Origin of the sequence: Staphylococcus sp. HMSC036D05, assembly GCF_001836225.1 — a bacterium.
In the GTDB taxonomy this organism is placed as follows: domain Bacteria; phylum Bacillota; class Bacilli; order Staphylococcales; family Staphylococcaceae; genus Staphylococcus; species Staphylococcus caprae.
Genome location: NZ_KV827781.1, coordinates 617093 through 657544, shown reverse-complemented (window position 1 = coordinate 657544; position 40452 = coordinate 617093). Strand labels below are relative to the sequence as shown.

Here is a 40452-nt window from a genome sequence, read left to right as displayed (position 1 = left end):
TAACACATATACTTATTCTCTTGACGAAGGAAATAGAGTGACGGGAGATGCTGTTTTAAAAGATAAATATGATAAAAAACCGAAACATTATAAAAAAGAATATGAGTTAAAATAAATGCAAATAGCCGATGAGGTTGGGACTTCAAAAATAATTTTTGCTAAAATGTATTTTTGTCCTACGCTCATTGGCTTCTTTTTTATAGTTGGTCAAAGATTCTATGACAAAGAATATTAGATCTATTTTATTGACAATACAAAGTCATCTAAGTGAATCTCTTAATTTCAAATTCTCTAACATTTCAAAAATCTTTTAAACAAAATATTTCAAAGCAAAAATTTGAATTTATGTGTAATTTTAGGCATAATATTAAAAATATGATAATAGTGAAGTCATTGTTTTACATATAAAGAGTGATTGGAAATTGAGAGGATAGTAGGATGTTTCATAGTAAAGATGCACATTTTGTTAATGGTGTAACAATAAATATAAAAGATAAGCAAGTGATTAAGGCATTTTATGAAGAAGTTTTAGGATTTAATCTTGTTAACGAATCTATGACGACTGTTCAATATGAAGTTGGCCATGCGAATCAATATATTACATTTAATGAAATTCATAATGGAAGAGAACCTTTAATGTCTGAAGCTGGGCTGTTTCATATAGGAATCTTGTTACCAGAGCTATCTTCACTAGCTGATTTATTAGTACAATTAAGTGATTTTGAAATACCTGTAAATGGTGGGGAGCAAAGTGTAGGTACAGCATTGTTTATTGAAGATCCAGAGGGTAATTCATTAAAATTTTATGTTGATCATGATTTTGAATTTTGGAATTATGATGAAGACCACAGAGTGAAAATGGATATTATTCCTGTCAATGTGCCTAGATTATTAAAAGAAGTTTCTGACGAAGGATGGCAAGGTATACCAGATGAGGCCAAATTAGGCTCCTTGCATCTCAAGACGATTAGAATTTCAGAAATTAAATCATACTATCTTAATTATTTTGGTTTAGAGGAATCAGCATACATGGATGATTATTCTCTATTTTTAGCTTCAAATCATTACTATAATCACTTAGCAATGAATCAATGGTTATCTGGGACAAAACGCGTAGATAATGAGAATACTTACGGTTTGGCGATGATAGATTTCCATTATCCAGAAACTACACACAAGGATTTAAAAGGGCCAGATGGTTTATATTTCAGATTTAATCGCATCACAGAACAATGAATATAAGCACTGAAATCATAGGCTTCCCTGATAACTTTATCCATGAAAAGGTGGGACGACAAAATTAATTTTTCAGAATTATATTTCTGGCCCATTACCTTTTTTTATACCATTGAGTAGGATATAATATTAGGTGTTGTCAAAAAGGGACGTTGTATTGAATGGAGGCACATGAATGAAAAAGAAATATTATATTGGAATCTCACTTCTTATAGCAATTTTAATCATTATTTTTGACCAGGTTTCAAAATGGATCATAGCTACTTCAATGAAAATAGGTGATTCCTATGAAGTTATTCCTCATTTTTTAAATATTACTTCACATAGAAACAACGGAGCTGCTTGGGGAATCTTGAGTGGTAAAATGGGATTTTTTTACATTATCACTTTAGTTATTTTAGTCGTTCTCGTGCTGTTTTATATTAAAGAAGCTAAATATAATTTATTTATGCAAGTTGCAATTAGTTTATTATTTGCAGGTGCATTAGGTAACTTTATCGATCGCGTTTTTAATGGTGAGGTTGTCGATTTTATAGATACATATATTTTTGGATATGATTTTCCTATTTTTAATATAGCAGATTCTAGTTTAACGATAGGTGTGATTTTTGTCATTATTGCACTATTGAAAGATACTACTAAAAAGGGATAAGGAGGTTCACACTTGGAAACATATGAATTTAAGATTACCGATGAAAGTCAAGTCGGTCAACGTATAGATAAACTATTATCTGAAATGAATGATGAGTGGTCACGTAGTCAACTTCAAGATTGGATTAAAGAAGATTTAGTTAAAGTAAATGATAAAGTGATTAAATCCAATTATAAAGTTAAATTGAATGATCATATTATTGTCACGGAAAAGGAAGTCGTAGAAGCGGATATTCAACCAGAAGTTTTAAACTTAGATATCTATTATGAAGACGAAGACGTGGCGATTGTGTATAAACCTAAAGGTATGGTAGTTCATCCTTCACCAGGTCATTACACAGGTACATTGGTGAACGGTTTGATGTATCAAATTAAAGATTTATCAGGAATTAATGGTGAAATTCGTCCAGGTATTGTGCATCGAATTGATAAAGATACATCAGGTTTATTAATGGTTGCTAAGAATGATATTGCGCATCGTGGTTTAGTTGAGCAACTCATGGATAAAACTGTTAAACGTAAATATACAGCTTTAGTACATGGGAATATTCCGCATGACTATGGTACTGTAGATGCACCAATAGGTCGAAATAAAAATGATCGTCAAGCAATGTCTGTTGTAGACGATGGCAAAGATGCGGTCACACACTTTAATGTATTAGAACATTTTAAAGATTATACATTAATTGAATGTGAATTAGAAACTGGCCGTACACATCAAATTCGTGTGCACATGAAATATATAGGTTTCCCACTTGTTGGAGACCCTAAATATGGTCCTAAGAAAACATTAGATATTGGTGGACAAGCCTTACATGCAGGTGTAATTGGATTCGAACATCCAGTCACTCATGAATACATTGAAAGAAGTTCAGAATTACCAAAAGAATTTAAAGATTTATTAGAAGATATTCGACGAAGAGATGCATAAATGTAAATAAATGGTTTAAGATGGTTTCAAATTAGAAATTGTCTTAAGCCATTTTTATTTATCGTATACTTTCATTCACATGTATTCTTTTGCCATTAGAAACGCCATTGATACACATATTTAGATTTTGACGACAATTTATAAATTAATGTGCGCTTATTCTAATCGTTTTAGAGAATGTATTGACTTATTTCTTAAAAAGCTTTAAACTTATAACAGTTTAAATATAGAAAAGCGTAGTCTTTAATTGAAAGTCCAGAGAGGCTTCGAAGACATGATAATTAGGAATAAGTATACATTTAAAGGGATTTCGTTATAGAATGCAACCAACTGTATTCAATCTCAACGAAATTCTGTAACTATATATAAAGAAATTTCATTAACGATAAGTTATTTAATTTCTTTAAGTGTAACCTTAACCTCATGTCTTTATTAAAGATATGGGGTTTTTTCACATTTTAAAAGAGGTGAAACGATGTCACAACGAGTCATTTTAGATGAAGCTGCAATACAACGTACTATCACTCGAATCGCACATGAGATTTTAGAGTATAACAAGGGCACTGATAATTTAGTGCTTTTAGGTATAAAAACGCGAGGTGCATTTTTAGCAAATCGTATCCAAGATAAGATACATTCTATTGAGCAACAAGTTGTGCCAACTGGAACAATTGATATCACACATTTTCGTGACGATATCGACAATGTCTCTCAGCAATCAGACATCAAAGCTTTTGATATCGATATAGATATTACAGACAAAGTTGTGGTCATTGTTGATGATGTGTTATATACGGGTCGTACTGTGAGAGCTTCACTAGATGCTATACTCTTACATTCTCGGCCGGTCAAAATTGGACTTGCAACACTCGTCGATCGAGGGCATCGAGAACTACCTATTCGAGCAGATTTTGTAGGAAAGAATATACCAACTGCACGAGATGAATCCGTTTCAGTTTATTTAGATGAAATTGATGATCAAAATGCAGTCATAATTGAATAATATCCCTTTTAAAGCAGTACGAGAGACTGAAAAAGGTGAAGTTAATAAGTTAAGTAACGGTAAATAAATGATGTAAGCATCAACAAATGAAACGTTATTTAATACATGCTTAACGGAATACTTCATTAGAAATGTGGTGGGCGAATGAACAATTCGCTATATATCCATTTCGCTTTAGTCTCTTTGCATTCACTGATGTAAAGAGATTTTTTTATGAAAGGAAATGAAGAACATGGAAAATGAACAAATGTTTGAGCGTACCGTTAAACCGGTGCTTGATGTCAGAGACAAACCAAAACCAACACAATGGGCATTCTTAAGTTTACAACACTTATTTGCGATGTTTGGTTCAACCGTATTAGTACCATTCTTAACGCATCTACCTATATCAGCAGCATTACTTGCGTCAGGTATTGGGACGCTGATTTACATATTGATAACTAGAGCAAAGATACCCGCTTATTTAGGTTCAAGTTTTGCCTTTATCACACCTATTATTACAGGTTTAAGTACGCATAGTTTAGGTGACATGCTCGTAGCGTTATTTATGAGTGGATTGATGTACGTCATCATCGGATTATTTATTAGATTAAGTGGCACAGGTTGGTTAATGCATTTGTTACCACCTGTTGTAGTAGGACCAGTCATTATGGTTATCGGACTAAGTTTGGCACCGACAGCTGTCAATATGGCAATGTTTGAGAATTCTGCAGACATGAAAGGTTATAATTTAAGTTATTTACTTGTAGCAATGATTACGTTGATTGTCACAATCGTGGTACAAGGCTTCTTTAAAGGATTTTTATCACTCATACCTGTATTGATTGGAATCATTGTAGGTTATATCGTCTCTATATTTATGGGCTTAGTTAAATTCGCACCCATCGCTCAAGCTAAGTGGTTAGATTTTCCACATATTTATTTACCATTTAAAGATTATACGCCATCCTTCCATTTAGGATTGGTACTCGTCATGATTCCGGTGGTATTCGTTACAGTAAGTGAACATATCGGACATCAGATGGTGATTAATAAGATTGTTGGTCGTAACTTTTTCAAAGATCCTGGGTTAGATAAATCAATTATTGGTGATGGTATTTCAACTATGTTCGCAAGTATTATTGGTGGACCGCCAAGTACAACTTACGGTGAAAATATCGGCGTACTCGCCATCACTAAAATTTATAGCATCTATGTCATTGGTGGTGCAGCAGTTATCGCCATCGTGCTTGCATTCATAGGTAAATTTACAGCATTGATTTCATCCATTCCTACACCTGTCATGGGAGGTGTGTCAATCTTACTCTTTGGAATTATTGCAGCAAGTGGTTTACGAATGATAGTTGAAAGTAACGTTGATTTTTCAAATAACCGTAACTTAGTTATCGCTTCCGTAGTTCTTGTAGTAGGTATTGGAAATTTACTGATTAATTTAAAAGGAATCGGCGTTAATTTGCAAATTGAAGGTATGGCACTATCCGCACTTTCTGGAATTATTTTAAATTTAATTTTGCCAAAAGATAAAAAAGAAGAAAATTAAGATTTAATCCATTAGGAGGGCGCTTTATGAAAAATTTATTATCAATGGAACACCTATCAACAGAGGAAATTTATGATTTAATCACTACAGCTAGCAAATATAAATCAGGAGAAGAAGCATTACCTCAATTCAACGATAAGTACGTATCTAACTTATTCTTCGAGAATTCAACAAGAACAAAATGTAGTTTCGAGGTAGCTGAAAAAAAACTAGGATTAAACCTTATCAGATTCGAGACTAGTACCTCTTCTGTTAAAAAAGGAGAATCCTTATACGATACTTGTAAAACTTTAGAAAGTATTGGTGTGGATTTATTAGTCATTCGTCACTCACAAAATGCGTATTATGAGGAATTAGAAAATTTAAACATTCCAGTTGCAAATGGAGGAGACGGAAGCGGACAACATCCTACTCAAAGTTTGCTAGATATTATGACAATTTATGAAGAATATGGTTCTTTTGATAATTTAAATATTTTAATTTGTGGAGATATTAAGAATTCACGTGTCGCAAGAAGTAATTATCATAGTTTGAGAGCACTTGGTGCAAATGTGATGTTCTCTAGTCCTGAAGAATGGGTAGATGATACATTAGAGGCACCATACGTTAATATTGATGATGTGATTGAACAAGTGGACATTGTCATGTTACTTAGAGTTCAACATGAAAGACACGGTATTGCAGGTGAAGCAAATTTTGCTGCTGAAGAATATCATCAACAATATGGGTTAACTCAGGCAAGATATGATAAATTAAAAGAGGAAGCCATTGTTATGCATCCTGCTCCAGTGAATCGGGGAGTTGAAATAAAGAGTGATTTAGTAGAAGCTCCTAAATCTCGTATTTTTAAACAAATGGAAAATGGTATGTATTTAAGAATGGCAGTCATAAGCGCGCTTTTAAAATAGGAAGGGGTTATTTTTAATATGAAATTAATCAAAAATGGAAAGATCTTAAGAAATGGAATCTTAAAAGATACTGAGATTTTAATTGATGGTAAACGTATTAAAACAATTAGTAGTAAAATCAATTCATCATCACCAAATATTGAAGTGATTGATGCTAAAGGTAATTTAATCGCACCAGGATTTGTTGACGTGCATGTTCATTTACGTGAACCAGGTGGGGAACACAAAGAAACAATTGAAACTGGTACGAAAGCAGCAGCTAGAGGTGGGTTTACTACTATATGCCCAATGCCTAATACTAGACCAGTACCAGACTCAGTTGAGCATGTTAAAGAATTAAGAGAACGAATTTCTGAGACAGCTAAAGTGCGTGTGTTACCTTACGCGTCTATCACTAAAAGACAAGCAGGTAAAGAACTTGTAGACTTTAAAGAGTTAGCACTTGAAGGCGTCTTTGCATTTACTGACGATGGTGTAGGGGTTCAACAAGCTAGCATGATGTACGCGGCTATGAAACAAGCAGCTCGAGTTAAGAAACCAATTGTAGCCCATTGTGAAGATAATAGTTTAATTTATGGTGGAGCAATGCATAAAGGTAAACGTAGTGAAGAACTAGGCATCCCAGGCATTCCTAACATTGCGGAGTCAGTTCAAATTGCAAGAGATGTGTTATTAGCTGAAGCGACAGGTTGCCATTACCATGTATGTCATGTTTCAACTAAAGAAAGTGTGCGTGTGATTAGAGATGCTAAGAAAGCAGGCATCCATGTAACTGCCGAAGTCACTCCACATCACTTACTTTTAACTGAAAATGATGTACCAGGTGACGATGCGAATTATAAAATGAATCCACCTTTAAGAAGTAAAGAAGATAGAGAAGCATTATTAGAAGGTTTATTAGATGGCACAATTGATTGTATTGCTACTGACCATGCGCCTCACACAAAAGAAGAAAAAGATCAACCAATGACACAAGCGCCATTTGGTATTGTCGGAAGTGAAACAGCATTTCCATTACTTTACACTCATTTTGTAAGAAGAGGTAACTGGTCACTTCAACAATTAGTCGATTATTTCACAATTAAACCGGCGACAATTTTCAATTTAAATTACGGTAAATTGCATAAAGATAGCTATGCAGATTTAACAATTATTGACTTAAATAGCGAAAAAGAAATCAAAAGTGAAGATTTCTTATCTAAAGCTGATAATACGCCATTTATTGGTCGTAAAGTATTCGGTAATCCAATATTAACAATGGTTAAAGGTGAAGTAGTATTTGAGGAGGACAAATAGATGCTTGAAAAACGTTATCTTGTACTGGAAGACGGCTCTTATTATGAAGGATATCGCCTAGGTTCTGATGATTTAACAATAGGTGAAATCGTATTTAATACTGCAATGACGGGGTATCAGGAAACAATTTCTGACCCCTCATATACAGGTCAAATCATCACATTTACATATCCATTAATTGGAAACTACGGTATTAACCGTGATGATTTTGAATCTTTAACACCGACATTGAATGGTGTAGTAGTGAAAGAAGCAAGCACACATCCTAGCAATTTCAGACATCAAAAAACATTACACGAAGTACTTGTTCAATATCATATTCCTGGCATTTCTGGAGTGGATACAAGAAGTATCACACGTAAGATTCGCCAACATGGTGTGTTAAGAGCTGGATTTACAGACAATAAAGATGACATTCATGCACTTGTTGAACATTTAAAAACTGCTGAACTACCTAGAGATGAAGTTCAAACAGTATCAACGAAGACACCTTATGTTTCAACAGGTTCAGATTTAAGCGTTGTATTGCTCGACTTTGGTAAGAAACAAAACATTGTTCGTGAATTAAATATGCGTGGTTGTAACGTAACGGTTGTGCCTTATAATACGACTGCAGAAGAAATTTTAGGTATGTCTCCAGATGGCGTCATGTTATCAAATGGTCCTGGAGATCCCGATGAAGTTGAAGTCGCAATCGAAATGATTAATGGTATTTTAGGCAAAATTCCTTTCTTCGGTATTTGTTTAGGACATCAACTTTTCGCATTATCTCAAGGCGCCACTTCCTTCAAAATGAAGTTCGGACATCGTGGTGCCAATCATCCTGTTAAAGATTTACGAACAGGTAAAGTTGATATTACAAGTCAAAACCATGGCTACTCTATAGACCGTGATTCACTTAAAGATACTGATTTAGAAGTGACACACATTGCACTTAATGATGGAACTGTTGAAGGTTTAAGACATAAACAATTACCTGCATTTTCAGTTCAATATCACCCTGAAGCAAGACCGGGACCAAGTGATTCAAACTATTTATTCGATGAGTTTATAACAATGATGAATGAGTTCAAAGAAAAGGAGCGTCATTTAAATGCCTAAACGCGATGATATTCAAACAATTTTAGTAGTAGGTTCTGGACCGATTATTATTGGTCAAGCTGCAGAGTTTGACTATGCAGGTACACAAGCATGTCTTGCTTTAAAAGAAGAGGGATATCGAGTTATCTTAGTGAACTCCAACCCTGCAACCATTATGACTGATAAAGAAATCGCAGATAAAGTCTACATCGAACCATTAACACATGACTTTATCGCTCGAATCATTCGAAAAGAACAACCAGATGCATTGCTACCTACATTAGGTGGTCAAACTGGCTTAAATATGGCAATACAACTACATGATAGTGGCGTGCTCGCTGCTAATAATGTCAAACTTTTAGGAACAGAACTAGAATCAATTCAACAAGCGGAAGACCGTGAAATGTTCAGAACATTAATGAATGATTTAAATGTACCAGTACCTGAAAGTGATATTGTTAATACAGTAGAACAAGCCTTTGAATTTAAAGAACAAGTGGGATATCCATTAATCGTACGACCTGCGTTCACTATGGGTGGTACTGGTGGCGGTATCTGTTACAATGATGCTGACTTAAAGGAAGTAGTAAGTAACGGATTACATTATAGTCCAGCCACACAATGTTTAATTGAAAAATCTATCGCAGGATTTAAAGAAATTGAATATGAAGTGATGCGTGATAAAAATGATAACGCAATAGTCGTATGTAATATGGAAAATATTGACCCAGTTGGTATACATACAGGTGATTCGATTGTAGTTGCACCAAGCCAAACATTGTCAGATGTAGAATATCAAATGCTACGTGATGTATCGTTGAAAGTGATTCGTGCTTTAGGCATTGAAGGAGGATGTAACGTCCAACTTGCGTTAGATCCACATTCTTTAAATTATTATATTATTGAAGTAAACCCTCGTGTGTCACGTTCTTCAGCTTTAGCTTCTAAAGCCACAGGTTATCCTATTGCGAAATTAGCAGCTAAAATTGCTGTAGGTTTAACTTTAGATGAGATGTTGAACCCAATTACTGGTACATCATATGCAGCCTTTGAGCCGACATTAGATTATGTAATCTCTAAGATTCCACGTTTCCCATTCGATAAATTTGAAAAGGGTGAACGTGAGTTAGGTACGCAAATGAAAGCCACTGGTGAAGTTATGGCCATCGGACGTACATATGAAGAGTCATTATTAAAAGCGATTCGTTCTCTAGAGTATGGTGTTCATCACCTCGGTTTACCAAATGGAGAAAGCTTTGATTTAGATTACATTAAAGAACGTATTGGTCATCAAGATGATGAACGTTTATTCTTTATTGGCGAAGCCATTCGTAGAGGTACGACTTTAGAAGAAATTCATGAAATGACTAAAATCGATTACTTTTTCTTAAATAAATTCCAAAATATTATTAATATCGAACATGAATTAAAAGAACATCAAGGCGATTTAGAATATCTTAAATATGCGAAAGATTATGGCTTTAGTGATAGAGTCATCGCGCATCGTTGGGATATGAACGAAGAAGAGGTTTACCAATTACGTGTGAAAAATGACATTAAACCAGTGTATAAAATGGTCGACACATGTGCGGCAGAATTTGAATCTACAACACCTTATTATTACGGAACTTATGAAACTGAAAACGAATCAATCGTGACTGATAAAGAAAAAATACTTGTATTAGGTTCTGGACCAATTCGAATTGGACAAGGGGTAGAATTCGACTATGCCACTGTACATGCTGTATGGGCGATACAAGAGGCCGGCTACGAAGCTATTATTGTAAATAATAACCCTGAGACAGTTTCAACTGACTTTTCAATCTCAGATAAATTATACTTTGAACCATTAACTGAAGAAGATGTCATGAATATCATTAATTTAGAACAACCTAAGGGTGTCGTTGTGCAATTCGGCGGTCAAACAGCGATTAATTTAGCTGATAAACTTGCGAAACACGGCGTTCAAATCTTAGGAACATCATTAGAAGATTTAAATAGAGCTGAAGATAGAAAAGAATTTGAAGCGCTATTACGACAAATTGATGTTCCACAACCACAAGGTAAAACATCAACATCACCTAAAGAAGCACTTGAAAATGCACGTGAAATCGGTTATCCAGTCGTTGTTCGTCCATCATACGTATTAGGCGGACGTGCAATGGAAATCGTTGATAACGACCAAGAATTGGAAAATTATATGACGCAAGCGGTAAAAGCAAGCCCTGAACATCCAGTTCTCGTTGACCGTTATTTAACTGGTAAAGAAATTGAAGTAGACGCTATTTGCGATGGGGACACAGTCATCATCCCTGGTATCATGGAACATATTGAACGTGCAGGTGTGCATAGTGGTGACTCAATTGCCGTTTATCCACCACAAACACTGACACAAGAAGAAATCGATACACTTGAAGATTACACGATTAAATTAGCCAAAGGTTTAAACATTATTGGTTTAATTAACATCCAATTTGTTATCGCACATGATGGTGTATATGTGTTAGAGGTTAATCCTCGTTCGAGTCGTACAGTACCATTCTTAAGTAAGATTACTGACATTCAAATGGCACAACTTGCTATGCGTTCAATCATGGGTGAGAAACTTGACCAATTAGGCTATCAACAAGGTATCCAACCTTACTCAGAAGGTGTCTTTGTTAAGGCTCCGGTATTCAGTTTTAATAAGTTGAAGAATGTGGACATAACGCTTGGACCTGAAATGAAATCTACTGGTGAAGTGATGGGTAAAGACCTTACTCTTGAAAAGGCGCTATTCAAAGGGCTTACAGGTAGCGGTGTAGAAGTTAAAGATCATGGTACTGTATTGATGACAGTAAGTGACAAAGATAAAGATGAAATTGTGAAAATTGCACATCGCTTAAATGAAGTAGGTTATAAAATCTTAGCTACTAAAGGTACTGCAGACAAACTTAAATCAAATGATATTCCTGTTGAAGTTGTAGGAAAAATTGGTGGCGAGGATGACTTACTCACTCGAATACAAAATGGTGAAGTTCAAATTGTTATTAATACAATGACTAAAGGTAAAGAAGTTGAACGTGATGGTTTCCAAATTCGTCGTACGACTGTTGAAAATGGGGTGCCTTGTTTAACTTCATTAGATACTGCAAGTGCATTAACTAATGTGATTGAAAGTATGACGTTTACAATGAGAAACATGTAACGTTAAAGAATGAGCGATTGAAGGAGCAATTTAAATGAGAAATTTACCAATCATCGCGTTAGATTTTAAAACTGCTGAAGAAGTTAATACATTTTTAGATCAATTCGACGAAGCGTTATGTGTCAAAATTGGTATGGAATTGTTTTATCAAACTGGACCTGAATTTATCCAATCTCTTAAGAAGAGAGGGCATGATATTTTTCTAGATTTAAAATTGCATGATATTCCTAATACAGTCAGTAAAGCAATGGAAGGCTTGGCACGTTTAGATGTGGATTTGGTCAACGTCCATGCTGCTGGTGGATTGAAAATGATGGAAGAGGCTAAAAAAGGTTTGAGAAAATATAACCCTGACACTAAAATTATTGCAGTGACACAATTGACTTCAACAACAGAAGCGCAATTACGTGAGGAACAGAATATTCAAACTAGTATTGAAGAAGCAGTACTTCATTATGCACGCCTTACACATAAAGCTGGGTTGGATGGTGTCGTGTGCTCACCGCTTGAAGCAGAATTAATTTCACAGGAGTTAGGTCCTGAATTTATGAAAGTAACGCCCGGAATTAGACCTAAAGGTGCTGCGCAAAATGATCAACAACGTATCACAACCCCGGAAGATGCTAAAGTCTTAGGTTCTACACACATTGTGGTTGGCAGACCTATTACTCAAAGTGATGATCCAGTATCAAGCTATCAAAATATCAAAGAAAGTTGGTTAGGTTAAATGGCTAAAGAAATTGCAAAAGCTTTATTAGATATAGAAGCGGTCTCATTATCTCCTAATGATTTATATACATGGAGTTCTGGGATTAAATCCCCAATTTATTGTGATAATCGTATCACGTTAGGTTATCCTTTAGTTCGTAATGCGATTAGAGATGGATTAGCGCGCTTGATAGAGAAACATTTTTCTGAAGTGGAAATTGTCTCAGGAACAGCGACTGCAGGTATTCCTCATGCTGCGTATCTTTCTGAAAAAATGGAATTACCTATGAACTATGTACGTTCGAAAAGTAAAAGCCATGGTAAGCAAAACCAAATTGAAGGTGCAAAAAGTGAAGGTAAAAAAGTCGTTGTCATTGAGGATTTAATTTCCACAGGTGGTTCTTCAGTTACAGCTGTTGAAGCTTTAAAAGACGCAGGCGCTGATGTATTAGGTGTTGTAGCCATTTTCACATATGGATTGAAAAAGGCAGACGATGTATTTAAAGAAGCGGGTATACCTTTCTATACTTTAAGTAATTATAATGAATTGATTGAGGTTGCTAGAGAAGAAGGGAAAATTTCTGAAGAAGATATTCAGACTTTAGTTGATTGGAGAGACAATTTAGCATAATATATGTTTATATAAAGGGGGAAAGTAAATGGCTCATAACAATGATAATAATCACATGTACATCATTATGAAACATTGTAATGAATTTTTAGAGAGACAAGATGATTATAGAACCCCGAAAACTGTAAAAAGTGTGGATGAAAGCATCCAAAATTTCTCTGAATCTAAATCAATAGATGATGATGCTTTTACGCACTCAGGTGATATATTTAAACGTGCTAAAGAAAATTTACGTCATAAAGGTCAATTATAAAAGTAAATAGAAATTAAAAAGGAGGCTGAGACATAATTAAATGTTTCAGCCTTCTTTAACATATTGGCAGTAAATGCTTGAATTGAACGTGAATTTATATAAAGATTCTCTCGGTCCTAGCCATTCTTGGTGTCTGAGCGCTAGTATAGAGAATTATTTTAAGAAATTCTGCAGATAATACAAGTTGGATGCAGAACAATGAAAATAATTGAGATAAATAATATTTCTGTCCTACTCACAATTATCGGATAAAGACTTTAATCAGTAACCAACCAATGAGTAAGACGATTAATAAAATTAATAAAGGTAAACCATAGTGAATAATCATAGTAAATCATGCCTCCTTATGAAATGTTTCTATATTTAAATTTAATATGTGATGAAAGGAATAAATTAATTGATATAACTGTAGTGATTCTATTATAGATTTTAAAATTTGCGTTGTAGCTTTACGATATTCTACATTGTAAGAGTTATCATGTTAAAATAATATACGAGATACTTAAATTGGTAAAGTAATTAAAATATATAAACTAGGGGAGATACAAAGTGGAAATACCTAAAATTACTACATTTCTAATGTTTAATGATCAAGCTGAAGAAGCAATTCATCTATATACAAGTTTATTTGAAGATAGCGAAATATTAACTATGGTGAAATATGATGAAGATGGTCCAGGTACGCCTGGATCAGTTCAACATTCCATATTTACATTGAATGGACAAGTTTTCATGGCGATAGACGCTAATAATGGAGAAGAGTTACCTATGAATCCTGCGATGTCATTATATGTCACTGTTAAGGATGCGATGGAAATGGAACGCTTATTTAGTGGCTTGAAAAAGGAAGGCGCTATCTTAATGCCTAAAACAGAGATGCCACCATTTAGAGAATTTGCGTGGGTACAAGATAAATTTGGCGTAAGCTTCCAACTCGCATTACCAGAATAAATCAGCAATTTAAAAAATTCCGTATGGCACACTATGACAGAGCCATACGGAATTTATTTTTTTATGATTCTTTCATTTGTTGTATTTTGTCATAATCAGGCGTTGCGTATAACGTTTTTTGATTATCATATGTTACAAAGCCTGGTTTTGCACCTGAAGGTTTATGAACATTTCTAATTTCTGTATAGTCAACTGGTATTTGACCTGAATTTCCCGCTTTAGAAAAGTAACCCGCTATCATTGCGGCTTCTTTGATTGTCTCTTCGCTCGGATGATTATTTAATATGACAACGTGAGAACCTGGTATATCTTTAGTATGGAACCAAATGTGAGATTTTTGAGCTTTTTTATTAGTTAAATAATCATTTTGCTTATTATTTTTACCTACTAAAATTGTGTCGCCATCACTTGAACGATAAGTTTGTAATTTGATTTGAGCATTTTTCTTCTTTTTATGATTTTTACGTTGTTTCATAAAGCCTTGATCAGCTAATTCGTCACGAATATCATCTATGTCATCAACAGTAATATGATCTAGTTGTTGTTCAATATTAGAAAAATAATCAATGTTTTCTTTTGTTAATTGAATTTGATGATCAAGTTCGTGTTCACGTGTTTTAAGACGATTATATTGTTTGTAATAATACTGTGCGTTGACTGATGGTGATTTAGTTGGGTTAAGTGGAATTGTAACTTCTTCTCCCGTGTAGTAATTTAATGCTGTTACCGACTCATCGCCTTGTTTAATTCGATAAATATTCGCTGTAATGAGTTCGCCATAAAGTTGCTGGGTTTCTTTATCTTTAGCGCTTTCGTATTCGTCTATTAGTTTGCTTAATTTATTTTGCTGTTTCTGTAATTGCTGTTGCACAAATCTTACTAAATCATTGGCACGTTGTTTGACACGTTCGCGCTCTCCTCGAGCATCATAATAACGATCGAGTAAATCATTAAGAGAGTCATACTGTACTATATCATCGTAAAATTGATTGAGTTTCATAAAATAGAAATCTTCTTTACCTGTTTCATGATTCTTATGGAAAAGGGGAACTGGCGCTAATAGCGTTTCTGCCATCACTTCATCATAAGCTTCAGGCAATGTGTCTTGTGTCATAAATTGTCGACGACTGACTATTTCATTTGTTATAAGCGGACTAAAACCTTCAAATGTATTTAATAATTGTTTTGAAATTTTACCTGAATTAAAATCAATATATTTTAATGCTTCTTGACCTGAAACCTCATATGGATTTAATTTATTTTGGCTTGGTGGAGCTTCATATTCAAAACCGGGCATTACAGTACGATATTGATTTGTATTTGGTGTGAGATGTTTAAAACCTTCTATGATTTTGCGATTTTCATCCACTAGTATAAGATTACTGTGTTTGCCCATGATTTCTAAAATAATTGTTCGATACATTGTATCGCCAATTTCGTCCTTACTTTGAACGTCTATTTCTACGCGACGGTCATTACCGACTTGTCGTATATTTTGTATAAAGCCACCTTCAAGATGTTTACGAAATACACGTGCAAACATAGGTGGGTCAAATGGGTTGTCATATTTTTTATTAGTAATTTGTAATCTTGAAAAGCTTGGATGTATAGATAAAAGTAACTGATGATTTTTACGATTTTGTCGTACTACAATAATTATTGTATCGTTTTCTGGTTGATTAATTTTATGAATGCGACCTGAAACTAAATCTTGTAGTGATTCGATCATCTTTTTAGTAAATAAGCCATCGTATGCCATAACTATCTGCCACCTTAAAATTTTTCATTCATCATATTGTAACATGCGTAAACAGTATGGTCATTGTTAAAGTATTGATATAAGTATGCTGTTTTTAAAAATAAAAGGATCACATTAACTAAAGTTAATGCATTAAGGAGTACTAATTATCTTTCAGAAAATAAAAAGGATTACATTAACTGGAGTTAATGCATTAAGAGTCACTAAATGATTAACATCATTAAGTGACTCTATACATTCATTAGTTTGGTATGATATTATATTTAAATAATAGAAGAATAGCTTAGAGAGGTCGTAAGGCATGGATAATGAAAAAGGATTGCTAATTGTTCTTTCAGGTCCTTCTGGTGTTGGTAAAGGAACTGTAAGAAAAAAGATTTTTGATGATCCCACTACTTCATATAAGTATTCTATATCAATGACAACTCGTAACATGCGCGAAGGTGAAGTTGATGGTGTAGATTACTTTTTCAAAACGAAAGAAGAATTTGAAGCGTTAATTAAGGACGATCAATTTATTGAATTTGCGGAGTACGTTGGAAACTATTATGGTACACCAGTTCAATATGTGAAAGATACTATGGATCAAGGTCATGATGTGTTCCTAGAAATTGAAGTTGAAGGCGCAAAGCAAGTTAGAAAGAAATTCCCTGATGCACTGTTCATCTTCCTTGCTCCGCCAAGTCTTGACGACTTAAGAGAGCGCTTAGTTGGAAGAGGTACTGAATCAGATGAGAAGATTCAAAGCCGTGTTAATGAAGCGCGCAAAGAAGTAGAAATGATGAATCTATACGATTACGTAGTAGTCAACGATGAAGTTGAACTTGCAAAGAATCGAATTCAGTCTATCGTAGAAGCTGAACACTTGAAAAGAGAACGTATCGAAGCTAAATATAGAAAAATGTTATTGGAGGCAAAAAAATAATGTTAAATCCACCGTTAAATCAACTTACTGCTAAAATTAATTCTAAATATCTTATTGCGACAACTGCTGCTAAAAGAGCACGTGAATTAGATGAAAAACACGAAACAGCACTTTTAGAAAACTATCATTCAGCTAAACCTGTAGGTAGAGCTTTAGAAGAAATCGCTGACGGTAAAATCGTTCCTGTTATACCTGAAGAGTATTTAGGTTAAGATTGATATTTTCAACTTATTATTTTGACACACCTTATTGAGGACACATGTTTTAGATATGTGATCCATAAATTGAATAAGGTGTGTTTTTTAATAATGAAACGCATTTGTGTATAATTAAATTAAATTTAAAGTACGTTATTACGCACTAAATGAACAAGAATTTTAAATTCTAAGTAGTGAAATGTATGTTTTTAAGTATAGTATCAAGGGAGATTTAAACATGAAACATATTTTATTAGCTGTAACCGGGGGTATCGCAGCCTACAAAGCAATTGATTTAACAAGTAAGCTCACTCAAGCTGGTTACGAAGTAAGAGTCATGCTTTCTGATAATGCACAAGAATTTGTAACACCACTTGCTTTCCAAGCAATTAGTAGAAATCCTGTTTATACAAATACGTTCAAGGAAGAAACACCTCAAGAGATTCAACATGTCTCATTAGGAGACTGGGCAGATGCAATCATTATTGCACCTGCAACTGCAAATACTATTGCTAAATTAAGTGTCGGCATCGCTGATGATATGATTACCTCTACTTTATTAGCTACAGAAACTCCTAAATTTGTAGCACCAGCAATGAACGTTCATATGTATGAGAATCCTCGTACTCAAAATAACATTGCTGTTTTAAAAGGAGATGGCTATCACTTTATAGAACCTGGAGATGGTTATTTAGCATGTGGTTATGTAGCTAAAGGCAGAATGGAAGAGCCTTTGCAAATTGTGTCTGTGATTCATCAGTTTTTTGATAATAAAGAGGTGAAATCTAAGAGTTCATTTTCAGGAAAGAAAGCACTAGTGACAGCTGGACCAACGGTTGAAGTTATTGATCCGGTACGATATGTGTCAAATCGTTCTTCAGGGAAAATGGGCTTTGCAATTGCTGAAGCCTTAAGAGATAAAGGTGCGGATGTAATCTTAATTACTGGACCTACTCAATTGTCAGATCCTAGTGGCATGCAAGTGATACACGTTCAAAGCGCTGAAGATATGTTTAACGCTGTTAAGGAAAGATATGCAGAACAGGATATCGTCTTTAAAGCAGCAGCTGTTTCAGATTATACTCCTACAGATGTGCTTCAACATAAGATGAAAAAGCAAGAAGGAGAATTATCTGTCACATTCAAACGTACAGAGGATATTTTAAAATATTTAGGTGACAATAAGCGACATCAATACTTGGTCGGTTTCGCCGCTGAGACACAAAACATTGAAGCCTATGCACAAGATAAATTGGCACGTAAAAATGCAGATGTCATTATTTCAAATAATGTAGGAGACCAGTCTATCGGATTTAGTTCTGATGACAATGAATTAACAATGCATTTTAAAAATAAAGATATGGTAAATATTAAGAAAGGTAAAAAAGTAGAATTAGCGAAACAAATATTAGAAGAATTAGAAACTAGGTGGCAATAATGATTGCAAAAGTAATTGTTGATATACCATCCAAAAGTGTTGATTTCAAATTCGATTATATTGTACCGCAACGCTTAGAAGATGGAATACAAATCGGTGTACGAGTGATAGTTCCATTTGGACCTCGGACAATTCAAGGTTATGTCATGGACATTCAAAATGAGCCAGACCAAGGTGTTGAAATCACAAAACTTAAAGAGATTAAAGAAGTTCAGGACATTCAGCCTGAACTTACAGCTGAATTAATAAAGTTGAGTGAGTGGATGAGCCACTATCACGTTACTAAACGTATTTCTGTGTTAGAAGCGATGTTGCCGAGTGCAATTAAAGCAAAGTATAGTAAAGCATTTGAAGTGATAAATGGTAGTGATATATCCGAATCCATATTAAAAAAGTTTAATAAAGATGGTCGCTATTTATATAAAGATGCACAACAAAATGATGATTTAAATGATATGTTTACGCTAATGAAAGAAAATCTTGTTCAAGAAGTAACGATATTATCTCAAAATATTAAAAAGAAAACGCAAAGAGCTGTAGCGGTTATAGAGGATTATAATGGTGATGATGTATTAAGTTTACTTGAGAAATATGCAAAACAGTATGATTTATATGCGTTTTTATTAGAAGAATCTCATCGTACGGTGTTTCTGAAAGAGATAGAAGAGATGGGTTTTTCTAAATCAAGTTTAGATGCCCTGATTAAAAAAGGATATATAGAAAAATATGATGCTGAAGTCCATCGTGATCCTTTTGCAAATCGTATATTTGAAAAAGAAGAAAAAAGAGATTTAACTCAAGATCAACAACAAGCGTATGATGCAGTAAAAAATAAAATCGATAATGAAGAAGCGAGAACATTTTTACTACATGGGGTGACAGGTTCAGGTAAAACTGAAATCTATTTACAAACGATTGAAACAGTTTTGAATAAAGGTAAAGAAGCAATGATGTTAGTACCAGAAATTGCTTTAACCCCTCAAATGGTATTAAGGTTTAAACGCCGATTTGGAGATGATGTCGCCGTACTTCACTCAGGTTTGTCAAACGGGGAACGTTATGATGAATGGCAGAAAATTCGAGATGGTCGTGCTCGTGTGAGTGTTGGTGCGCGTTCAAGTGTGTTTGCGCCTTTTAAAAATTTAGGAATCATCATTATTGATGAAGAACACGAATCTACATATAAACAAGAAGACTATCCAAGATATCATGCGAGAGATATAGCCAAGTGGCGAAGTCAATATCATCAATGTCCGGTAATACTTGGAAGTGCAACGCCTAGCTTAGAATCTTATGCTAGAGCAGAGAAAGATGTTTATGAATTATTATCTTTACCAAATCGGGTGAATAATCAAGCGTTACCACACATTGATATAGTAGATATGCGTGAAGAGTTAAGTGAAGGAAATCGCTCTATGTTCTCTAATGAACTTAGAAATGCAATTCAAGATCGTTTAGACAAACAAGAACAAATTGTTTTGTTTCTTAATCGAAGAGGTTATGCTTCCTTTATGTTATGTAGGGATTGTGGTTATGTACCGCAATGCCCGAACTGTGATATTTCTTTGACTTATCATAAAACGACGGATCAACTAAAATGCCATTATTGTGGATACCAAGAAACACCTCCGAATATTTGCCCTAACTGTGAAGGTGACCACATAAGACAAGTTGGGACAGGTACGCAACGTGTCGAGGAATTATTGCAACAAGAATTTCCAGAATCAAGAATTATACGTATGGATGTTGATACAACGTCTAGAAAAGGTGCACATGAGAAATTATTAAATGAATTTGAAGCGGGAAACGGAGATATTTTATTAGGGACACAAATGATTGCAAAAGGTTTAGATTATCCTAACATCACACTTGTAGGTGTATTAAATGCAGACACAATGCTTAATTTACCTGATTTTAGAGCTAGCGAGCGGACTTATCAACTTTTAACACAAGTTTCAGGTCGAGCTGGACGTCATGAGAAAGAAGGGCAGGTAATTATACAAACTTATAATCCTGATCATTATGCGATTGAAGATGTTAAATTAAATGATTACCTTACTTTTTATCAAAAAGAAATGAATTATCGTAAATTAGGTAAATACCCACCATATTATTTCTTAATTAATTTTACAATTTCTCATAAAGAAATGAAAAAAGTGATGGAAGCTTCCAAACATATACATCAGATTTTATTACAACATTTGACTGATAAAGCTTTAGTTCTAGGGCCTTCACCTGCGGCATTAGCACGTATTAATAACGAATATCGTTTTCAAATTTTAGTGAAGTATAAAAGAGAACCACAGTTACATCATGCACTACAATATTTAGATGATTATTATCATGAACAATACGTAAAAGAGAAATTATCTTTAAAAATCGATATTAATCCTCAGATGATGATGTAAGATGGTAATCAAGCCTGCTCTTAATTGAGTAGGTTTTTTATATAAACAAAAAAATATACTATTATAAATTTTTACAACGTGGTATAATTTGAATATTAATAGGGTGTAATTTCACCAAAACACTATGTTTAATATTCCCTTAATAAAATAAATAGTTACTCAAGCATCAAGTCATCAGCATCTAAAATTTTATTAATGGAGGTAAATACCATGCAAAAAACACAAATTTTGCCAAATCCTTATGAAGAGTTTAAAGAATATCTAAATAGTAGATTTGAAAATGTAAATCTGAAAGTTAAAAATGTTGATCAACGATTAATGAAATTCGAAAATAGAATAGATAATCAATTATTCATAAATGTTGATCAAAGATTTAATCAAGTTGATCAAAGATTTAAGGAAATGAATAACCACATAACATTTCGCTTTGATAGGCTTAATAAAGAGATGAACAATAAGTTTATGTTTATGAATCAAAATATAGATAACAAACTTGAAAAATTGGAGAATAAATTCACGTATCTAGACCGAAAAATGGACAAAAGGTTTGAAGTTGTGGATTACAATTTCGGGTTGACACATAAAGACCTAAATCGAAAGTTTGAAATTAATAATAGAAAGTTCACATTGATGGATCAAAAAATGGACAAAAAGTTTGAAGGCGTGGACCTGAAGTTGGCTTCGCTGAATCAAAAAATGGACAAAAAGTTTGAAGGTGTAGACCAGAAATTCACAATGATGGACCAAAAAATGGATAAAAAGTTTGAAGGTGTGGACCAGAAGTTCACAATGATGGACCAAAAAATGGACCAGAAGTTCACATCACTGCGTCAGGAAATGAATCAAAAGTTTGAGGTTGGAAATAAAAAGTTTGAACAATTAACACTTACTACAAAAGAATTAAAAAAAGAAATAGAAAACCAATCTGTAAATATTGATTTTAAGATTGAAAATGCGCTTCATTTATTTAAACAAGAAATTGAGCAAAATAAAATCAAAACATCAAGGTTTTTATTAGGTCTAACTATACCATCTGTATTAAGCTTAATCACTTTAATCTTACAATTTTTAAAATAATTTCATAATAATATAAAAGTGACGTACCAACTTTAAAAATTGATACGCCACTTTGTTTAATATTCTTACATTGTTACATTACCATTTTCATCTGCTGGTCTAAATAGTGTTAAAATTGCACTAATTATAGCTAAGATATGAGGGATAGCTGTCCAACAGAATAAAATGTGCATAATTCCTTGGAATGATTTGCCAGCGTAAAATTTATGAATACCAAAGCTACCTAAAAATACTGCTAATAAAATATAAATCACTTTATTTACTTCCATTATATTCACCTCTGTTTGCTATGTTTAGTAACTTGTTTCCTTACTTAATATTCTATTATTTACAAAATTAAAATCAATTAATTCACTTTCACAATAATAAATTTCAGTCTAAAGTTGCATAATTTAAAATATCTATAAAGACACTCCTAAGAAAGGTCGCAATTTCAATACAAGTAAGTTATAATGATATGATGAATTTTAATGAGGAGCCATAATCATGACAAGAAAGAAATTGGTTAAATCATCACATCCAATATTAAAAAAAGAAATAGCACCTGTTACCGAATTTGATGAAAACTTAAGCCTGTTACTAAAGGATTTAGAGGATACATTGTATGCGGAAGAAGCAGCCGCTATATGTGCGCCTCAAATTAATGTTAATCAACGTGTGGCATTAATTGATATGGAGATGGATGGTCTTCTTCAATTGATAAATCCTGTAGTCCAAAGTCAGTCAGATGAAATGATTACTGATTTAGAAGGTTCAATTACGTTACCAAATACGTTTGGTGAAGTTAATAGAAGTAAAATGATTGTGATACAAAGTTCTGATGTTAATGGCAATCAAGTAGAACTGACTGCTTACGATGATGTGGCTCGTATGATTCTACATATGATAGATCATTTGAATGGTATCCTTTTTACTGAGAAAGCAAATCGTTTATTAAATGAAGATGAAGTGGAGGCATATTTTGAAAATGAGTAAGATTATCTTTATGGGAACACCTGACTTTTCAACTAAAGTATTAGAAATGTTAATTGCTGAACATGAGGTCATTGCAGTAGTGACGCAACCTGACCGCCCAGTAGGACGTAAAAAATTACTAACACCACCCCCTGTAAAAAAGGTGGCTGTTGAACATAATATTCCAGTTTATCAACCTGAAAAATTAAAAGGGTCTTCAGAACTTGATGAATTATTAAATCTTGAGTCTGATTTAATTGTCACAGCTGCATTTGGCCAATTACTTCCCGAATCGCTTCTTGAATCACCACGTTTGGGAGCAATCAATGTCCACGCCTCACTTCTTCCTAAATATCGTGGCGGGGCGCCTATTCATCAGGCTATTATTGACGGTGAAAAAGAAACAGGTATCACAATTATGTATATGGTAAAAAAACTCGACGCGGGTAATATTATTTCTCAAAAAGCTATAAGTATTGAAGAAGAAGATAACGTTGGAACAATGCATGATAAATTAAGCTTTCTTGGTGCCGATTTACTTAAAGATACGCTTCCTTCTATTATCAATGGTAAAAATGAAAGCATCCCTCAAGACGGAACTCAAGCAACATTTGCATCAAATATAAGTAGGGAAGATGAGCGAATTGATTGGAATCAAAGTGCACAAGCCATCCACAATCATATTCGTGGATTATCACCATGGCCAGTGGCTTATACGACGATGGACGATAAAAATCTTAAACTTTATGCAGCTCACGTAATAAAAAATAAAAAAGGGACACCTGGAACTATTATTGAAACAACAAAGAAAGCAATGATTATTGGAACAGGAACAGATGACGCGATTGCTTTGACAGAAATTCAACTTGCTGGTAAAAAACGTATGCCTGTTGCTAACTATTTAAGTGGTGTTCAAGAGTCCTTAGTAGGGAAGCAACTGATATGATGAATACAGTAAGAGGATATGCCTTTGATACCATTCAACAGGTTCTCAATGATGGCGCATATAGTAATTTAAAAATTAACGAAGTCCTTTCTTCGAATGAGATTTCAACAGTGGATAGGAATTTATATACAGAACTTGTTTATGGAACTATTAAAAGAAAGTATACATTAGATTATATCTTGAAACCTTTTGTCAAAACTAAAATTAAAGGTTGGATGCGACAACTATTATGGATGAGTATATATCAATATGTTTATTTGGATAAAGTTCCTAATCATGCCATTATCAATGAAGCAGTAGATATTGCAAAACATAGAGGTGGCTTTCACAACGGCAATGTTGTTAATGGGATATTACGTTCAATCATGAGAAATGAACTACCTCAATTTGATGAAATTAAAGACGACAAGAAACGTATTGCTATTGAATATAGCATTCCTAAATGGATAGTTGATCATTGGGTAACACACCATGGTATTGAAACAACAGAAGCGATTGCGCAATCATTTTTAGAACCAGTAAAGACAACTGTTAGAGTGAATATTTCTCGAGGTTCAGTTGATTCAATTGTTGCTGAATTAGAAAAAGAAGGATTTAATGTAGAGAAAGATGAAATATTACCGTTCTGTCTTCATATCACTGGTCAACCTATTATCAATTCAAGAGCATTTAAAGATGGCTATGTCTCTATTCAAGATAAAAGTTCTATGATGGTTGCTCATATCATGAATTTAGGTAGAAATGATGTTGTTTTAGATGCATGCAGTGCGCCCGGTGGTAAGGCGTGTCATATGGCGGAAATATTATCACCTGAAGGTCATGTTGATGCTACAGATATCCACACTCATAAAATCGATTTAATTAACTTTAATATTAAAAAATTAAAATTAGATAATATTAGCGCATTTCAACATGATGCAACTGAACCGTATACTCGGACATATGACAAGATACTTGTTGATGCACCATGTAGTGGTTTAGGTGTATTAAGACATAAACCTGAAATAAAATATACACAATCGAAAGAAAGTATCCAATCACTTGTTGAATTGCAGTTACAAATATTAGAGAATATTAAACGTAATATCAAACCTGGTGGAACAATTGTGTATTCTACGTGTACAATAGAACAAATGGAAAATGAAAATGTAATTTATACATTTCTAAAGCAAAATGAAGAGTTTGAATTTGAACCTTTCCAACACCCTGTTACCGGAAAGGAAGTCAATACACTACAAATACTCCCTCAAGATTTTGACTCAGATGGATTCTTTATAACTCAAATTAGAAGAAAGGAAAGTTAAGAATGATTACTGCAGAAAAAAAGAAAAAGAACAAGTTCTTACCTGATTTCGAAAAGCAATCAATCTATTCTTTGCGTTATGATGAAATGCAGCAATGGCTCATTGACCATGGTCAGCAAAAATTTAGAGCGAAACAAATTTTTGAGTGGTTATACCAGAAACGCGTAAATAGTATTGATGAAATGACAAATCTATCAAAGGATTTGCGTCAAGTATTAAAAGATAATTTCGCAATGACGACACTAACTACAGTTGTAAAACAAGAAAGTAAGGATGGCACAATCAAGTTTTTATTTGAGTTACAAGATGGTTATACAATCGAAACAGTGTTGATGAGACATGAATATGGCAATTCTGTTTGCGTTACGACGCAAGTTGGTTGTCGTATCGGATGTACATTTTGTGCTTCAACATTAGGTGGTTTAAAACGTAACCTAGAAGCTGGTGAGATAGTATCTCAAGTGTTAACCGTACAAAAAGCTTTAGATGAAACAGAGGAACGTGTATCTCAAATTGTTATAATGGGTATTGGTGAACCATTTGAAAATTATGATGAAATGATGGATTTCTTAAGAATTGTCAACGATGATAACAGTTTAAATATTGGAGCACGTCATATTACTGTTTCAACTTCAGGTATCATTCCTCGTATTTATGATTTCGCGGAAGAAGATATTCAAATTAATTTTGCAGTAAGCCTTCATGGTGCTAAGGACGAAATCCGCTCAAGATTAATGCCGATTAATCGTGCTTATAATGTTGAAAAGTTAATGGAAGCTATTCAATATTACCAAGAAAAAACAAATCGACGTGTCACATTTGAATATGGGTTATTTGGTGGCGTTAATGATCAACTGGAACATGCCAGAGAATTAGCACATCTAATTAAAGATCTTAACTGTCATGTGAATTTAATCCCTGTGAACCATGTACCAGAGCGTAATTACGTTAAAACACCGAGAGAAGATATTTTCAAGTTTGAAAAAGAATTAAAGAGATTAGGAATCAATGCTACAATTAGACGTGAACAAGGATCAGATATTGATGCAGCGTGTGGCCAATTAAGGGCAAAGGAACGACAAGTAGAAACGAGGTAAAGACATATGTTAAACGCACAATTTTTCACTGATACTGGACAACATCGAGAAAAAAATGAAGACGCTGGCGGTATATTTTATAATCAAACACATCAACAATTGTTGGTATTATGCGATGGTATGGGTGGTCATAAAGCAGGTGAAGTTGCGAGTCAATTCGTTACAAATGAACTTCAAAAACGTTTTGAAGAAGAAAACCTTATCGAAATCCATCAAGCTGAATCATGGTTGCGTTCAAACATTAAAGATATCAATTTTCAATTGTATAACTACGCTCAAGAGCATCCTGCATATAATGGCATGGGAACAACGCTAGTATGTGCGATTGTTTATGATAAAAAGGTAGTTGTAGCTAACGTTGGAGATTCTCGTGCATATGTCGTTAATCAAAGACAAATTGAACAAATTACAAGTGATCATTCATTTGTAAATCATCTTCTTATTACTGGCCAAATCACAGAAGATGAAGCATTCAATCATCCTCAAAGGAACATTATTACTAAAGTCATGGGTACAGATAAACGTGTATCACCTGATTTATTTGTAAAGCGAACACATTTTTATGATTTTCTTTTACTTAATTCTGATGGTCTAACGGACTATGTAAGAGATTATGAAATTCAAGAAGAACTCAATCAGGAAGGATCAATTGATGACCATGGTGAGAGGCTAATGCAACTCGCTATGTCTCATGATTCAAAAGATAATGTCAGCTTTATACTTTCTGCTATGGAAGGTGATAAAGTATGATTGGAAAGATGATTAGCGATCGTTATAAAGTGATTGACAAACTTGGTGGCGGCGGAATGAGTATTGTATATTTAGCTGAGGATACAATACTTAATCGAAAAGTCGCAATTAAAGCGATTTCTATCCCGCCTCGTGAAAAAGAGGAAACTTTAAAACGATTCGAAAGGGAAGTACATAATTCATCTTTACTTTCGCATGACAATATTGTAAGTATGATTGATGTTGATGAAGAAGATGAATGTTTCTATTTAGTAATGGAGTACATTGAAGGACCAACGCTAGCTGAATATATTCATAATCATGGTCCACTGTCTGTAGAAACAGCTATTAAATTTACAGAGCAAATCTTAAGCGGTATTAAACATGCCCATGACATGAGGATTGTGCATCGTGACATTAAACCTCAAAATATTTTAATAGATAAAAATAAAACACTTAAAATTTTCGATTTTGGTATCGCAAAGGCACTCAGTGAGACATCACTTACACAAACGAATCATGTTTTAGGTACTGTTCAATATCTTTCGCCTGAACAAGCGAAAGGTGAGTCTACAGATGAAGGTACAGATATCTACTCTATTGGTATTGTGTTATATGAAATGCTTGTGGGCGAGCCTCCTTTCAATGGGGAAACTGCTGTAAGCATTGCTATTAAGCATATCCAAGATTCTATTCCTAATATTACGACGGATAAACGGGGAGAAGTACCACAATCTCTCAGTAATGTTATTTTACGTGCTACTGAAAAGGATAAACATAATCGTTATCATACAATACAAGAAATGCATGATGATTTATCAAGCGCGTTGCACGAAAATCGTGTGAATGAAAGTAAATATGAACTAGATAAAACGAAAACGGTTCCTTTAACCAGAGATGAATTAAACAAGAAAATGAAAAGCTCGGAAAGAGAGCATGATTTAAACCAAACAATGCAAATTCCAATTGTGAATGAGCCAGCACGTCAACAAGAATTCCAATCACCAGAAGAACGCTATTATCCTTCTCACAATAAAAAGAAACGTTCGAAAGTGAAAATTATTGTGCTTTCTTTAATTTTTGTATTGTTACTTGCTAGTCTAATTGGATTTATAGGAATGGGTTTATTTGGTAATAAATATCAAGAAATGCCAGATTTATCAGGAAAAACTGAAAAAGAAGCGGAACAAATTCTAAAAGATCATCATTTATCTTTAGGGGACATATCAAGAAGTTATAGTGATAAATACCCTGAAAACCAAATCATCAAATCTGATCCAAATAGTGGTGAACGTGTAGAAGAAGGAGATACCATTGATATCGTTTTATCTAAAGGACCTAAAAAAGTAAAAATGCCTAATCTTGTTGGTTTGCCAAAAGAGAAAGCACTCAGTAAATTAAAAGATTTAGGATTAAAAGATATTGATGTTGAACAAGCTTACAGTCGTTCTGTTGAAAAAGGACTGATTTCAGAACAAAATATCTCTGCTAACAGTGAAGTTGCATTAAACGATCATCATATTAAGATTTATGAATCATTAGGTGTACGACAAGTCTACGTCAGTGATTATGAAAACAAGGACTACTCAACTGCTAAGAAAGAACTCGAATCTAAAGGATTTAGAGTACAAGCAACTCAAGAATATGATGATAAAGTTAAGAAAGGTAAAGTTATTTCACAATCACCTAAAAATAAGTCTATCGATGAAGGATCTGTTATCCGTCTAACTGTATCAAAAGGTGAACAAGAAGACGATGGTGATGATGCAGATGTTAAAACAACTAACGAAACCGTAAAAGTACCATATTCAGGTAGTAAAGGTAAGAGTCAAACAGTAGAAGTATACATTAGAGATAAAGATCATAGCGGTAGTTCTGTATCTCAAACTTATAAAATTAATAAAGATAAGACAATTAGCATACCTTTAAAAATTCAAAAAGGTAAAACAGCAGGCTATACAGTGCGCGTAGACGATAAAATTGTCGCAGACAAAGATGTCGACTATGATGACTAAAAATAAAAGCATCCCTTTGTATGTAATTTTAAAAATTAACGTATAAAGGGATGCTTTTTATTATAATTTAAATAATTTTTATTTCACTTTGGTCTGTTCAATTGTAGTCTGGCTACCTGCCTTTGTACCGAATACTAATATAAGTAAGGATGCAATTAATAAAACGCAGAGTGAAAGTGTCCATTGGTGCGTCCAATCGTGAAAAATTCCGAATAAGAAAGGACCGATTGCTGCAAGTAGATAGCCAACTGATTGCGCCATACCTGATAGTTTAGCAGCCGTTTGACCACTTTCGGTTCTTACTACAAATAATGTATTGGCTAATCCAAATGCTAAACCGCTTGCTACACCAATGAGTATAATACCAACCAAGACGAACTTGTAATCAACAAATATGAAGCATAATACACCAATCGTAAAGAGTATGCTTGTTAATAAAGTTAAAGGTACTTGGGATTTCATTTTCGTAGCAACAATTGGCGTTACAAAAGTTAGAGGTATAATTGCGATTTGCAATAATGAAACATAGATACCTGATGTTTGTAATGAAATGCCATGATCTGTAAGTAATTCTGGTAACCAGTTAATGATTGTATAAAAAACGAGTGACTGTGCGCCCATGAATACTGTTACTCTCCATGCAAGTAATGACTTCCATACATTGATTTGACTATGTACGTTACTAACAGCTTCGGGAGGTTGTTGTTTCAACTGAAATGCCCAAATCGTTATAGTAACTGCGGTGATGATTGCAATAATTCCTAAAGCAATAGAATAATTAAAATGTGTTGTTAATGGGCTAACAATTGAAGAACTTAAACTACCGACAACATTCATAACGACAGTGTATAAGCCCATCATCGTCCCCATATATACTGGAAAGCGAGTTTTAATAATTGCTGGGGCAAGGACGTTACCAAATGCGATACCCACACCAATGAAAATTGTTCCTACATATAACCAACTTAGTCCAACGATAGATCTTATAATAATTCCAATAAATATAAATAGTAAAGCAACAAAGATGGTTCTTTCTAAACCGAAAGCATTTCCAATTTTAGACGCGAAAAAAGAGACAATGCCGAATGCAATGAGAGGAACAACAGTCATAAAGCTAAGTGCGCTATTTGTTGTATGTAATGTGTCTTTAATTGATGGCAAAGCTACGCCCACAGATGTTATTGGCGCTCGCAAATTTGCTGCAACTAGCATAATGCCAATAAATAATATTATATTAATGTGCCTATTTGTTTTGTAATAAGGCATGATTGACGCTCCTTTTTGACAGATGTACAAATCTTAGCACTTGAAATGAATAGTGACAAGATATATTTTCGAATTTTTACTATAGGAAGAATCAAGGTAACTAAGGTTTTACATATTATATTCATAGCGATTTTGATATAATATTGAGAGTAAAATAAATGAGAGAGGTGTCAACTTGAAGACTGGACGTATCGTTAAATTAATAAGTGGTGTTTATCAAGTAGATGTAGAAGGTGTTCGTTTTGACACTAAACCACGTGGCTTATTTCGAAAGAAGAAGTTTTCTCCAATAGTAGGAGATATCGTAGATTTTGAAGTTCAGAATCAACAAGAAGGTTATATCCATCATGTACATGACAGGGAAAATGAACTTAAGCGACCGCCTGTTAGTAACATTGATGAACTTGTCATAGTGATGAGTGCTGTAGAACCTCAATTTTCAACACAATTACTTGATCGTTTCTTAGTTATTGCTCATTCATATCATCTAGAACCAAGAATACTCATTACTAAGAGAGATTTGGCTTCATCTGATGAAATAGAATACATTGAAGATATGTTGAAGATATATGAAGATATAGGTTATTCTACGCAATTTATTGGAAAAAAAGATGATAAAATAAAAATTGTGGAAAAATGGCGTAAAGGTTTAATCGTATTAAGTGGTCAATCCGGTGTCGGTAAAACAACTTTTCTTAATCACTATCAACCTGAGTTAAACCTTGAAACAAATGATATTTCAAAGTCTCTCAATAGAGGTAAACATACGACAAGACATGTCGAATTATATGAAAGAAGTCATGGATTTATTGCCGATACACCTGGATTTAGTGCTCTCGACTTTAATCATATAGAGAAAGATGATTTAAAGAATTATTTTGTGGATATTAAAGAATCAGGACAAAGTTGTAAATTTAGAAATTGTAATCATATTAAGGAACCAAAATGCAATGTGAAAAATCAAGTAGAAGAGGGAAACATTGCGCAGTTTAGATATGATCATTATTTACAGTTATTTAATGAAATCTCTAATAGAAAGGTACGATATTAAATGGTTAAAGTTTTACCTTCACTTTTATCAGTTGATTTTTTAAATTTAAAAGAAGAATTAGACCAATTAGAAAAAGCGAATGTTGATGGGTTACATTTTGATGTGATGGATGGCCAATTTGTTCCTAATATTTCTATAGGTATACCACTTTTAGATGCTGTCAAAAGCTATTCGAATTTACCTATAGATGTTCACTTAATGATTGAACAACCTGAAAAATATATAAAGCTGTTTGCAGAACATGGTGCTGATATGATTTCGGTACATGTTGAAGCTACGCCACATATTCATAGTGCAATTGAAGAAATTAAACAATTGAATAAAAAAGCAGGTGTAGTGATTAACCCTGGCACGCCAGTTGAAACAATTTTACCAGTATTAAGTAATGTGGACTATGTTTTGGTTATGACTGTTAATCCAGGATTTGGGGGACAGTCTTTCATCGAACAATGTATTAATAAAATTGAACAACTTAATCAACTTAAACATGAGAATAATTTAACTTTTGATATTGAAGTTGACGGTGGTATCAACGATCAAACGAGCAAAGTTTGTATTGAACAGGGTGCTACAATGTTAGTAACTGGGTCATATTTCTTTAAACAAGACAATTATGCACAAGTAACTGAAACATTGAAAGGTTGATGTTATGGAAATCAATTTACTATGTTCTCAGCGACTATTGCCTCAATCTCTTTTTAAAATGAAAAAGAGTGCAAAGTGGGCAGGTGTCGATAGAGGTGCGCTTGTACTCATTGAAAATGGTATTGAACCTGTATTCTCAGTAGGTGACTTCGATTCTGTAAATGATGAGGAACGTCAAATATTAAAGAATCAATTGAATATCCATCCTGTTAAAGCAGAAAAAGATGATACCGATTTAGCTTTATGCGTAGAAAAAGCAGTTGAACAAGGGTATTCTGAGATTAATATATACGGAGCAACTGGTGGAAGATTAGATCATTTCATGGGCGTGCTTCAAATTTTACAGAAATCACAATATCTCGAACGACACATTCAACTTAGAGTGATTGATAAACAAAATGATATAACACTCATAGATGTAGGGGAGCATCGAATCAAGAGAGATACTTCTTATCCATATATTTCATTCATTCCATTAAATGGTGAGGTCATATTATCATTAGATGGGTTTAAGTATAATCTTAATCATGAACAGTTAGAAGTTGGTTCGACATTAACCATTTCAAATGAAATTGTAGATAATGTTGCTACAGTTCGTGTTGAAAAAGGTCAAGTTATACAGATGCGTAGTACAGATTGAAGTTTTAATGGAAAAGTTAATATAAACTAAAAAAGACCTTAGAGGCTGAGCGCCTTTAAGGTCTTAAAAATGTGATCCTCCACATAAGGTCATTTTTTTGTGCATTATATTTATTAAACCAGACTGTAGACAAACTCTTTCACTCATCGTCGTCTTATGCATGCCTAGCTCATTTACTAATAGTAAAATCCCGTCGTTATGCATTTCGACTCCTCGATTGAGAAGGGTTTTCTATAAGTCTGCTTAATCATTTTTACTTTGTCGACAAGCTATTAAACTCTAGTAACTTTACCAGATTTTAAAGCACGTGCAGAAACCCAAACTTTTTTAGGTTTTCCGTCTACAAGGATTCTAACTTTTTGAAGGTTAGCGTTCCATCTGCGTTTGTTCGCATTTAAAGCGTGTGAACGATTATTACCAGTCGAAGCTTTACGACCTGTTACGTAACATTGTTTACCCATGAAAGTACCTCCTTTAATAAATATAAATACACATTACTACTTATATACTTTAATAAGATAACACATATACGTCTTTAGAGCAATATTTAGTTAAAATAAATACAAATCACAACGTTATTCAACCATTATTTATGGTATAATTGTAAGCTGTGGAGTTATATAGTATGATATTGTAAAGATATAGTTAAATTTAGACAATGAATTTATAAATAGTAATTAATGATATCGTAATTAAAACAAGTTCAATGATATTTTGAACATTGGCAATTTTTTAATTTTCAAGAATTTTAATTGAAATCATATGTGAAAGACCTAAATTGAAATTTAAATACCTTTAACATATAACATAAACCTTGTAATTTTCAGGAGGAAATGAAAATGACATTAGAAATCTCAAACGACTACGGTAAAATTGATATTTCAAATGAAGTGATAGCATCAGTGGTAGGTGGAAAGGCCGTTGAAAGTTATGGCATAGTTGGTATGGCTTCTAGACAGCAAGTAAGGGATGGTATTGCTGAAATTCTAGGTCATGAAAATTATGCTAAAGGTATCAAAGTAAGAGAAGAAAATGGAACAATAGATGTCGATATGTACATTATTGTGAGTTATGGTGTGAAAATATCAGAAGTAGCTAGCAATCTGCAATCGACAGTTAAATATACCTTAGAAAAGACACTAAACGTAAAAGTAAATTCTATTAATATTTTCGTACAAGGTGTACGTGTAAACGATACAGGCAAAAAGCTTTAGGAGGACAACGTGAAATGATTAGCAAAATAAATGGTAAATTATTTGCCGATATGATTATACAAGGGGCTCAAAATTTATCAAATAATGCAGATTTAGTAGATTCATTAAACGTGTATCCTGTTCCAGACGGAGATACAGGGACGAATATGAATTTAACCATTACTTCAGGACGAGAAGAAGTTGAAAATAATTTATCTCAAAATATCGGAGAATTAGGAAAAACGTTTTCTAAAGGACTACTTATGGGTGCACGCGGTAATTCAGGCGTCATTCTCTCTCAATTATTTAGAGGTTTTTGTAAAAATATTGAAAATGAAAAGGAAATTAACGCGCAACAACTCGCTGACAGTTTTCAAGAGGGCGTAGAAACTGCATATAAGGCAGTCATGAAACCTGTTGAAGGCACAATTTTAACAGTAGCTAAAGACGCTGCACAAGCAGCAGTTGAAAAAGCTCAAGATACTGAAGATTGTGTTGAATTAATGGAACATACGATTAGTGCTGCAAAAGAATCTTTAGATAATACACCTAATTTATTAGCTGTTCTAAAAGAAGTAGGCGTCGTTGATAGTGGTGGTAAAGGATTATTATGCGTTTATGAAGGTTTCTTAAAAGGTCTAAAAGGAGAAAAAGTTGAAGCTAAAACTCCAAAATTAGATACTGAAACACTTGTAAATGATGATCATGATTTTCACGGTGTAATTAATACTGAAGATATTGTTTATGGTTACTGTACGGAAATGATGGTACGTTTCGGTAAAAATAAAAAACCATTTGAAGAACAAGAATTTCGTAATGATATGAGCGAATTCGGAGATTCATTACTTGTTATTAACGATGATGAAATAGTTAAAGTCCATGTTCATACTGAACATCCTGGAGATGTTTTTAATTATGGCCAACAATACGGTGAATTAATTAAACTTAAAGTTGAGAATATGAGAGAACAGCATAGAGAAGTTATTCGAAAAGAACAAAACGGTCAAGATCGTAAAGATCAAGATGCACCTCAAACTGTGGAAACGGCAGTTATTACTATTTCTATGGGCGAAGGGATCTCTGAATTATTCAAATCAATGGGAGCAACACACATTATAAGTGGCGGTCAAACCATGAATCCTTCAACTGAAGACATTGTTAAAGTAATAGAACAGTCGAAATGTAAACGTGCGATTATTTTACCGAATAATAAAAATATCTTAATGGCTAGTGAACAAGCTGCAAGTATCGTAGATGCAGAAACAGTTGTTATTCCTACTAAATCTATACCACAGGGTATCACAGCTTTATTCCAGTATGATGAAGCTTCATCTCTTGATGAAAATAAAAATCATATGGAAACAGCTTTAGAAACAGTACAATCTGGTTCAGTAACTTTCGCTGTGAGAGACACTAAAATTGATGGAATTGAAATTAAAAAAGACGAATTTATGGGTCTTGCAGAAGATAAAATTGTGACAAGTGATGCGGATCAATTTACGGCAGTTAAAGGATTACTTGAAAAACTTTTATCTGAAGATAGTGAAATTTTAACTATGATTATTGGAGAAGATTCTAATCAAAGTGTAACTGATCAACTGATTGAATGGATTGAGTCTACGTATCCAGATGTTGAAATTGAACAACATGAGGGCGGACAACCGATTTATCAATATTTCTTTGCAGTCGAGTAGTTAATTATTTGGTATTTAAAATAAAATTGAATGATTAATATTTAACGGTAATTTCTATTTTTAAATGAAATAGAAGTTACCGTTTTTAATTTTGAACAATAACATTTATATTGATTTTAAAATTTTCTTATAATTCTTAATATAACTAATATTGTGTGTGTTTTAAATTGAGATTAATCGCGAGATCTCAGGGTAGAGAATTGATGGATATTAATTATAAGAGAGGGGTATTCTTAATGATTTTTGAAACAATGGAGCAAAAAGATTACGAACAAATCGTCTTTTGCCAAGATAAAGCTACAGGACTAAAAGCAATAATTTGTATTCATGATACAACGCTTGGTCCGGCATTAGGTGGTTGTCGTGTTAGAAATGACTATGCATCAGAACAAGAAGCCATTGAAGATGCTATGAATTTAGCTAGAGGAATGACTTATAAGAATGCTGCTGCTGGCTTAGACCTAGGCGGAGGTAAGACAGTAGTGATGGGAGCTCCTGATAAGGAAAATGAAGAAGCATTTTATAGAGCTTTAGGACGTTATGTTAATACATTAAATGGTCGTTATTATACAGCTGAAGATGTTGGTACTTCAGAACATGTAATGAACTTAATTTATAAAGAAACACCATATGTTTGTGGTACAAGTAAATCATTTGGTTCTGCAGGTAACCCAAGTCCAATGACTGCGTATGGTATTTATATTGCTATGAAACGTACAGCGAAAGAAAAATTTGATAATGAATCATTAGAAGGTAAAACTGTTGCCGTGCAAGGAGTTGGCCATGTTTCATATGAGTTATGTCGTCTATTAAATGAAGATGGTGTGAATTTAATTGTCACTGATATTAATAAAGATAATGCACAACGTGCTGTAGATGATTTCAATGCTCAATTTGTAGAACCTGATGATATATTCTCAGTTGATGCAGATATATTTGCCCCTTGTGCACTTGGCGGTATCTTAAATGATGATACGATTCCACAATTAAAAGTGAAGGCAGTTTGTGGCTCTGCGAATAACCAATTAAAAGATGAAGATGCACATAGTAAAATGTTAGAAGATAAAGGTATTTTATATGCGCCAGACTATATTGTTAATAGTGGTGGGGTTATCAATACTGCGGATGAATTAAATGGCTACAATGAAGACCGTGCAAAAGAAAGTATTGAAGGTATAGATCAAATATTAAAACACATCTTTGATATTTCTAAAGAACAAAACGAAACACCACTTGAAGCGTCACAACATTTTGCAGAAAAAAGAATGGAACAAATGTCTCATATTCATGACATTAGAAAATAAATTGAATAAAAACATAAATAAATACAAGGCGTAACACTTATATAAAAGCTCTTAAAATGAATTTTTAACGTAATTCATTTTAAGAGCTTATTTAATTTTATATCTCGAAATTTAAGATATAGTACTATATTTTTAAATTCACTATAGAAAATAAAAAATCAAAATACATATATAGTGTCGCATTTAAGTTCTAAATACTTTTTTTACAAAAATATACACTAGTTATGATTAAAATGTTATAAAATGAATGTATATTACAAATAATAGAGGTGTAAAATGGAAAAGATAATTTTTTTATTGTTACTTTTAACTTTGTGTTCTGTAGTTATTTCTGTTCAAAAGTATGTCACTCGAAAGTATAATTTAAAATCTACTCACTTTTTCTCACTTATTCTTATATTCACTATTCTGTTATCTACGTTAGGTCAATCTTTAAATCTCAACCAAGCACAAGCAGCAAATGGATTACATAAAGAGAAAGCTACATTAGTAAAAGTGGTTGATGGCGATACAGTAAAGTTGAATTATAAAGGTAAAGTGGCAACATTTAGATTATTACTTATTGACACACCAGAGACGAAAGACCCAAGAAAACCAGTTCAAAAATATGGTCCTGAGGCAAGTGCGTTTACTACTAAAATGATGACGAACGCCAAAAAAATTGAAGTAGAATTTGACAAAGGTCAAAAAACTGATAAATACGGAAGATATTTGGCTTATGTCTATGCTGACGGCGTAATGGTAAACAATGCACTTGTAAGAGATGGTCTTGCTAGGGTTAAATACGTTTACCCACCAAACAATACTTATGAAAAAAAGATCAGAGAAAGTGAAGCAAAAGCGAAGACTGAAAAATTAAATATTTGGAGCGAAGAAAACGCAGTCAACACGTCTTTAACTTCAGCGAAAAATATTAAAACAGCTAAGCACACTGCTACTACCAAAAAATCAATAACGCATTATTCTTCTAAAAAATCAAAAAAATCTTCAAGAGCTAAAGCTAAAAAAGAATATTTTAAAAATTGTACTGCTTTAAGAAAAAAATATCCTCATGGTGTTAGAAAAGGACATCCAGCATATCAACCAAAACTAGATAGAGATAAAGATAATTATGCATGTGAAGTAAGATAATCATTTCAAATTTATCAAATCAGTGATGGTGTCACTGAAGATAATATTTCCATTATGAAAGCGCCCAAAAAGTTGGCTCAAAATTCTAACTTTTCGGGCGCCTTTTTATATTCCAAGTGAGTGAAGAAAAATATAATACGTGTCAATCAAATTATTACGATGAACATGATAGAATATAATTTAAGTACTAATGAAAACGACAAAAAGTATTAGGTGATGGATCATGACAAAAGTGCATTTAATCGAGAGTCCTTACACTCTAGATAAAATTAAGGGCATCGGTCCCAAACGATTAACACTATTAGAAGAATTAAATATACATACCGTCGAAGATCTTGTATTGTATTTACCTACTCGTTACGAGGACAATACAGTCATTGATTTAAATCAAGCTGAAGATCAATCCACTGTTACAGTACAAGGTGAAGTCTATTCAACGCCTGCTGTAGCTTTTTTTGGTAGAAATAAATCCAAATTAACTGTTCACATCATGGTAAACAATATTGCTGTGAAGTGTGTCTTTTTCAATCAACCCTATTTAAAAAAGAAAATCGAATTACATGGTACTGTTACCGTCAAAGGTAAGTGGAATCGTGCTAAGCAAGAAATCAACGGAAATCGCATGTTCTTCAATGAACAAACGACTCAAGATGACGTTCAATTAGAACCTGTGTATCGTATTAAAGAAGGAATTAAGCAGAAACAAATTCGAGATAATATCAGACAAGCGTTAGAAGACGTATCGATACATGAATGGTTATCAGATGATTTAAGAGAAAAATACAAATTAGAAACATTAGAATATACCCTCCGCACATTACATCATCCTAAAGATAAACAAAGTTTATTAAGAGCAAGACGTACATATGCTTTTACGGAACTCTTTATGTTTGAATTGCGTATGCAATGGTTGAATCGCTTGGAGAAAACTTCAGACGAGGCAATTGAAATTGATTATGATATCAATAAAGTTAAGGAATTCATAGACCGTTTACCTTTCGAGTTAACAGACGCTCAAAAGGCGAGTGTTAATGAAATATTTAGAGATTTAAAGGCGCCAATTCGAATGCATCGTTTACTTCAAGGTGACGTCGGCTCTGGTAAAACAGTCGTAGCAGCCATTTGTATGTATGCCTTAAAGACAGCTGGTTATCAATCCGCATTAATGGTGCCAACTGAAATTTTGGCTGAGCAACACGCGGAAAGTTTAATAGAGTTATTTGGAGATACGATGAATGTTGCACTTTTAACTGGTTCGGTTAAGGGCAAGAAGCGTCGTATTCTTTTAGAGCAGTTGGAGAACGGCTCAATTGATTGTTTAATAGGTACACATGCGCTTATTCAAGACGATGTTATTTTCGAAAATGTAGGCCTAGTTATTACGGATGAGCAACATCGATTTGGTGTGAATCAACGTCAATCATTAAGAGAAAAAGGCGCGATGACCAATGTACTCTTCATGACAGCAACGCCAATACCACGTACTTTGGCGATTTCTGTTTTCGGAGAAATGGATGTTTCTTCAATTAAACAATTGCCTAAAGGGCGAAAGCCTATTATCACAAGTTGGGCTAAACATGAACAATATGATCAAGTGCTATCACAAATGACAAGTGAATTACGAAAGGGTAGACAAGCCTATGTGATATGTCCATTGATTGAGAGCTCAGAACATTTAGAAGATGTTCAGAATGTGGTGGCGCTGTACGAATCGTTGCAACAATATTATGGAACTGAAAAAGTTGGATTGTTACACGGAAAATTAACTGCTGAAGAAAAAGATGACGTGATGCAGAGGTTCAGTAATCATGAAATCGATATTTTAGTTTCAACTACTGTTGTAGAAGTGGGTGTTAACGTACCTAACGCAACATTTATGATGATTTACGATGCTGATCGCTTTGGATTATCAACACTTCATCAATTACGTGGACGTGTGGGTAGAAGTGAACACCAAAGTTATTGTGTGCTCATTGCCTCTCCTAAAACTGAAACGGGTATCGAGAGAATGACGATTATGACTCAAACTACAGATGGATTTGAACTAAGTGAACGAGATTTAGAAATGCGTGGGCCAGGAGACTTCTTTGGTGTAAAACAAAGCGGACTTCCAGATTTCCTTGTAGCCAACATCGTTGAAGACTACCGCATGCTCGAAGTCGCTAGAGATGAAGCAGCCCAACTCATACAAACCGGCCAATTCTTCCAAAATAACCACACACAACTCAGAAACTTCATCCAAAACAACCTCCTAGATACAAACTTTGACTAGCGGGGCCCCAGCAAAGAGGCTTTCGTAAGCGA

36 protein-coding genes and 1 pseudogene are annotated in these 40452 nt (G+C 33.7%); 33 read left to right on the top strand and 4 right to left on the bottom strand.

The window, feature by feature from the left end; all coding sequences use genetic code 11:
- Positions 1-438: 438 nt before the first annotated feature.
- From HMPREF2580_RS07680 to HMPREF2580_RS07620, 13 genes are all read left to right on the top strand, one after another.
- Positions 439-1236 (top strand): VOC family protein, encoded by a 798-nt coding sequence (locus HMPREF2580_RS07680; RefSeq protein ID WP_002442444.1) that lies wholly within the window; start codon positions 439-441, stop codon positions 1234-1236.
- A 175-nt stretch (positions 1237-1411) separates the two neighbouring features.
- Positions 1412-1888, top strand: coding sequence for a signal peptidase II (gene lspA / locus HMPREF2580_RS07675; RefSeq protein WP_002442446.1), 477 nt, complete (start codon positions 1412-1414; stop codon positions 1886-1888).
- 12 nt (positions 1889-1900) lie between these two features.
- The gene (locus HMPREF2580_RS07670) at positions 1901-2818 is read left to right on the top strand and encodes an RluA family pseudouridine synthase (RefSeq protein ID WP_070831706.1); all 918 of its coding nucleotides are present in this window, start codon (positions 1901-1903) and stop codon (positions 2816-2818) included.
- A gap of 475 nt (positions 2819-3293) precedes the next feature.
- Entirely contained in the window at positions 3294-3821 is a 528-nt protein-coding gene (pyrR, locus tag HMPREF2580_RS07665; protein WP_002442450.1) for a bifunctional pyr operon transcriptional regulator/uracil phosphoribosyltransferase PyrR, read from the top strand.
- 232 nt (positions 3822-4053) lie between these two features.
- The gene (locus tag HMPREF2580_RS07660; protein WP_002442452.1) at positions 4054-5361 is read left to right on the top strand and encodes a uracil-xanthine permease family protein; all 1308 of its coding nucleotides are present in this window, start codon (positions 4054-4056) and stop codon (positions 5359-5361) included.
- 26 nt (positions 5362-5387) lie between these two features.
- Complete coding sequence (locus HMPREF2580_RS07655) at positions 5388-6269, top strand: aspartate carbamoyltransferase catalytic subunit (RefSeq protein WP_070831703.1); 882 nt, start codon at positions 5388-5390, stop codon at positions 6267-6269.
- 18 nt (positions 6270-6287) lie between these two features.
- On the top strand, positions 6288-7565 hold the full coding sequence (locus HMPREF2580_RS07650; protein WP_070831700.1) for a dihydroorotase: 1278 nt from the start codon (positions 6288-6290) through the stop codon (positions 7563-7565).
- Positions 7566-8666 carry a carbamoyl phosphate synthase small subunit gene (locus tag HMPREF2580_RS07645; protein ID WP_002442458.1) on the top strand — a complete coding sequence of 367 codons (1101 nt, stop codon included), beginning with the start codon at positions 7566-7568 and terminating at the stop codon, positions 8664-8666.
- Positions 8659-11832, top strand: coding sequence for a carbamoyl-phosphate synthase large subunit (carB, locus tag HMPREF2580_RS07640; protein ID WP_070831698.1), 3174 nt, complete (start codon positions 8659-8661; stop codon positions 11830-11832). Before HMPREF2580_RS07645 ends, carB begins: the two co-directional genes overlap by 8 nt.
- A gap of 34 nt (positions 11833-11866) precedes the next feature.
- Positions 11867-12559: an orotidine-5'-phosphate decarboxylase gene (gene pyrF / locus HMPREF2580_RS07635; RefSeq protein ID WP_070831695.1), complete on the top strand. Its 693-nt coding sequence runs from the start codon at positions 11867-11869 to the stop codon at positions 12557-12559.
- On the top strand, positions 12560-13171 hold the full coding sequence (gene pyrE, locus HMPREF2580_RS07630; protein WP_070831692.1) for an orotate phosphoribosyltransferase: 612 nt from the start codon (positions 12560-12562) through the stop codon (positions 13169-13171).
- 28 nt (positions 13172-13199) lie between these two features.
- Entirely contained in the window at positions 13200-13424 is a 225-nt protein-coding gene (locus tag HMPREF2580_RS07625; protein WP_044466288.1) for a hypothetical protein, read from the top strand.
- 549 nt (positions 13425-13973) lie between these two features.
- Entirely contained in the window at positions 13974-14375 is a 402-nt protein-coding gene (locus HMPREF2580_RS07620; protein WP_070831690.1) for a VOC family protein, read from the top strand.
- A 61-nt stretch (positions 14376-14436) separates the two neighbouring features.
- Here the strand turns inward: HMPREF2580_RS07620 and HMPREF2580_RS07615 are convergent, their stop codons facing one another.
- Positions 14437-16134 (bottom strand): Rqc2 family fibronectin-binding protein, encoded by a 1698-nt coding sequence (locus tag HMPREF2580_RS07615; protein WP_002442469.1) that lies wholly within the window; start codon positions 16132-16134, stop codon positions 14437-14439.
- 301 nt (positions 16135-16435) lie between these two features.
- On the opposite strand from HMPREF2580_RS07615, the gene gmk reads away from it, so the two are divergent.
- The 5 genes from gmk to HMPREF2580_RS07590 all read left to right on the top strand — a co-directional run bounded on the left by gmk (position 16436) and on the right by HMPREF2580_RS07590 (position 22179).
- Positions 16436-17059, top strand: coding sequence for a guanylate kinase (gmk, locus tag HMPREF2580_RS07610; protein WP_002442471.1), 624 nt, complete (start codon positions 16436-16438; stop codon positions 17057-17059).
- A complete protein-coding gene (gene rpoZ / locus HMPREF2580_RS07605; protein ID WP_002442473.1) occupies positions 17059-17271 on the top strand; it encodes a DNA-directed RNA polymerase subunit omega in 213 nt (70 codons plus the stop codon). The genes gmk and rpoZ overlap by 1 nt, the downstream gene beginning before the upstream one ends.
- Before the next feature lie 223 nt (positions 17272-17494).
- Entirely contained in the window at positions 17495-18694 is a 1200-nt protein-coding gene (coaBC, locus tag HMPREF2580_RS07600; RefSeq protein WP_070831687.1) for a bifunctional phosphopantothenoylcysteine decarboxylase/phosphopantothenate--cysteine ligase CoaBC, read from the top strand.
- A complete protein-coding gene (gene priA, locus HMPREF2580_RS07595) occupies positions 18694-21102 on the top strand; it encodes a primosomal protein N' (RefSeq protein WP_070831684.1) in 2409 nt (802 codons plus the stop codon). The genes coaBC and priA overlap by 1 nt, the downstream gene beginning before the upstream one ends.
- Before the next feature lie 210 nt (positions 21103-21312).
- Positions 21313-22179: a hypothetical protein gene (locus HMPREF2580_RS07590; RefSeq protein WP_070831681.1), complete on the top strand. Its 867-nt coding sequence runs from the start codon at positions 21313-21315 to the stop codon at positions 22177-22179.
- A gap of 65 nt (positions 22180-22244) precedes the next feature.
- On the opposite strand, the gene HMPREF2580_RS07585 is transcribed toward HMPREF2580_RS07590, so the two are convergent.
- Complete coding sequence (locus HMPREF2580_RS07585; protein ID WP_002442481.1) at positions 22245-22448, bottom strand: TM2 domain-containing protein; 204 nt, start codon at positions 22446-22448, stop codon at positions 22245-22247.
- A 217-nt stretch (positions 22449-22665) separates the two neighbouring features.
- Between HMPREF2580_RS07585 and HMPREF2580_RS07580 the strand changes: the two genes are divergently transcribed.
- From HMPREF2580_RS07580 to pknB, 6 genes are read left to right on the top strand one after another with little or no spacing between them, the layout of a single operon-like run.
- A complete protein-coding gene (locus HMPREF2580_RS07580) occupies positions 22666-23154 on the top strand; it encodes a peptide deformylase (protein WP_002442482.1) in 489 nt (162 codons plus the stop codon).
- Positions 23147-24079, top strand: coding sequence for a methionyl-tRNA formyltransferase (fmt, locus tag HMPREF2580_RS07575; RefSeq protein WP_070832602.1), 933 nt, complete (start codon positions 23147-23149; stop codon positions 24077-24079). Before HMPREF2580_RS07580 ends, fmt begins: the two co-directional genes overlap by 8 nt.
- A complete protein-coding gene (gene rsmB / locus HMPREF2580_RS07570) occupies positions 24076-25383 on the top strand; it encodes a 16S rRNA (cytosine(967)-C(5))-methyltransferase RsmB (protein ID WP_070831678.1) in 1308 nt (435 codons plus the stop codon). Before fmt ends, rsmB begins: the two co-directional genes overlap by 4 nt.
- A 2-nt stretch (positions 25384-25385) precedes the next feature.
- Entirely contained in the window at positions 25386-26480 is a 1095-nt protein-coding gene (rlmN, locus tag HMPREF2580_RS07565; protein WP_070831676.1) for a dual-specificity RNA methyltransferase RlmN, read from the top strand.
- 6 nt (positions 26481-26486) lie between these two features.
- Complete coding sequence (locus HMPREF2580_RS07560) at positions 26487-27230, top strand: Stp1/IreP family PP2C-type Ser/Thr phosphatase (protein ID WP_070831674.1); 744 nt, start codon at positions 26487-26489, stop codon at positions 27228-27230.
- Positions 27227-29224 carry a Stk1 family PASTA domain-containing Ser/Thr kinase gene (pknB, locus tag HMPREF2580_RS07555; protein ID WP_070831672.1) on the top strand — a complete coding sequence of 666 codons (1998 nt, stop codon included), beginning with the start codon at positions 27227-27229 and terminating at the stop codon, positions 29222-29224. The genes HMPREF2580_RS07560 and pknB overlap by 4 nt, the downstream gene beginning before the upstream one ends.
- 78 nt (positions 29225-29302) lie before the next feature.
- Here the strand turns inward: pknB and HMPREF2580_RS07550 are convergent, their stop codons facing one another.
- Positions 29303-30490, bottom strand: a complete 1188-nt coding sequence (locus tag HMPREF2580_RS07550; protein WP_070831670.1) for a CynX/NimT family MFS transporter — start codon at positions 30488-30490, stop codon at positions 29303-29305.
- A gap of 175 nt (positions 30491-30665) precedes the next feature.
- Between HMPREF2580_RS07550 and rsgA the strand changes: the two genes are divergently transcribed.
- The 3 genes from rsgA to HMPREF2580_RS07535 are packed head-to-tail and all read left to right on the top strand — an operon-like array spanning position 30666 to position 32826.
- Positions 30666-31541: a ribosome small subunit-dependent GTPase A gene (rsgA, locus tag HMPREF2580_RS07545; protein ID WP_070831668.1), complete on the top strand. Its 876-nt coding sequence runs from the start codon at positions 30666-30668 to the stop codon at positions 31539-31541.
- Positions 31542-32186, top strand: a complete 645-nt coding sequence (gene rpe / locus HMPREF2580_RS07540; RefSeq protein ID WP_002442490.1) for a ribulose-phosphate 3-epimerase — start codon at positions 31542-31544, stop codon at positions 32184-32186.
- Between the two features lie 4 nt (positions 32187-32190).
- Positions 32191-32826, top strand: coding sequence for a thiamine diphosphokinase (locus tag HMPREF2580_RS07535; protein ID WP_070831665.1), 636 nt, complete (start codon positions 32191-32193; stop codon positions 32824-32826).
- 272 nt (positions 32827-33098) lie between these two features.
- Here the strand turns inward: HMPREF2580_RS07535 and rpmB are convergent, their stop codons facing one another.
- Complete coding sequence (gene rpmB / locus HMPREF2580_RS07530) at positions 33099-33287, bottom strand: 50S ribosomal protein L28 (protein WP_002435210.1); 189 nt, start codon at positions 33285-33287, stop codon at positions 33099-33101.
- A gap of 378 nt (positions 33288-33665) precedes the next feature.
- Here rpmB and HMPREF2580_RS07525 point away from each other — a divergent pair, with 378 nt between their 5' ends.
- The 6 genes and pseudogenes from HMPREF2580_RS07525 to recG all read left to right on the top strand — a co-directional run bounded on the left by HMPREF2580_RS07525 (position 33666) and on the right by recG (position 40420).
- Positions 33666-34040, top strand: coding sequence for an Asp23/Gls24 family envelope stress response protein (locus tag HMPREF2580_RS07525; protein ID WP_037541388.1), 375 nt, complete (start codon positions 33666-33668; stop codon positions 34038-34040).
- 14 nt (positions 34041-34054) lie between these two features.
- Positions 34055-35713, top strand: a complete 1659-nt coding sequence (fakA, locus tag HMPREF2580_RS07520; RefSeq protein WP_070831662.1) for a fatty acid kinase catalytic subunit FakA — start codon at positions 34055-34057, stop codon at positions 35711-35713.
- 236 nt (positions 35714-35949) lie between these two features.
- On the top strand, positions 35950-37017 hold the full coding sequence (locus HMPREF2580_RS07515; RefSeq protein WP_070831659.1) for a Leu/Phe/Val dehydrogenase: 1068 nt from the start codon (positions 35950-35952) through the stop codon (positions 37015-37017).
- A gap of 276 nt (positions 37018-37293) precedes the next feature.
- Positions 37294-37899, top strand: a pseudogene (locus HMPREF2580_RS07510) (thermonuclease family protein); the annotation flags it as partial.
- Positions 37879-38148 carry an excalibur calcium-binding domain-containing protein gene (locus HMPREF2580_RS12475; RefSeq protein WP_232019016.1) on the top strand — a complete coding sequence of 90 codons (270 nt, stop codon included), beginning with the start codon at positions 37879-37881 and terminating at the stop codon, positions 38146-38148. The pseudogene HMPREF2580_RS07510 and the gene HMPREF2580_RS12475, both read left to right, overlap by 21 nt.
- Positions 38149-38371: 223 nt before the next feature.
- The gene (gene recG, locus HMPREF2580_RS07505) at positions 38372-40420 is read left to right on the top strand and encodes an ATP-dependent DNA helicase RecG (RefSeq protein ID WP_070831653.1); all 2049 of its coding nucleotides are present in this window, start codon (positions 38372-38374) and stop codon (positions 40418-40420) included.
- Positions 40421-40452: the final 32 nt, after the last annotated feature.

Coding starts and splice junctions, on each gene's coding strand:
- pknB (WP_070831672.1), top strand. CDS start 27,227: ATGATTGGAAAGATGATTAGCGATCGTTATAAAGTGATTGACAAACTT.
- fakA (WP_070831662.1), top strand. CDS start 34,055: ATGATTAGCAAAATAAATGGTAAATTATTTGCCGATATGATTATACAA.
- HMPREF2580_RS07580 (WP_002442482.1), top strand. CDS start 22,666: ATGACAAGAAAGAAATTGGTTAAATCATCACATCCAATATTAAAAAAA.
- HMPREF2580_RS07625 (WP_044466288.1), top strand. CDS start 13,200: ATGGCTCATAACAATGATAATAATCACATGTACATCATTATGAAACAT.
- recG (WP_070831653.1), top strand. CDS start 38,372: ATGACAAAAGTGCATTTAATCGAGAGTCCTTACACTCTAGATAAAATT.
- gmk (WP_002442471.1), top strand. CDS start 16,436: ATGGATAATGAAAAAGGATTGCTAATTGTTCTTTCAGGTCCTTCTGGT.
- coaBC (WP_070831687.1), top strand. CDS start 17,495: ATGAAACATATTTTATTAGCTGTAACCGGGGGTATCGCAGCCTACAAA.
- pyrR (WP_002442450.1), top strand. CDS start 3,294: ATGTCACAACGAGTCATTTTAGATGAAGCTGCAATACAACGTACTATC.
- HMPREF2580_RS07650 (WP_070831700.1), top strand. CDS start 6,288: ATGAAATTAATCAAAAATGGAAAGATCTTAAGAAATGGAATCTTAAAA.
- rsmB (WP_070831678.1), top strand. CDS start 24,076: ATGATGAATACAGTAAGAGGATATGCCTTTGATACCATTCAACAGGTT.
- lspA (WP_002442446.1), top strand. CDS start 1,412: ATGAAAAAGAAATATTATATTGGAATCTCACTTCTTATAGCAATTTTA.
- priA (WP_070831684.1), top strand. CDS start 18,694: ATGATTGCAAAAGTAATTGTTGATATACCATCCAAAAGTGTTGATTTC.
- carB (WP_070831698.1), top strand. CDS start 8,659: ATGCCTAAACGCGATGATATTCAAACAATTTTAGTAGTAGGTTCTGGA.
- HMPREF2580_RS07655 (WP_070831703.1), top strand. CDS start 5,388: ATGAAAAATTTATTATCAATGGAACACCTATCAACAGAGGAAATTTAT.
- rpe (WP_002442490.1), top strand. CDS start 31,542: ATGGTTAAAGTTTTACCTTCACTTTTATCAGTTGATTTTTTAAATTTA.
- HMPREF2580_RS07515 (WP_070831659.1), top strand. CDS start 35,950: ATGATTTTTGAAACAATGGAGCAAAAAGATTACGAACAAATCGTCTTT.
- HMPREF2580_RS07615 (WP_002442469.1), bottom strand. CDS start 16,134: ATGGCATACGATGGCTTATTTACTAAAAAGATGATCGAATCACTACAA.
- HMPREF2580_RS07525 (WP_037541388.1), top strand. CDS start 33,666: ATGACATTAGAAATCTCAAACGACTACGGTAAAATTGATATTTCAAAT.
- pyrF (WP_070831695.1), top strand. CDS start 11,867: ATGAGAAATTTACCAATCATCGCGTTAGATTTTAAAACTGCTGAAGAA.
- HMPREF2580_RS07590 (WP_070831681.1), top strand. CDS start 21,313: ATGCAAAAAACACAAATTTTGCCAAATCCTTATGAAGAGTTTAAAGAA.
- pyrE (WP_070831692.1), top strand. CDS start 12,560: ATGGCTAAAGAAATTGCAAAAGCTTTATTAGATATAGAAGCGGTCTCA.
- fmt (WP_070832602.1), top strand. CDS start 23,147: ATGAGTAAGATTATCTTTATGGGAACACCTGACTTTTCAACTAAAGTA.
- rpmB (WP_002435210.1), bottom strand. CDS start 33,287: ATGGGTAAACAATGTTACGTAACAGGTCGTAAAGCTTCGACTGGTAAT.
- HMPREF2580_RS07550 (WP_070831670.1), bottom strand. CDS start 30,490: ATGCCTTATTACAAAACAAATAGGCACATTAATATAATATTATTTATT.
- HMPREF2580_RS07645 (WP_002442458.1), top strand. CDS start 7,566: ATGCTTGAAAAACGTTATCTTGTACTGGAAGACGGCTCTTATTATGAA.
- HMPREF2580_RS07585 (WP_002442481.1), bottom strand. CDS start 22,448: ATGGAAGTAAATAAAGTGATTTATATTTTATTAGCAGTATTTTTAGGT.
- HMPREF2580_RS07660 (WP_002442452.1), top strand. CDS start 4,054: ATGGAAAATGAACAAATGTTTGAGCGTACCGTTAAACCGGTGCTTGAT.
- HMPREF2580_RS07560 (WP_070831674.1), top strand. CDS start 26,487: ATGTTAAACGCACAATTTTTCACTGATACTGGACAACATCGAGAAAAA.
- rpoZ (WP_002442473.1), top strand. CDS start 17,059: ATGTTAAATCCACCGTTAAATCAACTTACTGCTAAAATTAATTCTAAA.
- HMPREF2580_RS07535 (WP_070831665.1), top strand. CDS start 32,191: ATGGAAATCAATTTACTATGTTCTCAGCGACTATTGCCTCAATCTCTT.
- rlmN (WP_070831676.1), top strand. CDS start 25,386: ATGATTACTGCAGAAAAAAAGAAAAAGAACAAGTTCTTACCTGATTTC.
- HMPREF2580_RS07680 (WP_002442444.1), top strand. CDS start 439: ATGTTTCATAGTAAAGATGCACATTTTGTTAATGGTGTAACAATAAAT.